Raw genomic sequence first — 57,671 nt, 5'->3', positions numbered from 1 at the left:
GGCAGCTTATTTTTTGATAGCCATGTTCCTTCTATATGCAGTAAAAGGATCGCCACTGGATTTATTGAGCCATATCATGTTCAGTGCCCACATGTTTCAAATGGCACTGCTTTATCTCGTGATTCCGCCTTTATTTATCATAGCGATTCCAGATTGGCTTATGAGAACTTTCATAAACTCAAGGGGAGTGAAGCCGTTATTTCAATTTTTCACGAGACCTCTTGTCGCCCTTTTACTATTTAATGTTCTTTTCTCGTTGTACCATATCCCGTTAGTGTTCGACTTTATCAAAACGGGGATGTGGTTTCATGCCGGATACACGGTCCTTTTATTTACTACCGCTGTTTTGATGTGGTTCCCGCTTGTCAATAAACTTCCGGAACGTGAAAGTCTGTCAGGTGTTAAAAAAGTAGCATATATTTTCGGCAGTGGCATTCTAATGACCCCTGCTTGCGCTTTGATCATTTTTGCTAATGATCCGATGTATGATACATTCACCAATGCGGAATCTTGGGCCAGTGCCATGGAACTTTGCGTTCCGGCTTCAGCGCTGTCCGGGTTAACGCTCAGTGGCCCGGAAATGTTCAATGGACTGCCATTGCTTGAGGATCAACAGCTTGGCGGGGTTCTGATGAAGGTGATCCAAGAAATCGTTTTAGGCTATGTATTAGGTGTCATTTTCTTTGCTTGGTTCAAAAAGGAGAATGGCGGCCAAAATGATATCGATCCGATACCTTCGGATTTTCAGACTGTAGAATAATTGTACGATAAAAGACTTGTCTTGGGACGGACAAGTCTTTTATCTGCCTTGCCGGATTTTTGATTTAAAGCAAATAGCCAGTGATTCGACTTGGCTATTCTATAAAAGTGAGCATTCTGTTAATAATCCTTGATTTTATTGAATTTTATGATTGCCTCTTATAAAATGGTATATGATTAATAAATATAGAGAGGACTACAATACATATGTCTTTACCAATCCTTCCAACGATAAGTACAGCTTTCATTGTATTAAGTGCAATCACTGTTGCAATAGGCTGGTATCAAATTAAACAACGCAAAATCGAGACCCATAAAAAAACCATGATGGCAGCTGCAGTTTTTGCGGTAATCTTTTTCACTATATATCTTTCCCGGACGGTCTTCATTGGCAGTACGTCATTTGGCGGACCCGATGACATTAAAATTTATTATACGATTTTTTTGATCTTCCATATAACGCTTGCGACAACTGGAGCAGTTTTGGGGATCATCATGCTTACCACTGGTTTTAAAGGTAAATTCGCCATTCATAAAAAAATCGGACCTGCTACCAGCATCATTTGGTTTTTCACTGGGATTACAGGAGTTGCTGTTTACATCCTGCTTTATGTCATTTATCATGGCGGCGAAACAACATCTTTAATAAAGGCGATTCTAGGATTTTAAAATAACAAAAAAGCCTGGTGCAAAAAAGCATCAGGCTTTTGTAATGGATACGAAAAAAAGAGAGCATCACACATGATCCTCTCTCTTTGTACCCCACTTTTAACTTACGGCTTTTACAGGCCGTTGAATTGTGTAAGTTCTTCTTTGATTTGAGAGAGGATTTTTTCACTTTGTTTAACTAGTGATGCAGGGAAATCCTCTCCTTCACCATATTCAACTCCGTGTGGATAATAGTGTTTTCCTAATAGAGGGACCATAAGTTTAATGACGGCCCTGTGAGAGCCTACATCGCCCTCTGTAGCATAGCCAAGTATTCTCAGGTAAAACGTGCCTTCTTTTAATTCGAACTTACGATCGTAACTGACTCTTTCGTAATCCCATTGTTCTGCACGTATTAAACCATATTGCGGCATTAGGTCATCTAATCGGTTTAAGTCGGCTGTGATGTTTTCGATTCCAAAGCTTTCAAATTTCACGAGTAGTACCTCCTATGTTTACTATTGGGAATTAAAATGACATACCGGGAAAATATTATGTACATGAATATATTAAAAATCTCCAAGTATGTTTATAATATACCATTTTATCCTATATTTTATAATAGTACGAAATGGTGGAAGTTGCAATGAACTCAACCATGGTATTTCAATCATTCACAAAAGTTCCATTTTTAAAATAAATTTAATGAAGGGGCAGTCTATCGTAAATTAGAAAATTATGATTGAACAGTGATATAATCAGGAAAGAAAGGTTTTTTGCATTGGATACATAAATTAGATAGAGAGAGGGAGTGTTCCTCTGCGCAATTTAGGTAAGGTGTTGGTGTTAATCGTTATTTTTTTCGTAATCGGTATTTATCTTAATATCGGCGATGAAGATGATGGGAACCCTCTTATTGATGGTAACAAAGGTGTTAACCCCAATGAACATATAAATGAAAAAAGCACTTCCTCTGAAAAGGAAGGGGTTACTGAAGTGACAGAAGGTCTGGCAGTAACAATCGGGAAAAATGCAAAAGAGATAGAAAAGGAATACGGTAAGCCAGATCGAATTGATATGTCCGCCTATGGATATGAATGGTGGGTTTATAAAAAGAACTATAATAATTATTTTCAATTAGCCGTTGAAAATGAAAAAGTGGTATCTGCTTATGGAATCGGTGATGAGGTCAATGTCGCTCCTTTTAAAATTGGACAATCGATTGATGCCATCTATTCCAGCATATATGTGGAACCCACTGTTGATATTGAAGTTGGTGACAGTTCCTATCGTTTTGAATTGTCGGAGGAAGATATGAACATGAGACCGTTGATTGATTTAGGGAATATTAATGTTCAGCTTTATTTGGATAAATTCACAGGGACTGTTTCAAGCATCCGATTTTTGAATGATTCGGCCCTATTGAAACAACAGCCGTATGAGTTGACCTATCATGGTGAGCTTGTGACAGTTAAGGATCTTTCTGAGGAAGACATGGCGAAAGTTGAAGATGGCAATGAGCAGCAAATATTCGATATTACGAATATAATGCGCAGCCGGTTTGATTTGGAGCCTTTAGAATGGGATGCTCCAACAGCAAGGGTTGCCTACCTTCATAGCCGGGAAATGACGGACGCACCTGAAGGAACCCATGTTTCTGAAACAAATGGGGAACTGGAAAAGCGTCTCGATGCAGGTCATGTAAAATTCAGGGCAGCAGGTGAAAATATAGCGGCTAATTATGTGGACGCAGCTGCAGTCATGGAAGGTTGGCTAAATAGCAAAGGTCATCGGGATGCGATGCTGAACGAGGAATTTACAGGTCTGGGCGTCGGGGTATATAAAAAGTATTACACTCAGAATTTCATAAAGAGATAAAAAAACGGATCCGATTTGGGTCCGTTTTTTTATTTGCCTACGTATTAATTTGCATGGCACGTATTCGGCCAATGGAGCGTTTTACGGAACGAACTTGGATATCCGCAGTAACGGCAGCATACCCTTTTGGAACTGTTGAGCTTGCAAGGTCGAATCTATCAATGCAGCCATCATGCCTTCATGAGTAATGTTCAATCAAGAGGTGTGTCAGGCATGATCATCGTAAGTGTCGTCCCCTGTTTGCTTACATCCTTATTTAATTGCAGCAGGCTTGAAAAATAAGAGTGGTTCCCTTGCTCTACTTTGGCTTTTAACCCTGAAATAATTCCCGATAAATCAGATAACTCTGTTACATCTGCAGATTCAGCCGGGTTCTGGAAGTCTTTGATTGAATCACATTCATGCGACATGAAAATACATCCTTTTTTTCTTTGGAACATCCAATTGGATTTAAAATGGAATGTGATGCACTTTTTATTTACCTTTAGCATATGGTGCAATAGGCGATGTCTAAGTGTGAGGTGAGAGTAATGGCAAAAAGAAAACGGCCCTCCGTGGATCGATTTCGGGAGTTTGTAAAGGAGCATCCTCATTTAGTGAATGAAGTGAGAAGCAAACAAGCAACATGGCAGGAACTTTTTGAAGAGTGGTATTTACTCGGAGATGATCATCCACGCTGGCAGGCTGACGGCAGTGTGGGTGAGTCCAAAGTGAATACAGAATCCCCATCACCGCCGGTTGAAAAGGGAGACCAAAGCACTGAGTTGATCGGTTCGTTAATGAGTGCAGTTAAAAATATGGATATGGGGCAGATTCAACAATATATTACGAATGCCAATCAGGCCATCGGTGCAATCCAAGGAGTGCTATCTGCTTTCCAAGGGAATAAATCAGGTGATACAAGTCCTCCCCCAAAAGAAAAAGAGCAGAGAGCTAACCCTTTTTTATTCACAAAAGATTAAGGAGGGTTTTTCATGCGTCAGAATATATATGAATTCATCCAAACAAACGAAGATATGCGAAATTACTTGAGGGTTCAGCCTGGATGGTACAGAAGGTTAATGCGTAATCCCCATGAAGTGGATGTGTTTGAAACCGAGGCGAAATATTATTTTGAAAAGTCGATTCCGCATCGGGTCTCTAAATTTTCGGAAAGCGTTCAGGTAGCCTCCATGATGCTTCATATGTTTCAAGCGATGAATGTTTCAGGTGAATGAAGAAAAAAAGAGTAAATTACTCCTTTTGGCGAACAATAAAGGCAAAAGGGGGACGATGGAATGAGAAAGTTGATATTGGCTCTAACAGTGTTGATGGCAGCGTCGGGTTGTGGGAAGAAAATACCGGAACCTGAAAATTCAGGAGTAGCCATGCAGAGTGTTTCTACACTTAAAGCTGCCACCACTGTATCGAGCATCCGAAATTCAGATGAGGACTTTCGGGTAAAAACTTTTGTAAAAGGCAACTCTGTCTATGTAGAGTGCTACTTGAAAAACTATGGTTTTTCTGAATCAAATCCAGAACAGTTGGCAACTGTGTCCGTATTTATTGATAATCAAAAGAAAGTCGATATGAAAACGGCAGCATTTATCTTAAAGGAAGTCCCGAATGGCAAGCATAAAATTAAGCTGGAGATTTTGAATGGTTCAGGTGAAAAAACAGGGCTGCAAAAAGAGATTGAGGTACATATCACTTCCTCGATTTAATCAAACCATTAGCATCTAAAAGGGAGAAATGGTAAAATGGTTGTGGAGGTGAGCTTGTTAATGCTTGCTACTATGGAAATCATCGACATTTTACAACAGGCTGATGGATTAGCTGAAATGATCCTTCATTCTGAAATAGGGGAAGAATACCTCCTTAGTTTATATAAATTACAAAGCGACAAAGAGGCCCAGCGGAAAATTTCCAAGTTTACTTCGCTAAAGGATCTATTTGAAGATGTTCAAAGGTTCGGTAAATATCATCCGGATTATAAACGCATCAATCTAGAAACCAGGCAAGCTAAACGAGACATGGATATGCATCCTGCCGTTGCTGAGTTTAAGCGGGCTGAGACCGAATTGCAATCCGTTCTTGATGAAATAAGCGGAAGGATTGGCCGAGCGGTTTCTGAACAGGTCAAAACTCCAGCGGGGAATCCATTTTTTGTTTCATCCGGTGGATGTTCAACGGGAAGCTGCGGAACCGGCGGAAGCTGCGGATGCTCTGCTTAAGGTAATGGCCAGATTGTGAACATTAGGCCGGTATATTAAATGCAGCCATCGAAATTCGACATTACTACGGAGTTCGGTGGCTGCGTCATGTAAGGAACCTTCGTCGAGACATTGGTCAATGAACCGATGCATATATAAAGATTTTCTTGTATCATTTATATTCCGGATTCGTGACAAAGCGATTAACTGCGATATAAAATACAATCCGGACATAGGTTGCCGCAGCAAAACATCTTTTGCTGCGGCACATAAAAACGATGCCGGAATACATATAAATGTTCTTCCTGCCGTACGAAAATGGTTTCACAATGAAGCTGCTTGCCACGCATTGAAAGGCTTGCGGCTTTTTTTATTAAAAAAGAAAGCTTACTATTATCATTTTGAGCCGGATGATAATGGATATATAAAAATGGTATACCTGTGAACTTTTTTATCGAAGCTTGGGTAATCTCATCATTATCTAATAGATGATCAATAAATTGATGCCAAATTTGGTTTAAATCCATCGTTTGTTAGGCTCCCTTCACAGTGTATATATTCATAATAGTGAGAGAATTTCGTTTATAATCTTTTTTCTTGGTTGAAAGTAAAGATTCTGCTATGCTACACTTAGTTAAAACCTTTATAAAAGGGAGTTATTGATATGCTTGGAGCGAGACAGGGAATCATCGTCTATTTACATACATTAAAACAAGCCAAAATGCTTAGGAAATTTGGAAATATCCATTATGTTTCAAAAAAGTTGAAATATGTGGTGCTTTATACGAATATGGATGAAGTGGAACCACTAGTGGAAAAGCTGAATAATTATTCGTTCGTTAAAAAAGTGGACCTTTCTTACAAGCCTTTTTTGAAGGTGGAGTTCGAAAACTCCAAACCGGATAAAGCGAAGGAATATGATTATAAAATGGGAATTTGAAAAAAGCTGACTCATGCGGAGTCAGCTTTTTTCAATTTCTGGCATCAACATCTCTCAACCTAATGGGGGCAGATACCTATTCATTCGCAAAATGCCGATTAAATGTTGGTAATACAACTCGATTTCTGCAAAGAGCACCGAGGGTTTCACGTCGATTTCAATAATCGGTCTATCCAGTTCCTCCGCCAAGTTCTCAAAAAGCTCATAGCGTTTGTTTTTTGTGGCATGAGGGTTCGGTATACCTTCACGGCAAATGTAAAGCGGCTGGAATTTCCCGGGATCTGTGGGCTGCATGACGATCACCAATGACGTTACCTTTTTATCATTTATAGTAGTATGCATGGCCAAAAGCCTTGCAACTCGATGTTTCTGATTGCGTCCTACTTCCAGCAACTCATATATATCGGAATATCCTTGTCCAATTTCAATAAAACGTTGAATCAATTAAACCTCTCCTAACTAACTTATTATTCATTACTTTATCATTATCCCTCATAAAAGAGAAGGACAACTTCATTGACGAAGCATGACAAAGACACTTAGAAATCAGAGATTTAACAATAAAAAAAGCCCTGCAAAAATATGCAGGGTCCTTCTATGTCTAACTAAGGACCAGAAGGCAAAGGGAGAGGAGAAACCGGAGGAAGAGCTTATGGGGAAACGTAAGCCTTCTCCGCGGTTGGCAACAACACCTAAAAAGGAATGTTGTTATTCACATTATTGCCAAAAACCACTTTATTATTCAAAATGTAAAAGATTTATAAAAAGAATCCATGGTCCGAAATGATGCGTTGATTTTCATCTTGGAAATGAAGCCAAATGGGTTTAAATATTGGCTAGCTTTTTCTAATATGTTAGGATAGGAAAGTAACAGAAATTTGTCATAAAATGTGGTGAGGATTATGAGGGTCGTTTCCGGAATTTGCAAAGGAAGACCACTTAAGGCTGTACCGGGTACAGGAACCCGGCCGACTACTGATAAAGTCAAGGAATCCATTTTCAATATGATTGGTCCTTATTTCGAAGGAGGGCTGGTCCTCGACTTGTTTGCCGGGAGCGGTGGACTGGGAATTGAAGCGTTAAGCAGAGGCATGGATAAAGCCATATTTGTCGACCGGGATTTTAAAGCAAATCAAACGGTTAAGGCCAATTTGGAACTATGCAAGTTTTCAGACCGTGCAGAAGTTTATAAGAATGATTCAGAGCGTGCACTGAAGGCTTTGGTGAAAAGGGAAATGACTTTTGAATTGATTTTTCTTGATCCACCTTATAAGAAACAAAAGCTAGTCGAGATTCTTGAAGAAATACATAAATACCGATTGCTGAACGATATGGGATACATTGTTTGTGAGCATGGCCATGATGTTACATTGCCAGAAAAAGTTGGTGACTTTACCGTTAAGAGAAAAGAAGTTTATGGCGTCATTGCCGTTACGATTTATCAATGGGGAAACGTACACGAACAGGGGGAACTATGAATGTCCAAAATAGCGATTTGTCCGGGGAGTTTTGATCCAATAACATTTGGTCATCTTGATATCATTCAAAGGGGAGCGAATGTTTTTGATGAGGTATATGTGGTCATCGTGAACAATTCAGCGAAAAATTCACTTTTTACAGTGGAGGAGAGACTGGAATTGATTACTGAGGCGACTGCCCATATGCCGAATGTTAAAGTGGATTTCTATCAGGGATTGACGGTCGACTATGCTGAAAGCGTTTCCGCGAATGCCATTATCAGGGGATTGAGGGCGACTTCCGACTTTGAATATGAAATGCAGGGAACTTCGATGAACCGATTCCTAAACAATAAAATAGAGTCATTCTTTATCATGACGAAAAATCAATATTCTTTCTTGAGTTCAAGTATCGTGAAAGAGGTAGCGAAGTATGGCGGGGATATCTCCGAACTAGTGCCAAGCGTCGTCCAGAAAGCCCTGGCTAAAAAGTACAAGGAACTGAAAGGATAGAAAAAAGAGCATTGCCTACGCGCAATGCTCTTTTTTTCGGTTTAAGAAAGGCCTTTGAATAGCCTTTTGGTAAATATGATGATGTATAGGATCAAAAACAAGAGTGTTAGAATGGGGCCGAAATCAAGCATGTTCTGATATAGGGAATTCACGTGTTCACCGGATCCGCTGACTGGGAATGCGTTTAACGGGCTGCCGCTGTACATATTGCCTTTATAGAATGGTTCCCAAAGCAAGAGGGTAATAATGGATGCCAGAAGGCCATGTGCTATCCTGGCCAGAAAAAAGGGAGTGAAACGAATGTCTGTTGCGGCAATGATGCTGGCAACTTGCGCTTGAATGCTAAAACCGTTGAAAGCTAAGATGAAACTTGTCATCACAGTTTGCTGAAAGAGTGTCGCATCTTCGACCGTACTGGTTAATTTTGAACCAAGAGTCATTTCAAACATGCCTGATATGAAGGGGAGGCTTAAGGAATCCGGGAAATTAAAAATATGTAAAATTCCTCCGACCCACGATGCTAGCAATCCGGTAATGTTCATATGAAATAAAAGCTTGTTCACCACTGAAAAGAGAATGATGAATCCCCCGATCATTAATAGGGTTTGGATGGATGAGAGTACCGCATCTCCAAGTAAACTGCCAAATGGTCTTGTTTCTTTTATTCTGGTTCGATGCATTTGGCTAAAAGCTTGTCTTATGGAGGGGAGCTTGGTCATTACTTTAGTATGGGATTTTTCTTCTTTCCAACGGTAAAAACGCATGATGATGCCTACACAAAAATTTCCTAGGTAGTGGGAAAGTGCAAGGATGATCCCTAAATGAGGATTGTGGAAAAACCCGACGGCAACGGCAACGAACAGAAACAATGGATTAGATGAATTAGTAAAACAAACGAGTCTTTCAGCTTCAATGCGGGTCAATTGTTCTTCTTGACGAAGCCTCACAGTGAATTTCGCTCCAGCTGGAAATCCTGATGCAAGTCCCATCGCCCAAACGAAACCGCCCACTCCTGGTACACGGAATAAGGGGCGCATAAATGGTTCGAGCATGACGCCAATGAACCTGACAACCCCAAAACTGATTAATAACTCCGAGAAAATCAAGAAAGGTAGAAGCGAAGGGAACACAATTGTCCACCAAATATTGAGTCCGCCTTTGGAAGCTTCAAAGGATTCTTGGGGGAAGATGATCAAGCCAACTGCCATCATCGTGACGGAGGTAGCTAACAGTACTGTTTTAGATTTTGATATTAGCAAAATTCAGCCTCCTCTTGAAGGTTACTAAATAAGGGCAGTTCGTTTCGTATATAATAAAATATACAACTTCCTTTTCTCGAAAAGTAAGCGCATGATGAAATGTGGATTGTTCCGACATGTATAGATGAGGATGATCCACATGATGGAATTTCAATGAAACCCTGCACTTTATTGGCTGGCATAGTTTATATGTGCCATGCTTGTTTCACTGTCAATATAAATAATATGCTTCTATAAATCCGTTTAAGACCATAACTTTGAATGAGTGTTATTTCAATATTTTGAACTAGTTATAGCGGGAGGGATATCTTTGTCGAAACCAAAAGTCGGGCTTGCACTTGGGTCAGGAGGAGCTAGGGGGTTTGCACATATTGGCGTGATAAAGGTATTACAGCAAGAAGGCATTCCGATAGATATGATTGCAGGAAGCAGCATGGGAGCTATGGTTGCAGCCTTTTATGGAGCGGGTTCGGATATCGAGAGGCTATATAAGTTGTCACGTGCATTTAAGCGAAAGTATTATTTAGACTTCACCATACCTAAAATGGGCTTTATTTCAGGTAAACGGACAAAGGATTTAATCAGGGTATTTACATACGGCAAGAAATTTGAAGAACTTGATATTCCTGTGGCGGTGGTCGCCACTGATATAAAAACGGGGGAAAAAGTCATCTTTCAGGAAGGTCCCATCGCACCGGCTGTAAGGGCAAGCATTTCCATTCCCGGCATTTTCATTCCCGAAAAAATCGGAAACAGACTGCTTGTTGATGGCGGCGTTGTTGACAGGGTTCCTGTTTCAGTCGTGAAGGATATGGGAGCAGACATCATAATTGGTGTGGATGTAGCCCACGTGAAACAGGATATGGAGATAAACTCCATCTATGATGTCATCATGCAAAGCCTCGATATCCTGCAAATGGAACTGGTTAAAAGCAGGGAGTTTGCTTCAGACGTCATGATACGCCCCAGGGTTGAGAAATACAGCTCTAAATCATTTACAAACGTTCAGGAAATAATTAGTATTGGAGAAGAAGCTGCAAGAGGAAAGATAGATCAAATTAAGCAGAGCATTGTTACTTGGAAGGAGTCCTTTGAAGATGAGCCGTAAAATATATGTACGCACTTTCCTGGTGGTGGCTATACTTCTCATAGCATCAGCCCTTTATTCCCTACCTTTTTATGTATCAAAACCAGGAATGGCTAAAGAATTGGAGCCAATCATTGAGGTATCCGGAGGAGATGAAGCAAAAGGAAGCTTTATGTTAACCACTGTAAGGATGGGCCGGGCGAATATATATTCCTACATGCTGGCGAAATGGAGCAAATATCAGGAGCTTTATCCGGAAACCTCCATTCGAAGCGAAGATGAAACAGATGAAGAATATAATATCAGGCAGCTGCACTTAATGGATGGTTCTAAAAATAATGCCATTCAGATCGCATATGAAAAAGCAGGGAAAGAAGTCGATTACGAGTACCTGGGTGTATATGTTTTGGACGTGCTAAAAGGAATGCCGGCAGCTAAAGAGCTGAAAGCGGGCGATCAAATCATTCAGGTCGATGACGTTAAATTCAAGTCTGCACAGGAATTCATGGACTACATTAACGGAAAAAAGGCTGGAGATGAAGTAAAAATAGTGTATAAGCGGGAAGAGACGGAGAAAACGGCCGTTCTTTCATTGCAGCCTTTTAAAAATGACCCAAATAGGGTCGGAATAGGCATTTCGCTGGATGACAATCGAAAAGTGACCACAAAACCGGCGATTGCCATAGATTCAGAACAAATAGGCGGTCCTTCGGCTGGTTTAATGTTTTCGTTGGAGATTTATAATCAATTAACAAAAGGCGATCTTACAAGTGGCTATGACATAGCGGGTACAGGAACGATGTCTGATGATGGGTCAGTCGGTCCAATTGGCGGAATTCAACAGAAAATAGTTGCAGCCGATAAATCTGGGGCGGAAATATTCTTTGCCCCAAATGAAAACGGAGCAGCAGGTTCGAATTATGAAGATGCACTCATTGCAGCAAAGGATATCGACACGGACATGAAGATCGTACCGGTTGACAACTTTGATGATGCAATAGCCTATTTAACGAAGCTGAAAGGAAAGGAAAAATGAAAAAAAGCGCAGGCAGTCATCTACTGTTTGCGCTTTTTTGATGATTGGATTTTTATTCTTAAAGATGGACGGGCCAAGCTTAAACCATTCTTCATTTGAAAATGATGGGAGATTCATATTCCCGTTTCATCAAGGATGCCTGATACGGTTCGGACAAGCCAAGTGCGTACACCTGTGCCGCTCGCAAGTCCGTATCGATGTCCTGCTTCTGATAGGACGAAAGTTTAGAGATGAGCGGGAGGGGTAAGCCTTTTTTTACAGTGCGAAGATATTCTTGTCCCCGGCCATTCATGCCAAGAAGTCTGATGTAGGCTGGTTGATCATTGTGAATCATCTGTTCCTTTAATGTATGGGTCAATATGTGGACGCACATCCGCTGTAGTCGTGTCCATGTGTAGCGTTTTGTCTTCAGATCTGCCATGAATCCAGAAAAGCTCGAAGATTGTTTGGCAATCTCCTTTATTCGGTGTTCTAAGCCTTCCTCGATTTCGTATATCCCTGCCAATTCGATTAAAGAGGAAGAAAGGATTCGGTATTTCAACAGGGGCCAATACATTTCCCAGTCATGCAAGGCATGGTAGTGCGTTAAATATTGCTCAAGACCATTCATTGTCGGTTGAGGAATATAACTGGAAACAGAATTTAATTCCCAGTGTTCATGGATGGCTTTACGTATCCCCGTTGCGCTGGCAATAGGGTCTTTGGACAACTTTGTTTCATGGTAGCCGGCAGCGACCCTTTGAATCGTATAAGGGCGAATGGAGTAGCCATTTGATAGGGCAGCACTTACATATTCCTTTCCAAGAATATTATTTGGCTTCGTCAAATCCAATGCCGCATCATCATTGATGATCGACCGATAAGCCTGGGCAGCACTGGCCGGATAACTATTACCGGCATCCATAGCCGATTTAATGGCAGCATCGAATGCAGCGGAATTATCCGAAAGAATTCTGTGGGCGGTGATGAATGGTTCAATTCGGCCATCTTCGCTTCCGAAGCAAAAGGAGTCACAGCCAAGGGATTCCAAAAGGGAAATAGATCCTTTTGCAAATATCTCCGCCTTCTGTGTCGCGAAAGCATAGGGAAGTTCAATGACAAGATCTATGCCGCCATTCAAGGCCATTTCGGCACGGGTCCACTTGCTGACGATAGCGGGCTCGCCACGCTGTAAAAAGGGCCCGCTCATGACAGCGACCACAACATCTGCCCCTGTTTTTTCTCTACTTTCTCTTGCATGTAAAACATGTCCATTATGAAAAGGGTTATATTCGACTACTAAACCGCAAGCTTTCATTCGTTCACCTCAGAGAAAAACTTTGTATTTTATCAACTTAGTGCTAAAATAGTATTTCAAGTAAAATTACTATAAGTAATCGTCCGGATTTTTTTGTTTGTAATGATTCTTAAACCTAGACAATCAGTTAGGATGACTACATTATAGTGTAAAGAAAAAATATTGACAAACTTATAATTGAAAGCTATAATTATTTTTGTTGCCTTGAGGTGATTTCAATTGAAATGGACGATTAGTCAACTTCAAAAAATTCGGGACAAAGATTTACGGTTTGATGAACTGGTGGATGTCTTGGACATTAGAGAAAGAGACCCGCAAATTCGCGATGTTTCTCCGATCAGAGTAGCAGGAAGAGCTGATATCAGCTCGACCGAGATTACTTTTCACTTGCATCTTTCAGGTGAATTAACATTACCTTGCTCCCGTACACTGGTAGACGTTAAATATCCGATTGATATTGATACAAAGGAAACCTTTCTTTTAAAGGCAGATGGCGCCGATTTCTACGGAGACGATGTCACTGTTGTGGAAGGTGACGTTGTAGACTTAATACCGGTAATTAAAGAAAATTTATTGCTAGAAATTCCGATGCAGGTTTTTTGTGAGGATGTCGATTCGAATGAAGCTGCTCCTCAATCCGGGAAAGACTGGGCTGTTATTTCTGAAGAGGAAAATGAGCATAAGGTTGATCCGAGATTTGCAAAGCTTGCCGACTTTTTTGACAACAATAAAGAATCTTGATTGGAACGAAAAATCGTTAATCCGATTTTTCCAGCTTTTTTATATTTTTTAAGGAGGTGGGAATAATGGCTGTACCTTTTAGAAGAACGTCGAAAACTGTAAAAAGAAAACGTCGTACACACTTCAAGCTTCAAGTACCTGGTATGGTAGAATGCCCGAGCTGTGGTGGAATGACTCTTTCACATCACGTTTGTAAAGAATGTGGAACATATAAAGGAAAAGAAGTTGTCGCAAAATAATTTCTTGACCTACTTGAGAGCTTTGCTTTCTTGATGCAACACGCTAATCAAAGCGCAGGGATTTTTCTCTGTGCTTTTTTTACAAGTATATTTGGCAGAATATTTTGAATCATCTATGTTTGCCGATGGTTTCGGAGAAGGTGTTAACGTGGATCAAGTAATTAATGTTGAAAAGGATGAACGCGGTTTCATGAAGCTCCTGTTTAATAGACCGGAGAAAAGGAATGCCGTGAATTATCAATTGATGGACGAACTCGAGTCGATATTGTCAGAAGCTGCATGCGATGATGAAGTTAAGTTGCTGGTCCTGACAGGGGCGGGCTCTGAGGCATTCTGTTCAGGCGGGGATCTAAGGGAATTTCAGGATTTGCGTACAGAAGAAGAGGCCTTTGCTATGTTATCGAAAATGGGTGAAATTCTATATAAACTAGCAGTTTTCCCAAAACCAACAATAGCGCTCATCAATGGAAGTGCTTTCGGCGGTGGATGCGAAATTGCGACAGCTTGTGATTTCAGACTAGCAAAGAGGGAAGTTAAGCTAGGGTTTGTACAAGGTACTCTGGGAATAACGACAGGCTGGGGCGGAGCTTCACTTTTACTTGAAAAAATATCAGTGCAAAAAGCGCTAAAGCTATTATTGGATGCAAAAATACATAAAGCCGAGGAAGCAAAGGAATTGGGTTTCGTAGATGAGATAGTTGGAGAAGGTGCGGATGGATGGGAAAGGTTCGCAGAAGATTTTCTTCGCCATGAGACAGGGGTATTGATGGCCTATAAGCGATTGCTGGTCCATAAATGGCTGGGTAGCGGGCTTAAAGGAAGAATGGATGCGGAAATCCGGGAATGTTCTAAACTGTGGGCGAGTGATGAGCATCATGCTGCAGTCGATCGTTTTTTAAATAAGAAAAAATAAATATTACACGCTCTATATATCTTCTATCTTTCCTAGCATGTGCATATTATGAATTAAAACTTGCTAAGGAGGTAGAGAGATGACGATTGCGAGACAAGATGCATGGACTCATGATGAGGATCTGTTGTTGGCTGAAGTGGTGCTAAGGCATATACGAGAAGGCAGTACACAATTAAAGGCGTTTGAAGAAGTGGGGAAACAGCTATCGAGGACATCTGCTGCTTGTGGGTTCCGTTGGAATTCATTTGTAAGGAAGCAATATAAATCAGGGATAGAGCTGGCGAAAAAACAAAGGAAAGAACAGGTGGTCAATAATCCTGAGATGGAAAGGGATTCGGTTGCAGCGGTGGAAAATGTCACGATTGAAGAAAAGCTCCCCCGGCATGAAGATAAAGAATCTATTACCCTTCAGGAAGTTATATTATATTTAACCAAAATGGATGAATTCTTTCAGCTTGATAATAAGGAAAAAGAACGGATTTCTGAGCGGTCCCTATTTCTTGAACAGGAAAATGTCCGATTGCTGGAAGAGAATGCTTTGCTTAAAGAAAACCTGAAAGCTGTTGAGGAAGATTATCGTGCGTTAATGCAGATCATGGAGCGTGCAAGAAAGCTTAGTGTGCAAGAGGACGAAAAGACGAATCCGAAGGTAAGTTTCCAAATGGATAAGAATGGTAATTTGGAGAGGGTCAATAAATGAAAAATGCGGGTGGGAAAATCCGCCCGCATTTTTCTTGGTATTCCTTATTCTTGCGTATCTATTTCTTTTTTATCTTGTATGTCAAATGGGCTCCAAATCAGCGGGTTTTCTCCAAGGTCCCTGTCCAAATCATAGGAAACAGCAGAAAAACCCATCTTTTTCCAAAAGTCTTGTGAATGAACTCTTGGATTGGTTTTGATAGGCATGTTCAGGCTTTTGGCGAATTCAACCAAAGCTCTTCCATAACCTTTTTTCTGATAGTTAGGCAGGACTTCAAGTTTCCAGAGAACAAGGAAGTCCCTAGAATTGTCAAAATACCGGTCAAATTTAGCGCTTCTTTTATACAGGCTCATACGGGCTACAAGTTTGTCGCCATAAAAGATTCCGTAAAAAGGTGATTGGCTGTCATTTTCAATGATGTTAGCCTCTAAATCATCGAGCATGGACAGTTCCTGTATCCCGTATTCTTTGAATTTTTTGAATTCCTCAAGCGTTTTAAAATTTACAAGTAATCGTTCAACCTTGTATTCCATAAAAAAGCTCCCCCTTAATTCTGATAAACCTCTTCCGATAGTACCCTTTGAAAGTCATCCCACTGATCTTTATGTGGAATTCAAGCTTAGGCTATATCTAGTATGACATCATCGATTTATCCTAGCTGATTAAATGCTTATAGCCTTTTATCCCCCGCCCTTTTCCCTCCAATATTTCGTGGGTAGAGATTGGAGTTATCTTTTGTTCCTATAAAGTCTTTAAAATGGCTAAGCTTTTCGTATCTAATATACCATTAAATTAACGCTTAAAGAAGAGAATATATCTTCAATGGCGTATTAATAATTCTTTCCATTGATATTCTATGGCGAGCCTTGTTGATGGCGGGTAAACTCCATGCAATCAGGTTGACGGCGTTTCCAAAGTTGTTGATGTGAAATTGATGCAGGATAAAAAAGATAATGTGATAAAATAGTAAATATATTTCAAAAAGTAAGGAAGGGTATTATGAGAATTGGAATAATTGGGGGAGGGGCCATCGGGCTGCTGTTTGCGTCTCATTTAAGTGAAAAACATAGTGTGACTCTTTATACCCATTCTGCGGATCAGGCGTCCTTCATCCAACGTGATGGAATCCGTCTTATTGCAGGTGGTGAAAGCCGGCTGCTGACAGGAATCATTTCTATGGGTCTGGATGAAGGGATATCGGATGTGGATCTTCTTATATTGGCCGTCAAGCAATATCACCTGCCGCAAGTACTGCCTAGAATTAAAGGGATTCAGGTTCCATTGCTATTCTTGCAGAATGGCTATGGGCATATTTCTTATTTAAAGCAGCTTCAATCCCCGAGCATATATGTGGGGGTAGTGGAGCATGGGGCATTGAAACATGACGGGAATACCGTCGAGCATACAGGGCTCGGCATTACAAGGATCGCTTCCTTTAAAGGGGAACTTGAGCAACTATCGTTAGTGGATGAAAGGATCGATCATTTTCCTTTTACGAAGAGTGAGGATTTTCACTCGATGCTGATGGATAAGCTTGTCGTCAATGCAGTGATAAATCCATTAACAGCGATACTTGGCGTGGAAAATGGAGGTTTGATAACTGATCCCTTTTATTACCAATTGTTTCAAGACCTTTTTGAAGAAGTCTCCGGTATTTTGGAAGTTCAGAATAAGGATGAGTCATTCGAAAATGTGAGGTCCGTTTGTATGGCAACAGCGGAAAATCGATCATCGATGCTAAAAGATTTAGAAAATGGCCGTAAAACGGAAATTGATGCTATTTTGGGTCATATCCTCTCGGAGGCAAAGAGCAAAGGGAAAAGTCATTGCCTTACGTCTTCTTTATATAAGATGGTCAAAGGAAAAGAGTCTCAGGGGGGATGAGGATGTGCCGTTCGTAGTTTCAAACCTTGCCGCGATATTTATTACCTTGCCTTTCGCAGGGTATATACTTTTTTTTATTAGTGCCAAACAATTCACTGGGAACCATAGGCGCTCCGTTCAATTTGCAATGGACATGAGTACGCTGCTGTTCGTATTATCCGTCCATTATTTGATCATTGCGATTTGGGATAAGCAAATTCTTTGGGTGATCATGCTCATCATGATCCTTAACGCATTCTTGGTGGTCCTTGTCCATTACAAGGTAAAAGAAGAAATCATTTTCCATAAGGTATTAAAGGGTTTTTGGAGAGTGAACTTCGCCTTCTTTTTTGTGGCTTACCTTCTATTATTTTCCATTGGCATAATTACAAGTATTACGAAGATATTGACTACATAACATAGAACATCGCATCAATTTTCTGCTGCTGGGCAACTTCTTTTATTTTCTTAAACCGGAATGTTATACTCTAAAAAGAATTGTAGTTGCAGAGAAAGGGAGAACAGAAATGGAGATGAAAGATCTCGCGTTACCATCTTTAAACCGTTTTGCATCGGACTATTTACAAAACCGTCTTGAAACGGAGGATTATTTTCACTATGACTTAGCAAAGCCTGACATTTATCTCAATAGATATAGTGAATTGATGAACCGCTCTTTTTCACGTGATGAATTGTCGGATTACATACAACAATACATGTCTCGTCTTTCGTTCAGTAAGGCAGTTAAGGGGAATATTGAAAGGTTGCGCAGGGATGATTCCGTGGTTGTGATTGGAGGACAGCAGGCTGGGTTATTATCAGGGCCGCTGTATACCATTCATAAAGTGATTTCGATCATTAAGCTTGCGGAAGAACAGGAAAAAGAATTGGGGCAGCCAGTCATTCCAGTTTTTTGGATAGCTGGAGAAGATCATGATTTAGCTGAAGTCAATCATGTTTATGTCATGAAAAACGGTAAACCCGATAAAAAAACCTATCCATCCTATCAACCGTATAAAACAATGGTTTCTGACGTGGAGCTGGAAACGGAAAAGGCAGAGAAGTGGCTTGAGGAAATCATTGAAACATATGGAGAAACGGCCTTTACGAATAAACTCCTGATTGATATGAAGGAAACCATTAAGCAATCGAATACCTTCGTCGACTTCTTCGCCAGGCTGATTCATGAATGGTTCAAAGAATATGGCCTTTTACTAGTCGATGCCGGAGATCCGGAATTAAGGCGAATTGAGAAGGCATACTTTGAATCGATGGTCAAGGAAAGTGGACGGATAGCTGAAATGGTCGAGGAACAGCAATCATTCATGCATGCGAAAGGGTATGCAAAAATGATTGAAATGGATAAACAGGCTGCTAATTTATTTTATTATGATCCAGAAAAAAAAGATCGATGTTTACTCGAGCGTGTAGAAGGCGGTTTCAGCGGAAAAAACGGTGAGGTATCATTTACCGAGCTGGAACTCCTGCAGATAGCCAAAAACCATCCAGAACGATTAAGCAATAATGTCATTACACGCCCGCTTATGCAGGAAATGATTTTCCCTGTATTGGCTTTCGTTTCAGGGCCAGGGGAAATAGCTTATTGGGCCGAATTAAAAAAGGTATTTGAGTTGTTTTCCATGAAGATGCCGCCAATCATTCCTAGGTTAAACATCACGCTGGTGGAGCGCAGTATCCATAGCGACCTTGAAGAAATGGAACTCAGTTTGGAAACTGTTCTGACTGAAGGAACCGCTAATTCTGTGAAAAGTTACCTTGATTCCGTGAAGGATGAGACGATTGACAATCTGTTTGGGACGCTGAAATCACAGCTTGAAGAGAACCATGAAAAGCTATTTGTCCACGCTGTCTCTTTAGATAGAGGACTTGAGCCGATGTTGAACAAAAACATCGAATTCATCCAAAAGCAATTGAATTTCATGTATGGCAAAATCGGTGACCGTACAAAGGAACGGCATTCGGTCATATTGAAGAAATATGAACGGATAGCAAATTCACTGTACCCTCTTGAATCACCCCAGGAGCGGATTTGGAACGTGCTTTATTACTTGAATCAATATGGGCCAGAGTTCGTTCGGGATATGATGAAGCTGGAATACCGGTTCAATAATCAGCATAAATTGATTTTCATTTAAAAAATCATCCGTTTTGGGGAAAAGTGGCGGACTAATCATTTTTGAATGGAGTTGCCACTTGCCAATCCTGACGGAGGGATTAAAAAGTAAAAAAAAGACAGGTGCTAAAGCCTGTCTTTTTTTCTGTTTCCTGGGCACTTGTCCGGTAGTGCTTCGACAGTAATAGTGGGTCTGCGTCTTAGTCTGAGTCCATTCGAGGGAAATGCGCGTTTCTTTGAATAATTTGCCTAAATAAACTTAAGAAGAAAAGAAGGGAATTTTTACTTGGAAGGAGAAAGTAAAAACAAGTGGAGAAAGGTGGGGGAATGTGGTACATTGAGATTAGAATGTGGGGGTAGTGGGTATGTTCATGGGAGAGTACCATCATAACATCGATATAAAGGGCCGTTTGATAGTCCCGGTGAAATTCAGGGAAAATCTCGGGGAGCAATTTGTTCTTACCCGCGGACTCGATCAATGTTTATTTGGTTATCCTATGGAAGAGTGGAAGCTGCTTGAAGAAAAGCTGAAAGCCCTGCCCTTAACAAAAAAAGATGCCCGAGCCTTTACCCGTTTTTTCTTTTCTGCAGCTACAGAATGCGAAATTGATAAACAAGGGCGAATTAATATCCCCACGCCGCTTACTTCATATGGCCAATTGGAAAAAGAATGTGTAATTCTTGGTGTTACCAATCGTATTGAGATTTGGAGCAAATCCCTTTGGGAAAACTATTTTTCAGCTTCGGAGGATTCTTTCGCTGAGATAGCAGAAAATATGATTGGCTTTGATATTTAAGGCTGCCCTCAGAAATAGAGTCACTCAATAACCGATTGGAAGGATGTCTAGCATGTTTCAACATACAACAGTGTTATTAAAAGAGACGGTTGATGGATTGAACATCAAACCTGATGGAAATTATGTGGATTGTACTTTAGGAGGAGCCGGTCACAGCGAATACTTGCTTTCACAGCTCTCTGACAAAGGCAGGCTTTATGCTTTTGATCAGGACGAAACGGCAATTCGGAATGCTAAGGAAAAATTGGAAAGCTATGGCGAACGTATTGTTCTTGTTCCTAATAATTTTAAATACTTAAAAGAAGAGTTGAATGCCCGGGGAATCGAGAAAGTGGACGGGATCCTTTATGATTTAGGCGTGTCATCCCCACAATTGGATACACCAGAGCGTGGTTTCAGCTATAACCATGATGCACCTTTGGATATGAGGATGGACCAAAGTGCTGCCATTTCTGCCTATGATGTCGTGAATACTTGGTCATTCCATGATTTGCTGAGAATTTTCTTCCAATATGGAGAAGAAAAGTTTTCGAAACAAATTGCCAGGAAAATTGAAGCGGCACGTGAAATAAAACCGATTGAAACGACGTTCGAGCTTGTGGAGTTAATAAAGGATGGGATACCGGCCCCGGCAAGACGTAAAGGCGGACACCCTGCGAAACGAGTGTTCCAAGCAATAAGAATCGCTGTGAATGACGAACTTGGTGTCTTTGAGGATTCCTTGGAGCAAGCCATATCGCTTTTGGATAAAGAGGGAAGAATATCTGTCATTACATTCCATTCTCTTGAAGATAGAATTTGTAAAACGGTATTTAAAAAGGCCAGTAGCATGCCGGACCTTCCGCCTGGACTTCCAGTTATCCCGGATGAATTCAAGCCAACCATGAAAATAATTACGAGAAAACCGATTTTACCTTCGGAAGAAGAATTGGAAGGGAATAATCGTTCCCGGTCGGCCAAGCTAAGAATCGCCGAAAAGCAATAATTACAGAAAAAAACAGTAAGGGGGAACATGAATGAGTTCCATAGCCAAAAAAATACAAGGACAGCAATATGAAGACCAACAGCAGCAACAGACACAACAAACGGTGGTCATCCGTAAAGCGAAGATATCCATTGGTGAACTTTTCTTACTATGTGCCCTTGCTATCATGGTTACCTTCATGGGAGTGAAAATTGTCTCAAATCAAGCGGCCATCTATGAAACGAATAAAGAGATCCAGCTAGTGGAAACGTCGATTGAAGAACAGGGTAAAGTGAATGATGATTTGAAAGTGCAGGTTGCTGAACTTAGTACATACGAAAGAATTTGGAAAAAAGCTGCAGCGCTAGGGTTCAAGTTAAATGAGAATAATGTGAAGGGTGTGCAGTGATAATGCAGAAACAAAAAAATATGAAGCATGGGGCAGCCGGATTATTCTTCTTATTCGGCCTGCTCTTTTTTGTATTAGTCTGCCGCTTTTTGTATATTCAGGTGACAGGAACAGCGGGCGGGGAGGTACTGGCTTCGAAAATCGACAAGAAATATGAACAAAAACAGGTCATAGAAGCCAAAAGGGGAAGCATACTCGATACAAAGGGGGAAGTCATCGCCGAGGATACTTCCTCCTATATCTTAAGGGCTGTACTCAGTGAAAAGGAGCCCGAGCATGTCAAGGATCCGGAGATGACCGCTAGTAAGCTTGCAAAATATATCGACATGGATGAACAGGACATTTATGAAAGACTTACGAAAAAAGGGGCTTACCAGGTGGAATTTGGCAGTGCCGGCAAGGATTTGACTCAGGTAGTCAAGCAGAAAATAGAAAAATTGGAACTGCCGGGAATTACATTCGGAAGAACCAATAAACGTTTCTATCCTAATGGGATTTTCGCCTCCCATCTGATTGGCTATGTAGAAAAGGATGAAGAAACGGGAGAAATGGCTGGTAAGTTCGGCATTGAAAGGTACCTCAATAAAGAATTGCAGGAAACGGATGGGAAGCTGACATATGATAGTGATAGATGGGGCTTCCTTTTACCAGATAAGGAGGAAAAGGTGGTTGCCCCTGATAATGGCAATGATGTCATGCTGACCATCGATAAGAAAATACAAACGTTCTTGGAAGATTCAATGAGCAAAGTACAGGAAAAATACGATCCCGAACAAATCATAGCGATTGTCTCCAATCCAAAAACGGGGGAGATAGTGGCGATGGGGCAAAGGCCTACCTTCCATCCGACAACGAAAGTCGGGCTAACGGATACATGGCGTAACTTGGCCATTGAAGAAACCTTCGAACCGGGTTCAACCATGAAAACTTTCACCCTTGCCGCTGCTGTTGAGGAAGGGGTCTTTAATCCGAATGAAAGTTTTGTTGCAGGAACCTACAAAGCCGGATCGGGGAAAATTGGAGATCATAGCGGAATCGAAAGAGGGAAGAGCATGACCTTTCTTGAAGGGGTTCAGCGTTCCTCCAACGTCGCTTTCGCAACACTTGCAATGGATAAGATAGGAGCGGATACTTTTCGTGAGTATTTGACTAAGTTCGGATTTGATAAAAAAACGGGAATTGACCTGCCGAACGAGATAACCGGTAAAATTCAATACAAGTATAAGCTTGAAAAAGTGACTACTGCCTTTGGACAGGGTTCGACCGTTACACCGATTCAACAAATCCAAGCTGCATCCGCAATAGCCAATGACGGAAAAATGATGCGGCCATACGTGATAAAAAGCATTTCCGATCAAGATACCGGAAAAGTTTTGAAAACGACAAAGCCGAAAGTGACAGGGCAACCGATTTCGGAAGAAACTGCAAAACAGGTACGTGATTATTTGGAAACGGTAATTACCGCGAAAAAAGGAACTGGGAAAAAATATGCCATTGATGGATATGAAGTAGCGGGAAAAACCGGTACTGCACAAATTCCAGGTCCGACAGGTAGATATTTAGAAGGGAAAAATAACTATGTATTCTCCTTTTTAGGTATGGCTCCAAAAGATGATCCGCAGTTGGTCATGTATGTGGCGGTCAAGCAGCCGAAGTTAGGTGCATCTTATGTTGGGGCTGATCCATTGTCAGAGATATTTAATCCTGTCATGCAAAATAGCCTGCAATATCTAAACATCAAACCTTCTGATGTTAAAAAACAAAAAGCAAATAAAATCGTTGACTATACGAATCAAACAGAGAGTTCAGCTGTCAAAGAACTGAAGGAACTTGGCTATGATGTAAGTGCGATCGGAAGTGGGCGTAAAGTGCTCGATCAATCCCCAAAAGCCGGGAGTATACTCTTACAGGGTGAAAAGATAATACTGCGGACTGAAGGAGAAATGAAAGTTCCTGACATGAAGGGATGGTCCCTGCGCGATGTTATGAAATTGGCTAAGGTTGCAAAACTGGATCTGAAAACTGTAGGTACTGGATATGTGAGTAAACAAAGTCTTGAGGCCGGGAAAAAAGTAAAGGAAGGAGAAACCATCAATATTGAATTATCCCAGCCTGAAGGGGCTGGTGTAGATATACCGACTAAAGAGAAAACAGAGTGAAGATAAAGAGGGGATCCCAAATGGATTCCCTCTTTATTTCTTTCAAGGTTTCTAGTCTAGCATCGAGTAGACAAGCATATATTGAAGCATGTATGAAATGGAGGTGCCTGTTTTTGCGTGTTTCGAATGTTACTGTCCGAAAACGGCTGGCAATCGCATTGGCGATCGGTATCGTTGTTTTTTTTATCATTGATATCCGATTGGGAATTGTACAGTTTTATCTTGGGGATAAGTTGACGGGGCTGGCTAAAGATTCCTGGAGCAGGAATATTCCTTTTGAAGCCAAACGAGGAGAAATTCTCGATCGGAATGGTGTCGAGCTGGCAACGAATATATCTGCACCAACGGTCTATGTCATCCCAAGGCAGATTGAGAATCCAGGGGAGACGGCGGAACAGCTTGCTTCAATATTGGATATGACAAAGGAAAAGGCTTATCAATGGTTAACGAAACAGGCGATGAGCGTCAGGATTCCGGAAGGCAGAAAGATATCTCATGAAAAGGCGAAGGAAATTAAAGCATTAGGGATAAAGGGTGTTTATATCGCTGAAGATTCAAAGCGGCATTATCCATTTGGTGAATACCTTTCGCATGTTCTTGGCTTTACGGGCTCCGATAATCAAGGGTTGATGGGTATTGAATTGTCTTATGATAAGGAACTAAGCGGGGAAAAAGGATTCGTTAAATTTTACTCGGATGCGAAAGGGAAAAGGCTCGAGAATATGGCCGATGACTATAAGCCTCCTGTTGATGGTGATAACCTGAAGCTAACCATCGATAGCAAAATCCAGACGATCGTGGAGAGGGAGCTCGATAATGCGGAGGCGACATATGATCCCGATGGTATAATTGCCATTGCAATGAACCCGAATACCGGGGAAATATTGGCAATGTCCAGCAGGCCAACCTTCGACCCAGCCAATTTCCAAAATGTACCTTCAGAAGTGTATAATCGTAATTTACCAGTTTGGAGTATATATGAACCAGGTTCGACTTTTAAGATCATCACGCTTGCTGCGGCGCTTGAGGAAGGGAAGGTCGACTTAGAAAAGGAACATTTTTATGATTCCGGTCATGTGGAGGTGTCAGGGTCTACACTGCACTGCTGGAAAAGGGGAGGACATGGTGACCAAACTTTTCTTGAAGTCGTCGAGAATTCATGTAACCCAGGGTTTGTAGAATTAGGGAACCGGCTTGGTAAAGACAAGCTGTTTAAATATATAAATGATTTCGGGTTTGGGCAAAAAACGGGGATTGATTTAACCGGAGAAGGAAAAGGAATCATGTTCAACATGGATCAAGTGGGTCCGGTTGAGCAGGCAACGACTGCGTTTGGACAAGGTGTAGCCGTAACGCCCATTCAGCAGGTGACAGCGGTATCGGCTGCTGTGAATGGCGGAACTTTGTATACACCTTATATCGCGAAGGAACTGGTGAACCCAAAAAATGGGGAAGTGCTGATGCGAAAGACCCCACAGGCGAAGAAAAAGGTGATTTCAGAAGCAAGCTCGAAGAAAGTCCGTGAAGCACTTGAATCCGTTGTCGCCCAAGGTAGCGGTAAAGGAGCTTTCGTGGAGTCGTACCGGGTCGGCGGGAAAACGGGTACTGCCCAAAAAGCTGAAAATGGCCGATACCTTGAAAATAATTATATTCTGTCGTTCATAGGTGTCGCTCCAGCGGATGATCCGCAAATCGTCGTGTATATAGCTGTGGATAATCCGAAAGGGACGGTACAATTCGGCGGGGTAGTAGCTGCACCGATCGTTGGGAACATCATGGAGGATTCACTTAGGGCCATGGACGTCAAGCCAAGGAAAAACCAGATTGAGAAGGAAACGGTCTGGACGGATCCCGTAATGGTCGAGGTACCTGACGTTGTGGGTCTCAGCAGAAAAGAGTTGCAAACCCAGCTCATCGACCTTAAGCTGGATATTGCCGGAAATGGGGATAAAGTCATAAATCAAGCCCCGGATCCAGGCGTTAAAGTAAAACAAGGCTCTACAATAAGAATTTATCTTGGCGAAAATACAGAATAAGTATAATATAATATATGAATAGTTAAAGCGGCTGAAGAATCATCAGCCGCTTTGTTTACGGAGTCGGGATAACCCCGTATAATTGAAATTGGTTTTCTCGACAAGCCGAGGCTAATCACATATAATGAATCCTCAAATTAAGTTGAGAGGGATGGAAAAATGAAGCTTCACAAATTACTATCTTATTTACACTCCTTATTTCCGTATGAAGGAGAGAATCCTGAAATCACCTCCATTGAAAATGATAACCGTAAAGTCATAGACGGAAGTTTATTTGTTTGTATAGAAGGTTATACAGTCGATGGTCATGATTTTGCCCAACTTGCTGTAGAACATGGAGCTGCAGCAGTCATTGCCGAAAGGCCGCTTGACCTCGATGTTCCAGTGATCGTAGTCAGGGATTCGAGCAGGGCGATGGCGGTGCTTGCCGATGCATTTTATGGCCATCCGACTCAAAAGATGCGCTTGATCGGAATTACAGGTACGAATGGAAAGACGACGACCAGTCACTTATTGGAAAAGATTTTCGAGGATCGACAAGAAAAAACAGGCTTGATTGGCACGATGTATACAAAAATTGCCGATACGGTATATGAAACCAAGAATACGACGCCAGATAGCGTTACGCTGCAGAAGGCTTTTCATGAAATGGCCGAAGCATCTGTTACCACGGCCATTATGGAAGTTTCATCTCATGCACTTGAGCTTGGACGCGTCCATGGCTGTGATTATGATATTGCCGTCTTTACGAATCTTACACAGGATCATTTGGACTTTCATAAAACCATGGACAGATACAGGCAAGCAAAATCCTTGTTTTTCTCACAGCTCGGCAACGCTTACATAGAAAATCGTCCTAAATATGCTGTGCTTAATGCTGATGATGAGGCAACAGCCGATTTCATTAAAGCGACTGCTGCGACAGTGGTTACATACGGCATAGACAAAGAAGCGGATATCAGGGCCACGGATATAAAAATTGATGCAAATGGCACATCTTTCACCTTGACAGCAGGTAAAGAAGAGCGTTACATTCAGCTGAAGCTGATTGGTAAATTCAGTGTTTATAATGTACTCTCTGCCATCTCTGCCGCTCTGTGCGCCGGTAACGATCTGGATGAGACAATTAAATCCATCGAGGAAATAAAAGGTGTTGCAGGCCGTTTTGAGCTCATTACAGCGAATCAGGACTTCCCGGTCATTGTTGATTATGCCCATACTCCGGACAGCTTAGAAAATGTTCTCAAGACTGTTGGTGAGTTTGCTAGAAAGAAAATCTTTGTGATAGTGGGCTGCGGCGGGGACCGAGACAAGACAAAGCGTCCCATCATGGCTGAAATTGCTTGCAGCTTGGCGACTGATCCGATCTTCACTTCGGATAATCCGCGCAGTGAAGATGCTGCCCAGATCCTCCGGGATATGGAAGCTGGTGTAGCAGGCCAAGAATATACGGTTATCGAAGACCGCAGGCAGGCGATAGCTTACGCTGTTTCCAAGGCGGAAGAGGGCGACGTTATTTTAATAGCTGGAAAAGGTCATGAAACCTATCAATTGGTCGGTGACGAAGTGCTTCACTTCGATGACCGTGAAGAAGCGGAAAAGGCGATTCAAAGTCGTTTGGGTTCAGTTTGAACCGACGCTAAATTGCCCTGGAGCAAATAAGAAAAGACATCAAGCAGAATTTTATATTTGAATTGTGTTAGGAATGAGGGAGTAAGGAATGTTGGAACAAGTGATTTTTTATACGATTTTGGTGGCGTTTTTAGTAACCGTTCTTCTTTCGCCGATTTTCATCCCGTTTTTAAGAAGATTGAAATTCGGGCAAAGTATCAGGGAAGAAGGCCCACAATCGCATCTGAAGAAAACGGGAACACCCACCATGGGCGGTTTGGTCATATTATTATCTGTTACCATCGCTACACTGATCATGACTTTGAAATTCTCGGCACCTTCAACCGAAACGTATTTATTACTATTCGTTACTTTAGGTTTTGGTTTATTAGGTTTCCTGGATGATTTCATTAAAGTGGTCATGAAGCGAAACCTGGGACTGACTTCCAAGCAAAAATTGCTTGGACAAATTGTGATTTCGGTCATCTTTTACTTCGTCTTTAAGCAGACAGACCGTTTTAATCCTGAATTGACGATTCCAGGCACTGACTTTGCTTTTGATTTTGGCTGGTTTTATCTGTTTATCGTTATTTTCTGGCTTGTAGGTTTTTCGAATGCCGTCAATTTGACGGATGGGCTTGATGGACTTGTCTCAGGAACATCAGCCATTGCCTTTGGTGCTTTTGCCATTTTGGCCTGGAGCCAGTCGCAATATGATGTCGCCATTTTTTCGGTGGCGGTTGTCGGTGCAGTACTTGGATTTTTGGTATTCAATGCACATCCAGCAAAGGTTTTCATGGGGGATACGGGTTCCTTGGCCCTTGGAGGAGCGATCGCAACCATCGCTTTGTTAACGAAGCTAGAAATCCTCCTGGTAATCATCGGCGGAGTCTTTGTCATAGAGACGCTCTCGGTCATCCTGCAGGTAGGATCTTTTAAAACGACTGGTAAACGTATTTTTAAAATGAGTCCGCTTCACCACCATTATGAGCTTTCCGGCTGGTCGGAATGGCGCGTCGTCGTGACTTTCTGGACAGTGGGGCTGCTGTGTGCGGTACTCGGAATCTATTTAGAGGTGTGGATATAATTGAGAGAGACTGCAAAGTATTCAGAGAAAAAGATATTAGTATTGGGTTTGGCAAAAAGCGGAGTGATGGCAGCTTCGCTTCTACATAAATTAGGTGCATTCGTGACAGTTAATGACATGAAGCCATTATCGGAAAATCCTGAGGCTCAAGGACTTCTTGAACAGGGAATCAAAGTCATCTGCGGCAGTCATCCGATCGAGCTCCTTGATGAAGGTTTCGAGCTGATCGTGAAAAACCCGGGAATCCCCTATAGGAACCCTATTATAAAAGGGGCATTGGAAAAAGGGATTCCAGTTATAACGGAAGTTGAACTGGCCTATCAGATAAGTGAGGCACCTTTCATAGGAATCACTGGTACAAATGGGAAAACGACCACGACAACATTGATATACGAAATGTTGAAGACCGGTGAAAAATCCCCGCTGATTGCCGGTAATATCGGGACAGTGGCTTCTGGTGTTGCCCAAAAAGCAAAATCCGATGACTCGATCGTCATTGAATTGTCGTCGTTTCAGTTAATGGGAATAGACGAATTTCGTCCTGAAATCTCAATCGTGACAAATTTGTATGATGCACATTTGGATTATCACAGTTCCAAACAGGAATATGTCGAAGCAAAAGCTGCCATTACGAAAAATCAAATAGCCTCAGATTTCATGATTTATAATGCAGATCAAGATCTTGTTTTATCCATGGCGAAAAAGACCAAGGCTGAACTTGTTCCTTTTTCAGCTGAAGTGAAACATGAAAATGGAGCCTATGTGGAAAATGGTGCCGCCTGTTTCCGTGGGGAAAAAATCATTGAAGTTTCAGAGATAGCCCTTCCTGGTAAGCATAATCTGGAAAATGTGCTAGCGGCCATCTCCGCGGCAAAACTGAAGGGTGTAGCTAACGAAGCCATTCAGACTGTACTGAAAACATTTTATGGTGTGGAGCACCGTCTGCAGTTTGTCGCAACGATCGATAACCGTAAATTTTATAATGATTCGAAAGCGACGAACATTCTTGCAGCATCCAAAGCATTAACATCCTTTACGGAACCTGTCATCTTATTGGCAGGCGGTTTGGATCGCGGAAATGAATTCGATGAGTTGAAACCGGCGATGAAAAATGTCAAAGCCGTGATAACTTTTGGTGAAACGGCAGAAAAAATTGAACGGGTAGCCAAAGAAATAGGAATAGCGAATATAAAACGTGTCGATAATGTAGAAAAGGCCGTGCCGGCTGCATTTGAATTATCAAATGAAGGCGACTGCATTCTTCTCTCCCCGGCTTGTGCAAGCTGGGATCAATATAAAACTTTTGAGCAAAGAGGAGACATGTTTATGGAGGCCGTGCATAAACTTAAGTAAGAGCTTTCGCAGAGAGAAGTGAACCTGCTTCTACGTAGACACCTTGGAAAAAAGCGATAATGAGCCGTTATCGCTTTTTTTTTGACTAAAGTGCTGACAAGCAATCAGCATCGATGTTTATATTCGCAGGCTCGAAAAACTTCCTAGAGGTGGATGTCCGTGCCATTAAAAAAATCGAATCCTGATCTCATTCTCATTATCGTCACCTTAAGTCTTTTGACTGTTGGTTTAATCATGGTTTACAGCGCGAGTGCCATATGGGCAACATATAAATTTGATGATTCGTTTTATTTTGCTAAAAGACAGTTGCTGTTTGCCTGCGTTGGTGTCATAGCCATGTTTTTCATCATGAATGTGGATTACTGGACGTGGCGGACATGGGCCAAGATCCTTATCATCATTTGTTTCATTATGTTACTGGCTGTGCTTGTACCGGGTATAGGTATGGCGAGAAATGGTTCGAGGAGCTGGATTGGTGTAGGTGCCTTTTCGGTCCAACCCTCTGAGTTCATGAAGCTGGCAATGATCGCTTTTTTAGCTAAGTTCTTATCAGAACGGCAAAAGCTGATCACCTCCTTTAAAAAAGGGATGCTTCCATCCTTGGGCTTAGTGTTTTTGGCATTTGGATTGATCATGTTACAGCCGGACCTTGGAACGGGAACGGTAATGGTTGGAACGTGCATCGTCATGATTTTTATTTCCGGGGCAAAGATCAGTCATTTTGTCGGCTTGGGGCTAATCGGGGTGGCAGGTTTTATCGGTCTGATTTTGTCAGCGCCCTACCGGATAAAAAGGATCACGTCTTTTCTGGATCCTTGGGAAGACCCTTTAGGCAGCGGATTTCAAATGATTCAATCGTTTTATGCAATCGGGCCCGGTGGATTGTTCGGCCTGGGACTCGGGCAAAGCCGCCAAAAGTTTTTCTATTTACCAGAACCGCAGACTGATTTCATTTTTGCCATCCTTTCAGAGGAACTTGGCTTCATCGGGGGCTCTCTCGTCATTTTATTATTTGCGCTCATGCTTTGGCGGGGAATTCGGATCGCACTTGGTGCCCCTGATTTATATGGGAGCCTTGTAGCGGTGGGAATCATTGCGATGGTCGCCATTCAAGTGATGATCAATATAGGGGTGGTAACCGGACTGATGCCAGTTACGGGGATCACCTTGCCCCTCTTAAGTTATGGCGGTTCATCACTGACACTCATGTTGATGGCGATTGGGGTGCTCCTGAATATTAGCCGTTATTCAAGGTTCTGAAATAAGTAAAATATATGGTTTGGCAAAAGGGAAGTCCTGTTGACGCAGGGCTTCCCTTTTTTTACGTTGAAAATCCTTGCCGGAAAACGATTTTGGAGGGAGCTGTGCCGAAATTTAGAAATAAATGAAATGCCGCTTAAATATTACCATGTATGAATGTTGGGGAATCCACAATAAATATTGGCAATACGTCTTTGTTTAGACTATAGTATAAGAGGGTTAGGCCGTACTGGGGCTTGCTTCTGTTCATTTTTCTGCTAAAAGGCGTTATTAATCTTGTAATATAAGGGACCTCATGGAAGAGGAAATGAAAATTTATAACCTGGAATTTTTGGAACAACAAGGAGGTTTATCATGGATAATGTGATAAAGCAATTAACTGAAATGAAAATCGGTAAAGTTCTTGAACAGGAACCGCTTGCAAATCATACAACTATGAAAATTGGGGGGCCGGCTGATTTATTCATCGTGCCGTCATCCATTGAAAATATAGAAAAAACGATGCAGGTCATTAAAGAACATGGGATGCCATGGAGGGTGATCGGCAGGGGCTCGAACCTACTTGTCAGTGATGGCGGAATTGAAGGTGCCGTTCTTAAATTGGGTAAAGGACTTGATCATCTCGAGATAAATGGGACGGAGATAAAAGCAGGAGCTGGGGTATCACTTGTCAGCCTGTCCGTGCAAATCAGTAAAAAAGGGTATGCAGGATTGGAATTTGCCAGTGGGATTCCTGGTTCCGTCGGCGGAGCTGTCTATATGAACGCTGGTGCACACGGCTCCGATATGAGTGAAATTCTCAAGGAGGCACATGTTCTTTTCGAAGATGGAACTTTAGCTTGGCTTTCGAAGGAAGAAATGGAGTTTTCTTATCGAACTTCTCTGCTACAGAAGAAAAGACCGGGTATCGTACTGGAAGCAATTTTTCAATTGACAGAGGGCGATAAAACCGAAATCGTAGAAAGAATGCAGAATAACAAGAATTACCGTAAAGATACCCAGCCGTATAATCTTCCATGTGCCGGGAGCATATTTAGGAATCCACTTCCACATCATGCTGGTAAATTGGTCGAGAATGCAGGCCTGAAGGGACATTCTATTGGCGGAGCCCAGATTTCACCGATGCACGGGAACTTTATCGTTAACACAGGTAATGGAAGTGCAGCGGATGTTCAAGCCTTGATACAGCATGTGAAGGATACTGTGTATGATAAATTTGAAATTGAAATGGAAACAGAAGTGGAGATTATCGGCAGAAAATAATGGATTCATTATATCCAAATATTGTGATATAATGTGTTACCTTTTAAAGTTTGTAAATAACCAAATATTGAGTTTGTCTTGATTTCACACTTTCAAGAACCATCCATTTTTTCAGGAAGAGGTGAAGGGGATGGAAAAGGGGAAAATCGTTTCCATTGAGGACCGCATCCCGAAATTAAAACAATTAAGAAAAAGCAAAGCAAACAGGCGGCTTGTTCTTTTGCTTTCCCTTTTCTTCATTCTGGTTGCTTGTGTGCTATATTTCTTATCCCCGCTGAGCTATGTGAAATCCGTGCAGGTAGAGGGGAATCGTTATATTACTTCCAAACAGATCATTAAATTGAGTAAGGTGAAGAAGGATCGAAGCATCTGGAAGGTTGATACAGGGGCAGCAGCAGCCAATATCAAAAAAAATCAAGAAATAAAAAGCGTTAAGGTGACTCCGGTATTTCCCAATTCCATTAAAATTACGGTTTCTGAACATAACAGGATGGCATATCTGTCCAATAATGGGAAGTTTGCCCCCATTTTGGAAAACGGGTCCGTTTTAGAGGAGCTAGCAACAGGCGAAATTCCAGTATTTGCCCCTGTTTTAATTGGTTTCAAAGAGGGTAAAGCATTAAAGTTGCTTTTAGAAGAGCTGGACAAGCTTCCTGTCGAGATTCAGAATGCCATTTCAGAAATTCATTACGCTCCAACCAAAACCGATGACTACCATATCGTCATGTTTATGAATGATGGGTTTGAAGTAAGTGCGACAAGCCGTACTTTATACGAGAAAATGATTCACTACCCATCGATAGTCAGCCAGTTGGATCCAGAGGTAAAGGGAGTCATCGATCTGGAAGTGGGTTCTTATTTTAAAGCATATGAAGACGCTGAACAAAAGGAAGACACCAATGAGGAAAATTAATGGCAAACGGGTTGTTTTATCCCTGGTTTGCGTGGTTCTCGGATTCATGATTGCCTTCTCTTACAATCTGACCAAAGATGGCGAAGGTGCAGGGAAGGACAAAGCCTGGGACCAGGAATATGAGCTCAGGCAGCAGCTGATCGAACAAGAGAAACAGAACCGGGAACTTCAGAAGGAACTCCTTCAGAAGCAGGAAAATGTGTCCCAAATAGAAAAGGACCTAGCGCAGGAAAAACAGCTTTTTTTCAATTTGGCAAAGGATACGGAAAAATACCGGATGTTTCTCGGAAAAGTGAAGGTGAAAGGCTCAGGCCTTCAGGTGACGCTTGAAGATGGTACAGATATGGAGTCGGAAGCCAATGTTAATAACTACCTCGTTCATGAACAGCATGTCTTCAAGGTCGTCAATGAACTATACATATCAGGTGCAGAGGCTGTTGCGATTAACGGTCAAAGGTTAAATCATGATTCATACATAATCTGTAATGGGCCTGTGATTACAATCGATGGCCATCAGCATCCTGCTCCCTTCATCATTTCTGCGATTGGGGACCCGGATGTCCTGGCTGCTTCACTAGACCTGCCCGGTGGCATTAAGGAACAGCTGGTTAATGAGAATATTATCTTTACAGTGGAAAAGCAAAAGAATATCATTTTTGATCCAATTATTGGAGGGTGATCAGACCGCCGGATTCGATGAAAGATTGGTGAGAAACTGGAATGAATAAAAAGCTTTCTTTTAGTTTGGTTACGTTGATTGCTGGCTTCATGCTCGCTATTCAATTCAATTTGGTGAATCAGCCTGTCATATCCGATACAAGGGATATGTGGGAGCTGAAAAATGATTTATTGAAAGAACAGCAGACCCAGGCGGAGTTAATAGAGGGTATCAGTAAGCTTGAGGGAAAAATAGCATCCTATGAAACAAAGAAAAATGAGAGTAAGGAAGAAGTATTGCGTGACACCCTGACCGAATTAAAGACTGACGCAGGTTTGACCGAAATAAAAGGTAATGGGGTCATCGTTTCCATACAGCCTATCAAAGCGGATATCCTTCTTGGTGAGAAGGTCGAGTATATTTCACCTGTATTGATCATTCGGCTCATTAATGAAATGTATAGGTATGGCGCTGACGAAATTTCCATTTCAGGACAAAGGTATATATCAACATCGGTTATTCGTGATATTAATGGGCAGCCGAAAATGGACGGATATCCTCTTGTTCATTACCCGGTCGAACTGCAGGCAATAACCGTTAATCCAAAGAAACTGAAGCAGCGCATAGAAGGTTCCGAACTTATGGATGATTTCTTTATAGATAATTTTGAAGTGCAGATTAAGGTGCCTTCCGGTGAGTTGACATTGCCGGCCTACCAAAATGCTATTGATGTAAAACACATGGAACCCATTATGGATGGGGGGGAATCGTAATGTGGCTTCCGGTTTTCGGACTATTGATTGGAATCACTCTTGGTTTTTTGGTGGATTTTGATATTCCCCACGAATATTCAAATTATCTCTCCATTGCCGTGCTTGCTGCTTTTGATACCTTATTTGGGGGCATACGGGCTCATCTGCAAAATCTTTATGATGAAGTAGTATTTGTAACAGGATTCTTCTTTAATATTGTTTTAGCCGCAGGTTTGGCTTTTCTAGGTGTACATCTTGGTGTAGACTTATATTTAGCCGCAATCTTTGTGTTCGGCGTAAGGCTGTTTCAAAATATTGCCCTGATTAGAAGGATCCTAATTGAAAAATGGTCCATTTCCCGGAAAAAGCAGAAAAAAAATCGATAATTTTAAAGGGAATTAAGTCATAAATGACGAATAGTTTATGGCAGTATCTAGTTTATTAAGATTATCTGTCTCGTTAAAGAAGCGAACAATAAGCATCATAAAGAGAGAAATCTACGAGTTTTGTTCGGGAAATAGAAATTGAACCGCTTAATATGATAAAATTCGCGAGTTGTTGTAATCAGTTCTGTTATTCTATAATGTATAAGTCTTCGATATAAAAATGTTATTCTACTAATACATGTATAAAACTGAAGGAGGTGCCATGGAATGAACAGCAACGAAATATACGTAAGTCTTGACATCGGTACATCCAGTGTAAAAGTTATCATTGGGGAAATGGTCAATGACACATTAAATATAATCGGCGTAGGAAATGTTAAATCAGAGGGGCTCAAAAAGGGTTCGATCGTCGGTATAGATGAAACCGTCCAATCCATTCAAAAGGCTATAGAGCAAGCAGAACGGATGATAGGGATGGAGATAAAAAAGGTAATCGTCGGCATAAGCGGAAATCATGTGACGCTTCAGCCTTGTCATGGGGTAGTAGCGGTATCCAGTGACAATAAAGAGATTACCGAGCATGACGTTTTCCGTGTCAGGGAAGCCGCGGAGTTAATAACGATACCATCCGACAGGGAAATCATCGACGTGGTGCCGATCCATTACAAAGTTGATGAACTTGATGAAATCAGTGATCCAAGGGGCATGATAGGTGTCCGGTTGGAAATGAGAGGGATATTAATCACAGGTCTTCGGACAATTTTACATAATACGCTGCGCTGTGTGGAAAGGGCAGGGTTAGAAATAACCGATATCGCCCTTCAGCCCTTAGCTGCAGGTTCCCTTGTATTATCCAAGGATGAAAAAGAACTTGGTGTGGCACTTGTCGATATTGGCGGAGGTTCCACGACTCTGGCAATTTTCGAACAAGGCTATTTACAATATACGTCTGTGATACCTATAGGCGGGGAAACACTTACGAAGGATCTTTCCATCGTTCTAAGGACAACGATGGAAGAAGCTGAGAAAATAAAAGTGAAGCATGGACATGCCTTTTATGATGATGCGTCTGAAGATGAGGTATTCCAAATACCGATCATCGGCAGCGATCAGCAGCAAACCTGCAACCAGTTAATGCTTTCGGATATCATTGAAGCGCGGGTGACCGAAATATTCGAGTTGATTCAAGATGATTTGAGGAGACTTGGCTTCCAGGATATACCGGGTGGTTTCGTGTTGACCGGGGGCGTCGTCAAGATGCCGGGAGTCCTGGAGCTTGCTCAATATGTGTTCCAAAACCGCGTAAGGACAGCTGAACCGAATTACATCGGTGTCAGGGAACCTCAATACACGACAGCTGTTGGTTTGATTAAACACGCATGCAAGAAAGAGAGAATGCAAAAAAACACCGCTAATAAAACTCCTGTAGCAGCTGGACAAGCACAAGAAGATAACGACCAGCGCAGCCAGAAGGTTTCTCAGAAAAACAAAGAGAACACGGCTAAAAAACAAGGTGAAAAAGGTGAATCTAAATTCAAAAAAATCCTAGGTTACTTTTTTGAATAACAATCATTAAGAATCGGGAATTTCGTCAAAATAGGAGGATTGTCATGTTGGAGTTTGATTCTAATCTAGAACAATTAGCAACGATAAAAGTAATAGGTGTTGGCGGCGGCGGAAACAATGCGGTAAACAGAATGATCGAGCATGGTGTACAGGGTGTTGAGTTTATTTCTGTCAATACTGATGCACAGGCTCTTAATCTATCAAAAGCAGAAATCAAAATGCAAATCGGTGGAAAGCTTACACGCGGCTTGGGTGCAGGTGCCAATCCCGAGGTAGGAAAAAAGGCTGCAGAAGAAAGCAAAGAGCAGATTGAAGAAGCGCTTAAAGGTGCCGATATGGTATTCGTGACGGCTGGAATGGGCGGCGGTACGGGAACGGGGGCTGCTCCTGTCATAGCTGGCATTGCTAAAGATCTAGGAGCACTTACAGTGGGTGTAGTTACTCGTCCATTTACCTTCGAAGGCCGAAAACGTGCAACACAGGCACAAGGCGGCATTTCATCCATGAAGGAATCGGTTGACACACTGATCGTCATTCCGAACGACCGCCTCCTTGAAATCGTCGATAAAAGCACGCCAATGCTTGAAGCATTCCGTGAGGCCGATAATGTACTTCGTCAAGGTGTACAAGGGATTTCAGATCTAATTGCTGTACCAGGTCTAATTAACTTGGACTTTGCCGATGTGAAGACCATCATGTCGAACAAAGGTTCCGCACTTATGGGAATCGGGATTTCCTCAGGGGAAAACCGTGCGGCGGAAGCGGCGAAAAAAGCCATTTCCAGTCCGTTGCTTGAAACATCGATTGATGGTGCCCAAGGTGTACTGATGAATATTACCGGTGGTACGAACCTAAGTCTATTTGAAGTCCAGGAAGCGGCCGATATCGTGGCTACTGCATCCGATCAAGACGTAAACATGATCTTTGGTTCAGTTATCAATGAAAACTTAAAAGATGAAATCGTCGTTACGGTAATTGCAACAGGCTTTAACGAGGTTGAAGCTTCAATACGGCCTACTGGGCGTCCAACACTCGGACAACAGCAGCAATCAAGACCTCAGACACAACAAACGCCTCAGCCAAACGTGAAGCGGGAAGTGAAGAGGGAAGAAGTCAATGAACAGCCTGCACGTAATGCCAATCAAGGTGATGAGGCCTTGGATATTCCAACATTCCTCCGTAACCGTAATAGACGCCGTTAATATCGACGTCATATGCCGTCCCCATTTGGGGACGGTTTTTTGTCGTTAATAAATGAGTTCCTTAAAAGCAGTAGTGTCCAATCATAATGGGGCATTCTTCAGCTTTATCACTCTGACCGAAGTAAAGAACGCAATCTGCATAATAGTATCCTTGATCTTGCCTGCATGTCCCTCAGCGGTATCTGACGGATCGCCTTGGCAGAAGGGATCCAAAAAGATGAGCGAGCAATAAATTATTAAACTTTTATAACATAAATCGACAGAAGTAAAAGGGAGCAGGATAGTCTCTATGACAGTAATGAAAATATCAATAGCTGTTTTTCTACAAAAAGGGTAAAAATGACTGAAAAACTCTTAAGTTTTCAGTACAAAAAGTGACACACTTTCTAAGGGCAGGTACGCTATACTTTTTGCTAGTGGAAGGTTAGTTCATAAAAGGAGGGGAGGGTGTTTGACTTTATATTTAGATGTGATCTGGTTGTTGAATTGGTTATTTGACTGCCTCCTTTTATATTGGACCGCAATCATTCTCAAACGAAGGGTAGCTCTTTGGCGGGTATGCATCGGCGGGCTGATTGGTTCCTTCATTATCGTATTGGCTTTCACTCCTTTTTATGCAATTGCCGACCGAGTGTACATGAAGATTTTAGTATCCCTGGTCATGGTGCTGGCAACCTTTGGGTTTAATAGGTTAAAACTTTTCATGAAATCGGTGGCCACTTTATATTTCGTGACGTTTTTATCGGGAGGAATCCTTCTGGGACTACATTACCTATTTGAATTCCAAATCGTGTCCAAGGACCCTGGTCAATATGCAGGAATCAACCGTTTTGGGGACCCTGTCAGCTGGATATTCGTAATGATCGGGTTCCCGCTCGCATGGCAATTTTCCAAGCGAACACTTGAAGGAATGGAGATGACAAAACTTACACATGAACAAATGGTTTCGGTTTCGGTTAAAATTTCTGACTTCGAAGGAAAATTTCATGGATTGGTGGATAGCGGCAATCAACTATATGACCCGATTACACGTTCCCCAGTAATGATCATCTCTCTTTCTGGCGGGGAAGCAGGAATTCCGGACGATATGTTGGAGCTTTTTAAAAACCCTGATAACCTGATTAGTCAGGAAGAGCAGCCCGAATATTCATGGACAGGAAGAATGCGTGTCATCCCTTATAAAGTCGTGGGTCATGAACATCAGCTGTTAACCGCAATCAAACCGGATTACATCAAAATCTTTCAAGGAGAAAAAGAATTTCACGTCAAGCAGGGTCTCGTCTCGTTTACCTTTCAGCAACTCTCTCCCGACAATAGCTATCAATCTATCGTTCACCCGAAAATGTTAACCGGGATACCGGTGCAAAATGCCTCCTGAACCATCGATACACTCTTAAATTTGACCCATAATCCGTTTATTAGAAGGGAGAATTATTTTGAAGAAATTCATTCTTCGGCTCACTTATTTTTGGTACAAACTATTGTTCAAGCTCGGATTGAAAACGGACGAAATATTTTATATAGGAGGGAGTGAGGCACTGCCGCCTCCCCTTTCAAAGGAAGAAGAAGCTATACTGATCAATAAATTACCCAATGGCGATGAAGCTGCACGCTCGATCTTGATTGAACGTAATTTAAGGCTGGTGGTTTATATTGCCAGGAAATTCGAAAATACCGGCATCAATATTGAAGATTTAATCAGCATTGGTACCATAGGTTTAATCAAAGCTGTGAATACATTCAATCCTGAGAAGAAAATAAAACTGGCTACATATGCTTCGAGATGCATCGAGAATGAAATATTAATGTATTTACGCAGAAATAACAAAATCCGTTCTGAAGTTTCTTTTGATGAACCTCTGAATATTGATTGGGATGGAAATGAACTTCTGTTATCCGATGTACTTGGAACGGACGATGACATTATCACGAAAGATCTTGAGGCAAACGTTGACCGTAAGCTGCTGACAAAAGCACTTACACAGTTATCCGAACGTGAAAAACAGATAATGGAACTCCGTTTTGGACTTGCAGGCGGAGAAGAAAAAACCCAAAAGGACGTTGCCGACATGCTGGGGATTTCCCAATCTTATATTTCGCGTTTGGAAAAAAGGATTATTAAGAGGCTTCGAAAAGAATTTAATAAAATGGTGTAAAAAAATAATGTGCTTAAATGTCAATCAAATCAATACTTTGGTAGCTATATTGAAAAATAATGGGGGATTTCTGTTCTAGTCATGTGCATATTTTTTCCTCCCGCGGAGATACTGTTTTTTGTACAGCGCTCCTGTGAGGAGGGAATAATTTTGTCTCGTAATAAGGTTGAAATCTGCGGTGTGGATACATCAAAATTACCGGTTTTAAAGAATGAAGAAATGAGAAAACTCTTTAAAGAATTGCAAGATGGCGATATTTCAGCAAGAGAGAAACTGGTAAACGGGAATCTTCGACTCGTTCTAAGCGTCATTCAACGCTTCAACAATCGGGGAGAGTATGTAGATGATCTATTTCAGGTAGGCTGTATAGGGTTGATGAAGTCGATAGATAACTTTGACCTAGGTCAAAATGTTAAGTTTTCAACGTATGCTGTACCGATGATTATTGGAGAAATCAGAAGATATCTTCGTGACAATAATCCAATTCGGGTATCCCGTTCTTTAAGAGACATCGCTTACAAAGCTTTGCAGGTAAAAGAGAAGCTCATAAGCCAGACCCTTCGTGAGCCGACAGCTGAAGAAATCGCCAAGGTGTTGGAAGTACCTCATGAAGAAATTGTTTTTGCACTAGATGCTATACAAGATCCAGTTTCACTTTTTGAACCGATTTATAATGATGGCGGGGATCCGATTTATGTACTCGACCAACTGAGTGATGAAAAAAATAAAGATAGTACCTGGATTGATGAAATAGCTATAAATGAAGGCATGAGACGGTTGAATGACCGGGAAAAAATGATCCTTCGCAAACGGTTTTTCCAAGGGAAGACGCAAATGGAGGTAGCCGAGGAAATCGGCATTTCACAAGCACAGGTCTCCCGATTGGAAAAAGCGGCAATCAAGCAAATGAATAAAAATATCCAACAGTAGAAGCTGAGCATGAGAAGTAGTTAGCTGAAGCGGGTAGGGCAAAAATGTCGATACCCGCTTAACAGCTACTTATCCATAGCGGCTTTTTTATTTTGTAGAAAAGCCCTTCCGTGAATCGAATGGACGTTTATTTATCGTATTCTTCATCCTTGAGCGCATCATGTCATATACATAGGAATAGGACCTTCATCTATGATGAAATTTTGAGGAGCTGAGTGATGTGACCAGGATTTCCGAATTTCAAATTAAGGATATCGTCAATATAGCGGATGGTAAGAAATTAGGTAATATGTCAGATCTTGAAATCAATACGGCCACGGGGAAAATAGAGGCCATCGTCGTTTCGAATGGAACCAGATTAATGGGTTTTTTTGGAAAAGAACAGGATATTGTGATTCCGTGGCGCAAAATAAAAAAAATCGGTGCAGATGTCATACTTGTTGAACATCAGACGGTATTTCAAGCAGAACTGAAAGATGAACGGTTTTAAGGTGCATGGCGCAAATATATGATACACTAGACTAAAAATAAAGAGGTTTATAGCATGAAAGAGCCATTTGTTTTAATAAAAGACCAATATATGCTCATTGACAGCTGGAGACAAAAAAATCTCCAGCTCGTAGCGGGCTTCACCACAAAAAATGGGGGAGTCAGTACAGGTGATTTTCAAACATTGAATACCGGTTTTCATGTCGGTGATAAACTTGAAGATGTCCAGGGAAACCGCAGGGTTATAGCCGATAAGCTGATGTTTCCGCTTAATGAATGGATAGGCGCCGAGCAGACACATGAAACGAAAATCCGTCAAGTTACCAGCCGTGATGTCGGGAGAGGTGCTACGGATTATGATTCGGCCTTTAAAGCGACTGACGGATTCTATACGAAGGACAAAAACGCTCTATTGACCCTTTGCTATGCAGACTGCGTGCCCTTATACTTTCTTGCTCCGGCACATGGTATGATTGGGGTGGCACATGCTGGCTGGAAGGGTACCGTTAATGGAATTGCACGAAAAATGGTTGAGGCTTGGCTGAGTGAGGGTATAAAAGCAAGTGAGATATTTGCTGTTATTGGACCGTCGATTTGTTCGAAGTGCTATGTAGTTGATGATTATGTCATGGATTTAGTGCAGAATTTGCTGGTAGATATTGACGAAAAGCCCTATAATTTAATCAGTGAAGGACAATATCAGTTGGACCTTAAGCGACTTAATGCATTGATTCTTCAAAAAACAGGAATTCCACAAAGTCAGATCGACGTTACATCATACTGTACAAGCTGTGATCATGAATTGTTTTTTTCACATCGCCGTGATAACGGGAAGACAGGCAGATTGATGAGCTTTATCGGTTGGAAGGAGGATATAGAGTAACAGTGAAAGTAATGGACAATTTAAAAAACATCGAAGAAAAAATAAATAGAGCATGTGAAAATAGTGGAAGGGACCGTGAAGCGATAAAGTTGATCGCAGTAACGAAATATGTTTCGGTCGAGAGAGCAAATGAAGCATTGGAAGCGGGAATACTCGATTTGGGTGAAAACCGTGACGAAGGGCTTTTGACTAAATATGAAGTGCTCAAGGACAAGCCCACCTGGCATTATATTGGTTCCATGCAAACACGCAAAGTAAAGAATGTCATCGATAAAATTTCGTATATCCATTCATTGGATCGCATTACTTTGGCAGAAGAAATACAAAAACGCGCAAAAGAGCCGATAAACTGTTTAGTGCAGGTGAATGTTTCTGGTGAGGAATCAAAACATGGTCTGGATCCTGACGCGACAATGGATTTCATAAAAGGGTTATCCGACTTTGATAAGGTGAATGTTGCAGGATTGATGACGATGGCTCCATTGACCGATGATGAACAGATTTTGCGGGAATGCTTCCGGAAACTGAAGGGCATCCAGGTTGAAATACAAAATTTAGAGTTGAAGCATGCCCCCTGCACTGAATTGTCCATGGGAATGTCCAATGATTTCATGATTGCCATTGAAGAAGGCGCTACCATGATCAGGATTGGTACAGCACTTGTAGGCGAATAATTTTAAGGAGGTACGCTATAGATGTCGTTCGTATCAAAATTTAAATCTTATTTCGCGCTGGATGATGAGTATGAGTACAGGGATGAAGTGGTGGAAGAAGAGGAGGCTGAACCAAAAGTCGTGAAGTCAGCTAAACAGCAGCAGTCAGCTTCTGCAGGGAATAATACAAATCAGAATATCGTAAGTTTGCAAAGCGTACAGAAATCTTCTAAAGTAGTATTATTGGAGCCTCGTGCTTATGCAGAAGCCCAGGAGGTAGCTGACCATTTAAAAAACAGGCGCGCTGTAGTCGTGAACCTTCAACGAATCCAGCATGACCAAGGAAAGCGAATCATCGATTTTCTAAGTGGGACTGTCTATGCAATCAGCGGGGATATCCAAAAAATCGGAACAGATATATTCTTATGTACCCCGGACAACGTCGATGTTTCCGGTAATATTACCGGCTTCGCCGCCGAAGAGGAGTACGAAGAAGCGAGGTGGTAATGGTTAATGGGTTTAGTGCTTCAGGGTTTATATTATTTAATTGAAATTTATTCAATGGCATTAATCGTTTACATATTGATGTCATGGTTCCCCAATGCAAGGGAGACATCGATTGGTCAATTTCTGGAAAAGATTTGCGAACCGTATTTAGAACCGTTCAGAAAGTTCATTCCGACGCTTGGCATGATCGATCTTTCACCTCTTGTGGCCTTGCTGGTTCTTAATTTTGCCAGCGGTTATGGAATCTATTACTTACAGACTTTGATAGGATGATCAACAAATAACCTGACATGCATCTTACTACACAGTCGGAAGATTCTCCGCTGTGTAGTAGCAACGCAGAATGAGTTTAATTCATTCCTTATGATCGACCATTAATTTGATAACTAAGGAGCATTTATTCAATCATGAGTATTTATCAGCATTTCAGGCCGGAGGAAAAAGATTTTATTGACCAGGCTATGAATTGGATTGATCAGGTTAAAAATTCCTACGCTCCGAAACTATCTGATTTTCTTGATCCGCGTCAGCAGGAAATCCTTACTTCCTTAATAGGGAATGATTCGGATGTGAAACTGCAATTCAATGGCGGAAGCGATTTCGTAGAGCGAAAACGTGTGCTCATCTACCCTGATTATTACTCTCCTGAACCATCGGATTTCAATATCTCCTTATACGATATCTCCTATCCAAAAAAATTTGTAACGCTTGAACATAGGCAAATACTTGGAACCTTGATGTCACTGGGGGTAAAACGTGAAAAATTTGGTGATATAATAGTGACGGAGGAGCATATTCAATTTATAGCTGCCGAAGAGATGGATTCATATCTCACTGGAAATATGGAGAAAATAGGTAATGCCTCCGTTTCCATCAAACGGCTTCCAATCGAGAATATCGTCCAAGTTAAGGAAAAATGGGAAGAGCAAGTAACCACCGTCAGTTCCCTTAGGCTTGACAGTGTGCTATCGTCCGTCCTGAATATGTCCCGTCAAAAGACGCAGGCCTTGATAACGTCAGGAAAAGTAAAGGTGAATTTCAAGCAAACGGAAAACGTCTCGGAAGAATGCCGTGAAGGTGATACACTATCCATCAGAGGTTTTGGCAGATGTAAAATAGCTTCAATCGATGGGAAAACCAAGAAGGATAAGTGGAGAATCTCGTTAGGCAGACAAAAATAATTCAATAAAAAGCAGGATATATAAATTTATTGTCGAATATAGAGTTTTAACATACTAGAGTAGAAACCGTTCTGGAGGTGCCGTAATGCCCTTAACCCCGATAGATATACATAACAAGGAATTTAACAAAGTATTTCGAGGGTATGATGAAGATGAAGTGAATGAATTTCTCGACCAGGTCATTAAAGATTATGAACTGATTTTGAGGGAGAAGAAAGAACTTGAAGATAAACTGAACGAGACTTTTGATCGTTTGGGACATTTTACGACAATTGAGGGTACACTTAACAAGTCGATTATTGTCGCTCAGGAAGCAGCCGAAGAATTAAGGCGCAATGCACAAAAAGAAGCGAAACTGATCATAAAGGAAGCAGAGAAAAATGCTGACAGGATCGTCAATGAGTCACTTGTGAAAGCAAGGAAAATAGCGATGGATATTGAGGATTTGAAAAAGCAATCCAAAGTATTCCGGACGCGTTTCAAAATGCTTGTCGGTGCACAGCTGGATTTGCTGGACAATGACGATTGGGATCATCTTCTGGATTATGAAGTGGATGCGACTGAAATAGAATTAAATGAGAGAGTGGAAGAGGAAATTTAAACGATTCCTTGACTTTGAACACTTTTTTCGCATATAATTTTTTAACAATACTATTCATTATGAAATTAGACGATGACAGGGAAAGTAAATTCTTCACACACTTATTTTTAGCGAACCGGGGATGGTGAAAGCCCGGAATAAGCGAAGATATTGAAGATCACCCTTGAGTTCTGAGTTGAACCTGCCTAGGCAGTAAGTAAATGAAGCGTTTCATTCACGTTACGAATGCTCGAGAGGTTGGATTCACTATGTGGATCTTTCTAGCCAGGGTGGTACCGCGGGAAGCAAAGCTTTCTCGTCCCTTTTTTAGGGATGAGAGGGCTTTTTATTTTGGCCGGATATCAAGTCATCGGTTCGAATGAATTTTTTTAAAAGACGGATGGAGGATTTTATGATGGAATACAAAGATACCTTATTGATGCCTAAAACTGAATTTCCAATGCGGGGGAATTTACCGAAACGTGAACCGGAAATCCAAGAAAAATGGAAAGAAATGAACATCTATAAAAAAGTGCAAGAACAAACGGAAGGACGTCCATTATTCATTTTGCATGATGGACCTCCATATGCCAACGGCGATATCCATATGGGCCATGCAATGAATAAGGTTTTAAAGGATTTCATTGTCCGATTTAAATCGATGAGCGGTTTTCAAGCACCGTATGTACCTGGCTGGGATACGCATGGGCTTCCAATCGAAACGGCATTGACGAAAAAAGGCGTGAAACGGAAAGAAATGAGCGTTGCCGAATTCAGAAAGCTTTGTGAAGAGTATGCTTATGGTCAGATTGACAATCAACGTGAGCAGTTTAAGAGAATAGGGGTCCGTGGTGATTGGGAAAATCCTTATATCACATTAAAGCCTGAATATGAAGCACAGCAAATCAAGGTATTCGGTGAAATGGCGAAAAAAGGCTACATTTATAAAGGGAAAAAACCTGTTTACTGGTCTCCATCAAGTGAATCAGCGCTAGCCGAAGCTGAAATTGAATATCAAGACAAACGCTCTGCGTCGATCTATGTTGCTTTTGAAGTCACAGATGGAAAAGGCGTAATCGATGAAGGCGTCAAAATCATTATCTGGACGACAACTCCATGGACGATTCCTGCCAATCTTGGTATCTCATTGCATCCGCAATTAAATTACGTAGTAGTGGCTGTCGAAAATGAAAAATTCTTACTTGCTGAGGCACTGCTTGAATCGGTAACGGAAACATTAGGCTGGGAAAACCCGTCTATCGAAAAAACGGTAAAAGGTAGCGAGTTGGACCGTGCTGTTGCCAAACATCCTCTTTATGACCGCGAATCTTTAGTGATGTTAGGTGAGCACGTAACGACTGAAGCTGGAACGGGATGTGTTCATACGGCGCCTGGCCATGGTGAAGATGACTTTATCATTGGGCAAAAATATGGCTTGGACGTACTTTGTCCTGTAGATGAAAAAGGAGTCATGACGGAAGAGGCAGGGGAGTTTGCCGGATTATTTTATGATCAAGCAAATAAACCAATTACCGAAAAATTAACTGAAGCAGGCGCGTTATTGAACTTGACGTTCATTACGCACTCTTACCCACATGACTGGCGGACGAAGAAGCCGACGATCTTCCGTGCAACAGCACAATGGTTCGCGTCAATCAAAGACTTCCGCAGTGAGCTTCTGGAAGCGATTGAAGAAACCAAATGGGTACCGGCTTGGGGCGAAACGCGCCTATTCAATATGGTCCGTGACCGCGGGGATTGGTGTATTTCCCGCCAACGCGCTTGGGGCGTGCCAATTCCAGTGTTTTATGCAGAAAATGGCGAGCCGATCATTACGGATGAAACCATCGACCATATTTCAAACCTTTTCCGCGAACACGGTTCAAACATCTGGTTTGAGCGTGAAGCAAAAGATCTTCTGCCTGAAGGCTATACACATGAAGGCAGCCCGAATGGTATCTTCACGAAAGAAACGGATATCATGGACGTATGGTTCGATTCCGGTTCTTCCCATCAAGCGGTACTTGAAGAAAGAGATGACTTGCAGCGCCCTGCTGATCTTTATTTAGAAGGTTCCGATCAATATCGCGGCTGGTTTAACTCATCACTTTCAACAAGTGTTGCCGTTACAGGCAAAGCGCCATATAAAGGTGTACTTAGCCACGGGTTCGCATTGGATGGCGAAGGCCGTAAAATGAGTAAGTCGATTGGGAACGTTGTACTGCCATCCAAGGTCATGAACCAACTTGGAGCAGATATCTTACGCCTTTGGGTAGCTTCGGTGGATTACCAATCGGATGTCAGGGTTTCCGATCCTATTTTAAAACAAGTTTCGGAAGTTTACCGTAAAATCCGTAATACATTCCGCTTCCTGTTAGGGAACTTGGATGGATTCAATCCAAAAACCGATAAAGTGGCAGTTCAAGAATTGCCTGAAGTCGATCGATACATGCTGGTTAAATTGAATAAACTGATCAAACAGTCGAAGCTAAGTTATGAAAATTATGAGTTTGCAACAATTTATAATATGGTCAATAATTTCTGTACACAGGATTTAAGTTCGTTCTACCTCGATTATGCAAAAGACATTCTTTATTGTGAAGCACCAAATGGTAAAGAGCGTTTGGCCATTCAAACGGTCCTTTACGAATCATTGGTCAGCTTAACGAAATTGGTGTCACCGATCCTTTCTCATACAGCTGATGAAGTATGGGCGTTCATTCCGGGGGTAACGGAAGAAAGTGTACAGTTGACATTGATGCCTGAAGAAATTTCAATTGAAGATGCTGAAGTCATTGAAGAAAAATGGACGGCGTTCATGGATGTCCGTGATAATGTTCTGAAAGCATTAGAAGAAGCCCGTAACCAGAAGGTCATCGGAAAATCATTGAATGCTAAAGTGATGGTCTATGTTAATGAAGAAACGAAGAATCTGCTTGATGGCATCAAGGAAAGCTTTGAACAGCTATTCATCGTATCCGAATTCGAAATCGCTGGCGATGTGGCAAGTGCCCCAGCAGAAGCGGTTAAACTTGAGGATATAGCGATCCTTGTTACAAAAGCAGAAGGTGAAACGTGTGAACGTTGCTGGAATGTTTCGAAGGAAGTAGGTCAAGTGGAAGAGCATCCAACACTTTGCCCGCGTTGTGCTACAGTCGTGAAAGAGCATTACGTGAATCAATAATTCAAAAAAGGAAAGCCGGTCCCTTTATGAAGGGCCGGCTTTTTTGTGTAAAACCTCCATAGGGAATTGCCTTTATCCAATCTCCCCTATATTCTTCAGGTACCGACAGCAGATTCTGTTTTTCGGATTAGTCATTATTTCTAGTTTATGCTACAATTCAAAAGTGAAGATTTGATTAGTTTGGGGGAAAAAATGTGTTTTATTATTTGATTGCCCTTTTGGTCATAGCTCTCGATCAGCTGACAAAATGGATGATTGTGAAAAAAATGGAGTACGGAGAAAGCATTGAAATTATTGAAAACCTTCTATATATCACCTCGCATCGTAATCGTGGGGCAGCATGGGGAATTCTACAAGGTCAAATGTGGTTTTTCTACATCATCACCATCGCTGTCATTATTGGACTTGTCTATTATATTCAGAAAATGGCGAAGGAAAGCGTTTTGCTTGGAGCTGCACTTGCTCTCATGCTAGGCGGTGCGATTGGTAATTTCATCGATCGTGTTGTTCGTCAGGAAGTGGTGGATTTCGTTCATACCTATATTTTCAGCTACAGTTTCCCGGTATTTAATGTTGCTGATGCTGCGCTTTCAATTGGTGTCGGACTGCTCGTGATTCATATGTTTTTAGAAGAAAAAAACGCTAAGGAGAAAGATAATGGATAAAAGGTTATACAGCATCGATGAAACACTAAAAGGAGTCAGGATTGATAAGGCTCTTTCCACTTTGAATGAGGAATGGTCACGTACTCAGGTCCAGCAATGGATTAAGGATGATCATGTTTTGGTAAATGGCACGGCGATAAAGACGAATTACAAAGCTGTTCCTGGCGATACAATCGAAGTGACGATTCCGGATCTTGAGGAATTGGATGCGGTAGCAGAGGAAATGGATTTGGATATCTATTATGAAGATGCAGATGTACTTGTGGTTAATAAACCGAGCGGTATGGTTGTCCATCCGGCACCTGGACATGTATCCGGCACGCTTGTAAATGGATTGATGGCACACTGCAAGGACCTTTCTGGAATCAATGGTGTCATGCGGCCTGGAATCGTCCATCGAATCGATAAAGATACATCAGGTCTATTGATGGTTGCCAAAAATGATATGGCACATGAAAAACTGGTACAGCAGCTTGTTGACAAAACGGTTACCCGTAAGTATCAAGCTGTAGTTCATGGTGTGATCCCTCATGACTTCGGAACGATCGATGCACCGATCGGCCGCGATAAAAAAGATCGCCAAAGCATGACTGTCACAGATTCGAATTCCAAAAATGCTGTCACGCATTTCCGGGTCATCGAACGCTTCAAGGATTTCACTTTAGTGGAATGCCAGCTTGAAACAGGAAGGACACATCAAATTCGTGTTCACATGAAATACATTGGCTTCCCGCTAGCGGGTGATCCGAAATATGGTCCGAAAAAGACCCTGAAATTAGATGGACAAGCATTGCACGCCGGTCTTTTGGGTTTCATTCATCCTCGTACAAATGAGTATATGGAATTCGAAGCTCCGATTCCGGAAGAGTTTGAAAATCTAATTAATCAATTGCGTAGAAGTAAGGATTGACAAATTCGTTTTTCTGATATATTATAATAACAACTTAATAAGAACCTTTAACACAGTTCAGAGAGACTGAGAAGGAAACGGATACGCAAAATGGGATAATTATGCCCATGGCGATAAAATCCTCATGCCTTCTTGGCATGAGGATTTTTTGTTGAAATTGACCTATCAGAAAAATGGAATCGGGGTGGCCGACGTGTTGAATGAGAAAGCCATAGTACTTGATGAGAAGGCCATTAGCAGAGCCTTGACGAGAATTGCCCATGAAATAATTGAGAAAAATAAGGGTATTGAGGATTGCGTCTTAATCGGGATACGTACACGCGGGATTTTCCTCGCTGACCGACTTGCAAAGCGCATCAATCAAATAGAAGGCAAGGAAATAGAACTGGGTGAACTGGATATTACACTTTATCGCGATGACCTTTCGAAAAAGACCAATGATGGGGAACCCATCGTAAAAGGTTCAGACATTCCGGTCAATATCACTGACAAGAAAGTGATTTTAGTGGATGATGTCCTTTTCACAGGCAGAACCGTTAGAGCGGCAATGGATGCTCTGGTGGATTTGGGAAGACCTTCGCAGATCCAGCTTGCCGTATTAGTGGATAGGGGACATAGGGAATTGCCGATTCGCGCGGATTTCGTCGGCAAAAACGTTCCGACTTCCCAATCTGAAAAAATTACAGTAACGTTAACAGAAGTAGATGAAATAGATCAAGTTACTATATTAGAAAACTAAACAACATGAAAATTTCATATTACCCTTTTAAAGACAGTCCAGAGAGGCTGGCAAAGGGGAGTCAATCGGGAGAGCTATGCCTTTGCATAGGCATTCGCCTTCTGAGAAACCCTCTTTGTATAATGCAAAGAGGGTTTTTGCAGTTTTGATGGAATTTTCATGAGGGGGATACGGAAATGGAAGAAACAAAGAGGGACATCGTACTGGATGTCGAGGACGTTCCAAAGGCTGGCCAGTGGATAACGTTAAGCATCCAGCATTTGTTCGCCATGTTCGGTGCAACGGTGCTGGTGCCATTCTTGGTAGGGTTAAGCCCGGCGGTAGCACTGGTTTCAAGCGGATTGGGCACACTTTCATACTTATTGATAACCAAAGGTCAGATACCAGCTTATCTCGGGTCATCTTTCGCTTTCATTACGCCAATCATCGCGGCAAAGGCATTAGGTGGTCCGGAGGCGGCCATGATCGGCTGTTTTGCAGCAGGGTTCATATATGGGATAGTAGCATTGATTATCCAAAAAGTCGGACTGCGTTGGTTAATGAATATACTTCCTCCGGTTGTGGTGGGCCCGGTCATTATCGTAATCGGATTAAGCCTTGCCGGAACGGCCGTGGACATGGCAATGTATGATCCGCAAGATAAATACAGCGTCACATATATAGTTATAGCGCTGATCACTTTAGCGGTAACCATCATCTGTAACGTGTTCTTTAAAGGATTCATTAACTTGATCCCGATTTTAATGGGAATCATTGTGGGCTACGCCTGTTCGGCTGTTGCAGGAATAATAGATTATGAACCGATCAAGTCAGCACAATGGTGGGAAATGCCTGACTTCATGTTGCCATATGTAACCTATACACCGACCTTCTCATGGGAGGTCATTGCCATCATGGTACCCGTCGCCATCGTAACTTTATCAGAACATATTGGCCACCAAATGGTACTGAGCAAAGTAGTCGGCAGAAACTTTTTGGAAAAGCCAGGTTTGCATCGCTCGATTTTAGGAGATGGAGCAGGAATCATGATTGGTTCCTTCATCGGTGGGCCGCCGCTTACATCATATGGAGAAAATATTGGGGTCCTGACGATGACAAAGGCGTACAGTGTGTATATCATCGGCGGTGCAGCATTGACTGCAATCATCTTTGGCTTTAACGGTAAGATTTCAGCAGTCATCAGCTCGATACCGAGCGCGGTGATGGGCGGCATTTCCATCTTGCTCTTCGGTATCATCGCATCAAGCGGATTAAGGATGCTGATTGATAACAAGGTCGATTTTGACAAGAAAAGAAACCTGATGATAGCTTCAGTCATCCTAGTGTTAGGAATCGGAGGAGCGTTCGTACAACTATCGGAAACGGTATCGCTTTCCGGAATGGCACTTTCAGCCATCGTCGGAATCCTTCTTAACTTGATTCTTCCGGACCGTGAAAAAATATCCGGAGATATATTTGAAAAATAAGATACTGCATCAAAACAATAAATCACCTTTTAAAAGAAGTCCGGAGAGGCTTAAAAGGGTGTTGCTGTAAAGATGAATGAGAACGGGATAAAGTGTAAACCATCCGTGTCCTCACAATCTTTATGACCTACACCCTGTCCTTAATGGCGGGGTGTTTTTTATGCCCCGCATCACAAATGTGAAAGGAGCAGGATCGATGAAAAAATTATTGACCATGAATGAATTGACTTTGACTGATATTGAAAGAATTTTACATGAGGCAGAGGGTTTTGCCAACGGATCTAGCTGGAATCCAAAGCAGCAGACCACAGTTGCCAACCTCTTCTTTGAACCAAGCACACGTACAAAATCAAGCTTTGAAATGGCTGAAAGAAAACTGGGACTTGAGGTCATTCCTTTTGATGCGGGTACATCATCCGTGTTAAAAGGCGAAACCTTATATGACACTGTTAAAACGTTAGAAGCAATAGGTGTAAATGCCTTGATCATCCGTCATGAACAGGATAATTATTTTGACGAATTGAATGAGAAGATCGGGATTCCAATAATCAATGCAGGGGATGGCTGCGGAAATCACCCAACCCAATCATTACTGGACTTATTGACGATAAAACAAGAGTTTAAAAGTTTCAAAGGTCTGAAGATTGCGATAATCGGTGATGTGATGCATAGTCGGGTTGCAAAATCGAATGCAGAAGCATTGACCCGTTTAGGAGCGAATGTCGTATTTTCGGGTCCGCCTGAATGGTTTGACAGAACAAACAGTTTAGGAAGGTATGAAGACATCGATCATGCGGTAGCTACAGCGGATGTGGTCATGCTGCTCAGAATACAGCATGAAAGGCATGTTGAAAAATACGATCACGCAAATGGAGATTACCTGGAAAGTTTCGGCCTGACCAAACAACGTGAAAAAAATATGAAACCGGATGCGATCATCATGCATCCTGCACCAATAAATCGCGGTGTTGAAATAGACAGTGATTTAGTCGAATGCAGCCGCTCAAGAATTTTCAAACAAATGGAGAATGGCGTATTCATTAGAATGGCCGTATTAAAAAATGTGCTTGAACAATCCGAAGGGGGAAACATTCATGAAAACAGTAATCAAAAATGGAGTATTGCTAGATAATCAAAACTCATTCAAAAAAGCGGACATTGAAATGGAAGGCAAGGTCATCACAAAAATCGGCGAGAACTTGGCAACGGAAAATTGTAAGGTAGTTGACGCTGAAGGGTTACTTATTACTTCAGGATTTGTTGACCTGCATGTCCATCTACGTGAACCGGGCGGTGAACATAAAGAAACAATCGCAAGCGGGACGCTTGCAGCGGCAAGAGGCGGTTTCACTACGGTAGCGGCGATGCCGAATACAAGGCCAGTTCCTGATACAGTGGAGAACCTTGAGGCGCTTAACAGGAAGATTGAAGAAACGGCTCATGTCAGGGTACTTCCATATGCATCCATTACGATTAGGGAAGCAGGCAAGGAGCTGACCGACTTTTCTTCATTAAAACAAACGGGTGCTTTCGCCTTTACGGACGATGGCGTAGGAATTCAAGAAGCCGGGATGATGCTGGAAGCGATGAAACGGGCAGCAGCTCAAGATATGGCCATAGTTGCTCATTGTGAAGACAATAGCTTAATCAATAAAGGCTCCGTCCATGAAGGAAGATTCTCAAATGAACAGGGGATCAATGGAATTCCGTCCGTATGTGAAGCTGTACATATTGCCCGGGATATCCTTCTTGCCGAAGCGGCTAACTGCCATTATCACGTGTGCCATATATCCACGAAGGAATCGGTAAGGACGGTAAGGGATGCAAAACGTGCAGGTATCCGAGTTACAGCCGAAGTTACACCGCATCACTTATTATTGTGTGAAGATGATATACCGGGACTTGATACGAATTATAAAATGAACCCGCCATTAAGGGGCCGTGAAGATCGGGACGCGTTGATTGAAGGACTGCTTGACGGAACCATCGATTTTATAGCAACAGACCATGCCCCGCATGCGGCAGAGGAAAAGGCGCAGGGGATGCAGCTGGCTCCTTTCGGAATAGTAGGATTGGAAACGGCCTTCCCGCTGCTTTACACCGAATTGGTTAAAAAGGGCGTCATAACATTAAAGCAATTGATCGATTTCATGACAATCAAACCATCTGAAAGTTTCTCCCTTCCTTATGGAGAGCTAAAGGAAGGTGCTACTGCGGATATCGTGCTCATCGATTTGGAAACGGAAAAAGAAATCAATGCTGAAGAGTTTGCTTCAAAAGGGAAAAATACACCTTTTAATGAAAAGAAATGTTATGGCTGGCCAGTCATGACGATTGCAGAAGGAAAAATAGCTTGGGAAAAAGGACGTGTTCAAGGATGAAAAGACAGCTAATTTTAGAAGACGGGACAGTATTCCTTGGGGAAGCATTCGGAGGGGACGTAGAAAAAATAGGTGAAGTCGTTTTTAACACAGGAATGACGGGGTACCAGGAGATTCTATCCGATCCATCGTATTGCGGTCAAATCGTTACACTTACGTATCCATTAATCGGGAACTACGGGATAAACCGGGATGACTTTGAATCCATCAATCCAGCCATAGCAGGATTCGTCGTTAAGGAAACAGCAGAACTTCCTTCCAACTGGCGAAACCAATTATCACTAGATGAATATCTGAAAATGAAGAACATACCTGGAATAAGCGGAATCGATACGAGAAAGCTGACAAGAATCATCAGGAAATCAGGTGCACTTAAAGGGGCGCTTTGCAATATCAATAAAGATGCAAATGAAGTGGTTTCCCAATTGAAAGCAACGGTGATTCCTTCAAATCAGGTAAAACAGGTTTCAACAAAAGCACCTTATTCCAGCCCGGGCAGAGGCCCGCGGGTAGTTCTTGTAGACTACGGCATGAAGCATGGGATTTTACGTGAGTTGACGAAGCGCGGCTGTGATGTCGTGGTTGTGCCTTATAACGTCACGGCCGAAGAAGTGATGCAATATCATCCGGATGGCGTGATGCTTTCAAATGGTCCTGGAGATCCGAAAAGTGTTCATGAGACGCTCGAAATGATCCGTACAATCCAAACGCAAGTGCCGTTATTCGGAATCTGTTTAGGACATCAATTATTCGCACTTGCAAACGGGGCGGATACGGCAAAATTAAAATTCGGCCATCGAGGTTCGAATCATCCGGTTAGGGACCTTCGTACCGGGAAAGTATCCATCACATCTCAAAATCATGGATATACAGTTGAAGAGCTTTCCATAGAAAGTACAGATCTTATTGTGACACATACAGCATTGAATGACGATACGATTGAAGGTCTGCGCCATAAAAAGTATCCGGCTTTCACCGTACAATATCACCCGGAAGCATCACCAGGTCCGGAAGATGCCAACTATTTATTCAATGAATTCTTACAAATGATTGAAGCTGCAACCAACAAGGGGGAAAAAACATGCCAAAACGCACTGATATAAAAAGCATCCTAGTAATTGGTTCCGGTCCGATCGTCATCGGACAGGCCGCCGAGTTCGATTATGCAGGAACCCAAGCGTGTATAGCCTTAAAAGAAGAAGGTTATCGAGTGATCCTGATTAACTCTAACCCTGCTACAATCATGACAGACACTGAAATGGCTGACGCGGTTTATATCGAACCGATCACATTGGAATTCGTCAGCAAAATCATTCGTAAAGAGCGCCCGGATGCACTGTTACCTACCTTGGGCGGACAGACTGGCTTGAACATGGCTGTTGAGCTTGCCGAATCAGGAATCCTGGAAGAATGCAATGTCCAGATTCTTGGTACCAAACTTTCGGCTATCCAACAAGCGGAAGACCGTGACCTTTTCCGTACGCTAATGAACGATCTTGGGGAACCAGTGCCTGACAGCGACATTATTCATAACTTGGAAGAAGCTTATACATTCGTTGAACGAGTCGGCTATCCAGTCATTGTTCGTCCAGCCTTCACGCTTGGCGGAACAGGCGGTGGGATTTGTGATAACGAAGAGCAGCTTATCGAGATCGTTGAGGGTGGCCTGAAAAGCAGCCCGGTTCACCAATGTCTGCTTGAGAAGAGCATCGCCGGTTTCAAAGAAGTGGAATATGAAGTGATGCGTGATTCCAATGATAATGCAATAGTCGTTTGTAATATGGAAAACTTCGATCCTGTCGGTGTCCATACAGGCGATTCAATAGTTGCGGCACCAAGCCAAACATTAAGTGACAGAGAGTATCAAATGCTTCGAAATACGTCTTTGAAGATTATCCGCGCCTTGAAAATTGAAGGTGGATGTAATGTTCAGCTTGCGCTAGATCCAAACAGCTATCAATATTATGTCATTGAAGTGAACCCAAGGGTCAGCCGTTCTTCGGCACTTGCTTCAAAAGCGACTGGGTATCCAATTGCAAAGCTAGCAGCAAAGATAGCCGTTGGTTTGACGCTTGATGAAATGATGAACCCTGTCACAGGCAAAACCTATGCAAGCTTTGAACCGGCACTGGACTATGTCGTTACGAAAATTCCGCGCTGGCCTTTCGATAAGTTCGAAAGCGCCAACCGTAGACTCGGGACCCAAATGAAAGCGACCGGAGAAGTCATGGCAATCGGCCGTACATTCGAAGAATCCATCTTAAAAGCTGTCCGTTCCCTTGAAGCGGGTATATACCATCTTAACTTGAATGACGAGTTTGAGGATGGAAAAATAGAGAAACGGATCCGAAAAGCCGGAGATGAACGGTTATTCTATATCGGTGAAGCTTTAAGAAGGGGCAAAACGATCGAAACCATCCACGAATGGAGCCAGATCGATTTATTCTTCTTGCATAAGTTGAAAAAGATAATCGACTTTGAAAAGCAGCTTAAAGAACATTCATTTGATTGTGAAGTATTGCAAAAGGCTAAAGAACTAGGGTTTTCTGACAAAACGATCGCGGAAATATGGGAAGTTCCTGAAATTGACGTCTATGAGTACCGGAAACAGCAAGGAATCATCCCTGTTTACAAAATGGTTGATACATGTGCTGCCGAATTCGAATCGGAAACACCGTATTTTTATGGGACATATGAAGATGAGAATGAATCCATCGTGACCGACAAGAAAAGTGTCATTGTTCTGGGATCAGGTCCAATTCGGATCGGGCAAGGAGTAGAGTTTGATTATGCGACCGTACATTCGGTATGGGCCATTAAAGAAGCGGGATATGAAGCGATCATCATCAACAACAATCCCGAAACAGTTTCGACG

The 57,671-nt window shown here is 42.0% G+C and carries 61 protein-coding genes (2 of these 61 running past the window's edge); 54 read left to right on the top strand and 7 right to left on the bottom strand.

Going from position 1 to position 57,671, the window contains the following annotated elements:
* Nucleotides 1-760: the 3' portion of a cytochrome c oxidase assembly factor CtaG gene (gene ctaG / locus ACIQZD_RS07980; RefSeq protein WP_402900501.1), read on the top strand. It extends 143 nt beyond the left edge of the window; 760 of the gene's 903 nt are visible here — the last part of the coding sequence; the start codon falls outside the window, past its left edge; the stop codon is at nucleotides 758-760.
* A gap of 206 nt (nucleotides 761-966) precedes the next feature.
* On the top strand, nucleotides 967-1,428 hold the full coding sequence (locus ACIQZD_RS07975) for a DUF420 domain-containing protein (protein ID WP_057278459.1): 462 nt from the start codon (nucleotides 967-969) through the stop codon (nucleotides 1,426-1,428).
* Between the two features lie 113 nt (nucleotides 1,429-1,541).
* On the opposite strand, the gene ACIQZD_RS07970 is transcribed toward ACIQZD_RS07975, so the two are convergent.
* Entirely contained in the window at nucleotides 1,542-1,904 is a 363-nt protein-coding gene (locus ACIQZD_RS07970) for a YugN family protein (protein WP_101224559.1), read from the bottom strand.
* Nucleotides 1,905-2,250: 346 nt separating this feature from the next.
* Between ACIQZD_RS07970 and ACIQZD_RS07965 the strand changes: the two genes are divergently transcribed.
* Entirely contained in the window at nucleotides 2,251-3,285 is a 1,035-nt protein-coding gene (locus ACIQZD_RS07965; protein ID WP_402900496.1) for a CAP domain-containing protein, read from the top strand.
* A 191-nt stretch (nucleotides 3,286-3,476) separates the two neighbouring features.
* Here ACIQZD_RS07965 and ACIQZD_RS07960 read toward each other — a convergent pair whose 3' ends face one another.
* Nucleotides 3,477-3,695 (bottom strand): hypothetical protein, encoded by a 219-nt coding sequence (locus ACIQZD_RS07960; RefSeq protein ID WP_402900493.1) that lies wholly within the window; start codon nucleotides 3,693-3,695, stop codon nucleotides 3,477-3,479.
* Between the two features lie 120 nt (nucleotides 3,696-3,815).
* Here ACIQZD_RS07960 and ACIQZD_RS07955 point away from each other — a divergent pair, with 120 nt between their 5' ends.
* Genes ACIQZD_RS07955 through ACIQZD_RS07940 form a run of 4 tightly spaced genes read left to right on the top strand, consistent with a single transcriptional unit; the run spans nucleotide 3,816 to nucleotide 5,498 of the window.
* Nucleotides 3,816-4,247 carry a YlbD family protein gene (locus ACIQZD_RS07955; RefSeq protein WP_241594380.1) on the top strand — a complete coding sequence of 144 codons (432 nt, stop codon included), beginning with the start codon at nucleotides 3,816-3,818 and terminating at the stop codon, nucleotides 4,245-4,247.
* Between the two features lie 12 nt (nucleotides 4,248-4,259).
* Nucleotides 4,260-4,502, top strand: a complete 243-nt coding sequence (locus ACIQZD_RS07950) for a YlbE-like family protein (protein WP_101224562.1) — start codon at nucleotides 4,260-4,262, stop codon at nucleotides 4,500-4,502.
* 60 nt (nucleotides 4,503-4,562) lie between these two features.
* The gene (locus tag ACIQZD_RS07945; RefSeq protein ID WP_402900488.1) at nucleotides 4,563-4,988 is read left to right on the top strand and encodes a hypothetical protein; all 426 of its coding nucleotides are present in this window, start codon (nucleotides 4,563-4,565) and stop codon (nucleotides 4,986-4,988) included.
* 60 nt (nucleotides 4,989-5,048) lie between these two features.
* On the top strand, nucleotides 5,049-5,498 hold the full coding sequence (locus ACIQZD_RS07940) for a YlbF/YmcA family competence regulator (RefSeq protein WP_063232132.1): 450 nt from the start codon (nucleotides 5,049-5,051) through the stop codon (nucleotides 5,496-5,498).
* Between the two features lie 182 nt (nucleotides 5,499-5,680).
* On the opposite strand, the gene ACIQZD_RS07935 is transcribed toward ACIQZD_RS07940, so the two are convergent.
* Nucleotides 5,681-6,004 (bottom strand): hypothetical protein, encoded by a 324-nt coding sequence (locus tag ACIQZD_RS07935; RefSeq protein ID WP_137018812.1) that lies wholly within the window; start codon nucleotides 6,002-6,004, stop codon nucleotides 5,681-5,683.
* 137 nt (nucleotides 6,005-6,141) lie between these two features.
* On the opposite strand from ACIQZD_RS07935, the gene ACIQZD_RS07930 reads away from it, so the two are divergent.
* Complete coding sequence (locus ACIQZD_RS07930) at nucleotides 6,142-6,417, top strand: YlbG family protein (RefSeq protein ID WP_048684554.1); 276 nt, start codon at nucleotides 6,142-6,144, stop codon at nucleotides 6,415-6,417.
* Between the two features lie 54 nt (nucleotides 6,418-6,471).
* Here ACIQZD_RS07930 and ACIQZD_RS07925 read toward each other — a convergent pair whose 3' ends face one another.
* The gene (locus ACIQZD_RS07925; RefSeq protein WP_063231953.1) at nucleotides 6,472-6,861 is read right to left on the bottom strand and encodes a DUF7147 family protein; all 390 of its coding nucleotides are present in this window, start codon (nucleotides 6,859-6,861) and stop codon (nucleotides 6,472-6,474) included.
* A 458-nt stretch (nucleotides 6,862-7,319) separates the two neighbouring features.
* On the opposite strand from ACIQZD_RS07925, the gene rsmD reads away from it, so the two are divergent.
* On the top strand, nucleotides 7,320-7,895 hold the full coding sequence (gene rsmD / locus ACIQZD_RS07920) for a 16S rRNA (guanine(966)-N(2))-methyltransferase RsmD (protein WP_034313946.1): 576 nt from the start codon (nucleotides 7,320-7,322) through the stop codon (nucleotides 7,893-7,895).
* A complete protein-coding gene (gene coaD, locus ACIQZD_RS07915; protein ID WP_350301939.1) occupies nucleotides 7,896-8,387 on the top strand; it encodes a pantetheine-phosphate adenylyltransferase in 492 nt (163 codons plus the stop codon).
* A 41-nt stretch (nucleotides 8,388-8,428) separates the two neighbouring features.
* On the opposite strand, the gene ylbJ is transcribed toward coaD, so the two are convergent.
* Nucleotides 8,429-9,646, bottom strand: a complete 1,218-nt coding sequence (gene ylbJ, locus ACIQZD_RS07910) for a sporulation integral membrane protein YlbJ (protein ID WP_402900482.1) — start codon at nucleotides 9,644-9,646, stop codon at nucleotides 8,429-8,431.
* 310 nt (nucleotides 9,647-9,956) lie between these two features.
* Here ylbJ and ACIQZD_RS07905 point away from each other — a divergent pair, with 310 nt between their 5' ends.
* Both ACIQZD_RS07905 and ACIQZD_RS07900 read left to right on the top strand, forming a co-directional pair.
* Nucleotides 9,957-10,754 (top strand): patatin-like phospholipase family protein, encoded by a 798-nt coding sequence (locus ACIQZD_RS07905; protein WP_137018809.1) that lies wholly within the window; start codon nucleotides 9,957-9,959, stop codon nucleotides 10,752-10,754.
* Nucleotides 10,744-11,769, top strand: a complete 1,026-nt coding sequence (locus tag ACIQZD_RS07900; protein ID WP_402900479.1) for a SepM family pheromone-processing serine protease — start codon at nucleotides 10,744-10,746, stop codon at nucleotides 11,767-11,769. Before ACIQZD_RS07905 ends, ACIQZD_RS07900 begins: the two co-directional genes overlap by 11 nt.
* Before the next feature lie 91 nt (nucleotides 11,770-11,860).
* Here ACIQZD_RS07900 and ACIQZD_RS07895 read toward each other — a convergent pair whose 3' ends face one another.
* Nucleotides 11,861-13,066, bottom strand: coding sequence for a nucleotidyltransferase (locus ACIQZD_RS07895; RefSeq protein WP_402900476.1), 1,206 nt, complete (start codon nucleotides 13,064-13,066; stop codon nucleotides 11,861-11,863).
* 219 nt (nucleotides 13,067-13,285) lie between these two features.
* Here ACIQZD_RS07895 and ACIQZD_RS07890 point away from each other — a divergent pair, with 219 nt between their 5' ends.
* The 4 genes from ACIQZD_RS07890 to ACIQZD_RS07875 all read left to right on the top strand — a co-directional run bounded on the left by ACIQZD_RS07890 (nucleotide 13,286) and on the right by ACIQZD_RS07875 (nucleotide 15,659).
* Nucleotides 13,286-13,807 carry a YceD family protein gene (locus ACIQZD_RS07890; protein WP_098371093.1) on the top strand — a complete coding sequence of 174 codons (522 nt, stop codon included), beginning with the start codon at nucleotides 13,286-13,288 and terminating at the stop codon, nucleotides 13,805-13,807.
* A gap of 65 nt (nucleotides 13,808-13,872) precedes the next feature.
* On the top strand, nucleotides 13,873-14,046 hold the full coding sequence (rpmF, locus tag ACIQZD_RS07885) for a 50S ribosomal protein L32 (protein WP_034313929.1): 174 nt from the start codon (nucleotides 13,873-13,875) through the stop codon (nucleotides 14,044-14,046).
* 148 nt (nucleotides 14,047-14,194) lie between these two features.
* Complete coding sequence (locus ACIQZD_RS07880; protein WP_402900472.1) at nucleotides 14,195-14,959, top strand: enoyl-CoA hydratase/isomerase family protein; 765 nt, start codon at nucleotides 14,195-14,197, stop codon at nucleotides 14,957-14,959.
* 79 nt (nucleotides 14,960-15,038) lie between these two features.
* Complete coding sequence (locus tag ACIQZD_RS07875; RefSeq protein ID WP_402900469.1) at nucleotides 15,039-15,659, top strand: RsfA family transcriptional regulator; 621 nt, start codon at nucleotides 15,039-15,041, stop codon at nucleotides 15,657-15,659.
* A gap of 44 nt (nucleotides 15,660-15,703) precedes the next feature.
* Here the strand turns inward: ACIQZD_RS07875 and ACIQZD_RS07870 are convergent, their stop codons facing one another.
* A complete protein-coding gene (locus ACIQZD_RS07870) occupies nucleotides 15,704-16,192 on the bottom strand; it encodes an N-acetyltransferase (RefSeq protein WP_101224571.1) in 489 nt (162 codons plus the stop codon).
* 466 nt (nucleotides 16,193-16,658) lie between these two features.
* Between ACIQZD_RS07870 and ACIQZD_RS07865 the strand changes: the two genes are divergently transcribed.
* From ACIQZD_RS07865 to carB, 38 genes are all read left to right on the top strand, one after another.
* On the top strand, nucleotides 16,659-17,543 hold the full coding sequence (locus ACIQZD_RS07865) for a 2-dehydropantoate 2-reductase (protein ID WP_402900464.1): 885 nt from the start codon (nucleotides 16,659-16,661) through the stop codon (nucleotides 17,541-17,543).
* Between the two features lie 4 nt (nucleotides 17,544-17,547).
* The gene (locus tag ACIQZD_RS07860; RefSeq protein ID WP_402900461.1) at nucleotides 17,548-17,940 is read left to right on the top strand and encodes a DUF3397 domain-containing protein; all 393 of its coding nucleotides are present in this window, start codon (nucleotides 17,548-17,550) and stop codon (nucleotides 17,938-17,940) included.
* Nucleotides 17,941-18,049: 109 nt separating this feature from the next.
* A complete protein-coding gene (gene bshC, locus ACIQZD_RS07855) occupies nucleotides 18,050-19,678 on the top strand; it encodes a bacillithiol biosynthesis cysteine-adding enzyme BshC (protein ID WP_402900458.1) in 1,629 nt (542 codons plus the stop codon).
* A gap of 343 nt (nucleotides 19,679-20,021) precedes the next feature.
* Entirely contained in the window at nucleotides 20,022-20,453 is a 432-nt protein-coding gene (gene mraZ, locus ACIQZD_RS07850; protein WP_034313914.1) for a division/cell wall cluster transcriptional repressor MraZ, read from the top strand.
* A gap of 52 nt (nucleotides 20,454-20,505) precedes the next feature.
* A complete protein-coding gene (rsmH, locus tag ACIQZD_RS07845; protein WP_402900455.1) occupies nucleotides 20,506-21,438 on the top strand; it encodes a 16S rRNA (cytosine(1402)-N(4))-methyltransferase RsmH in 933 nt (310 codons plus the stop codon).
* Nucleotides 21,439-21,469: 31 nt separating this feature from the next.
* On the top strand, nucleotides 21,470-21,826 hold the full coding sequence (gene ftsL, locus ACIQZD_RS07840; RefSeq protein ID WP_402900452.1) for a cell division protein FtsL: 357 nt from the start codon (nucleotides 21,470-21,472) through the stop codon (nucleotides 21,824-21,826).
* A gap of 2 nt (nucleotides 21,827-21,828) precedes the next feature.
* Nucleotides 21,829-23,985: a penicillin-binding protein gene (locus ACIQZD_RS07835; RefSeq protein ID WP_402900449.1), complete on the top strand. Its 2,157-nt coding sequence runs from the start codon at nucleotides 21,829-21,831 to the stop codon at nucleotides 23,983-23,985.
* A 113-nt stretch (nucleotides 23,986-24,098) separates the two neighbouring features.
* The gene (locus tag ACIQZD_RS07830) at nucleotides 24,099-26,021 is read left to right on the top strand and encodes a stage V sporulation protein D (protein WP_402900446.1); all 1,923 of its coding nucleotides are present in this window, start codon (nucleotides 24,099-24,101) and stop codon (nucleotides 26,019-26,021) included.
* Nucleotides 26,022-26,180: 159 nt separating this feature from the next.
* On the top strand, nucleotides 26,181-27,653 hold the full coding sequence (locus ACIQZD_RS07825; protein WP_402900443.1) for a UDP-N-acetylmuramoyl-L-alanyl-D-glutamate--2,6-diaminopimelate ligase: 1,473 nt from the start codon (nucleotides 26,181-26,183) through the stop codon (nucleotides 27,651-27,653).
* An 88-nt stretch (nucleotides 27,654-27,741) separates the two neighbouring features.
* Nucleotides 27,742-28,719 (top strand): phospho-N-acetylmuramoyl-pentapeptide-transferase, encoded by a 978-nt coding sequence (gene mraY / locus ACIQZD_RS07820; protein WP_101224579.1) that lies wholly within the window; start codon nucleotides 27,742-27,744, stop codon nucleotides 28,717-28,719.
* The gene (murD, locus tag ACIQZD_RS07815; protein ID WP_402900439.1) at nucleotides 28,720-30,072 is read left to right on the top strand and encodes a UDP-N-acetylmuramoyl-L-alanine--D-glutamate ligase; all 1,353 of its coding nucleotides are present in this window, start codon (nucleotides 28,720-28,722) and stop codon (nucleotides 30,070-30,072) included.
* 159 nt (nucleotides 30,073-30,231) lie between these two features.
* A complete protein-coding gene (gene spoVE, locus ACIQZD_RS07810; RefSeq protein WP_098371083.1) occupies nucleotides 30,232-31,332 on the top strand; it encodes a stage V sporulation protein E in 1,101 nt (366 codons plus the stop codon).
* Nucleotides 31,333-31,686: 354 nt separating this feature from the next.
* A complete protein-coding gene (gene murB, locus ACIQZD_RS07805; protein WP_101224581.1) occupies nucleotides 31,687-32,595 on the top strand; it encodes a UDP-N-acetylmuramate dehydrogenase in 909 nt (302 codons plus the stop codon).
* A gap of 130 nt (nucleotides 32,596-32,725) precedes the next feature.
* A complete protein-coding gene (locus tag ACIQZD_RS07800) occupies nucleotides 32,726-33,508 on the top strand; it encodes a cell division protein FtsQ/DivIB (RefSeq protein ID WP_402900435.1) in 783 nt (260 codons plus the stop codon).
* On the top strand, nucleotides 33,495-34,187 hold the full coding sequence (locus ACIQZD_RS07795) for a DUF881 domain-containing protein (RefSeq protein WP_402900432.1): 693 nt from the start codon (nucleotides 33,495-33,497) through the stop codon (nucleotides 34,185-34,187). Before ACIQZD_RS07800 ends, ACIQZD_RS07795 begins: the two co-directional genes overlap by 14 nt.
* Before the next feature lie 41 nt (nucleotides 34,188-34,228).
* Nucleotides 34,229-34,939, top strand: coding sequence for a DUF881 domain-containing protein (locus ACIQZD_RS07790; protein WP_402900429.1), 711 nt, complete (start codon nucleotides 34,229-34,231; stop codon nucleotides 34,937-34,939).
* Nucleotides 34,939-35,304, top strand: a complete 366-nt coding sequence (locus tag ACIQZD_RS07785) for a small basic family protein (protein WP_137018793.1) — start codon at nucleotides 34,939-34,941, stop codon at nucleotides 35,302-35,304. Before ACIQZD_RS07790 ends, ACIQZD_RS07785 begins: the two co-directional genes overlap by 1 nt.
* 267 nt (nucleotides 35,305-35,571) lie before the next feature.
* Nucleotides 35,572-36,870, top strand: coding sequence for a cell division protein FtsA (gene ftsA, locus ACIQZD_RS07780; protein WP_137018792.1), 1,299 nt, complete (start codon nucleotides 35,572-35,574; stop codon nucleotides 36,868-36,870).
* A 44-nt stretch (nucleotides 36,871-36,914) separates the two neighbouring features.
* Complete coding sequence (gene ftsZ / locus ACIQZD_RS07775) at nucleotides 36,915-38,072, top strand: cell division protein FtsZ (RefSeq protein ID WP_098371076.1); 1,158 nt, start codon at nucleotides 36,915-36,917, stop codon at nucleotides 38,070-38,072.
* 451 nt (nucleotides 38,073-38,523) lie between these two features.
* The gene (gene spoIIGA / locus ACIQZD_RS07770; protein WP_402900424.1) at nucleotides 38,524-39,450 is read left to right on the top strand and encodes a sigma-E processing peptidase SpoIIGA; all 927 of its coding nucleotides are present in this window, start codon (nucleotides 38,524-38,526) and stop codon (nucleotides 39,448-39,450) included.
* Nucleotides 39,451-39,508: 58 nt separating this feature from the next.
* Nucleotides 39,509-40,228 carry an RNA polymerase sporulation sigma factor SigE gene (gene sigE / locus ACIQZD_RS07765; protein WP_034313874.1) on the top strand — a complete coding sequence of 240 codons (720 nt, stop codon included), beginning with the start codon at nucleotides 39,509-39,511 and terminating at the stop codon, nucleotides 40,226-40,228.
* Nucleotides 40,229-40,378: 150 nt separating this feature from the next.
* Nucleotides 40,379-41,158, top strand: a complete 780-nt coding sequence (gene sigG, locus ACIQZD_RS07760) for an RNA polymerase sporulation sigma factor SigG (protein ID WP_034313871.1) — start codon at nucleotides 40,379-40,381, stop codon at nucleotides 41,156-41,158.
* A gap of 220 nt (nucleotides 41,159-41,378) precedes the next feature.
* Entirely contained in the window at nucleotides 41,379-41,648 is a 270-nt protein-coding gene (locus tag ACIQZD_RS07755; protein WP_137018790.1) for a YlmC/YmxH family sporulation protein, read from the top strand.
* Between the two features lie 54 nt (nucleotides 41,649-41,702).
* Nucleotides 41,703-42,530 (top strand): peptidoglycan editing factor PgeF, encoded by an 828-nt coding sequence (pgeF, locus tag ACIQZD_RS07750; RefSeq protein WP_402900421.1) that lies wholly within the window; start codon nucleotides 41,703-41,705, stop codon nucleotides 42,528-42,530.
* A 2-nt stretch (nucleotides 42,531-42,532) separates the two neighbouring features.
* Complete coding sequence (locus ACIQZD_RS07745; RefSeq protein ID WP_402900418.1) at nucleotides 42,533-43,204, top strand: YggS family pyridoxal phosphate-dependent enzyme; 672 nt, start codon at nucleotides 42,533-42,535, stop codon at nucleotides 43,202-43,204.
* 21 nt (nucleotides 43,205-43,225) lie between these two features.
* Nucleotides 43,226-43,690: a cell division protein SepF gene (locus tag ACIQZD_RS07740; protein ID WP_034313864.1), complete on the top strand. Its 465-nt coding sequence runs from the start codon at nucleotides 43,226-43,228 to the stop codon at nucleotides 43,688-43,690.
* Between the two features lie 6 nt (nucleotides 43,691-43,696).
* Nucleotides 43,697-43,963 carry a YggT family protein gene (locus tag ACIQZD_RS07735; RefSeq protein ID WP_101224591.1) on the top strand — a complete coding sequence of 89 codons (267 nt, stop codon included), beginning with the start codon at nucleotides 43,697-43,699 and terminating at the stop codon, nucleotides 43,961-43,963.
* Nucleotides 43,964-44,097: 134 nt separating this feature from the next.
* On the top strand, nucleotides 44,098-44,871 hold the full coding sequence (locus ACIQZD_RS07730) for a YlmH family RNA-binding protein (RefSeq protein ID WP_402900413.1): 774 nt from the start codon (nucleotides 44,098-44,100) through the stop codon (nucleotides 44,869-44,871).
* Nucleotides 44,872-44,956: 85 nt separating this feature from the next.
* On the top strand, nucleotides 44,957-45,472 hold the full coding sequence (locus ACIQZD_RS07725; protein WP_034313857.1) for a DivIVA domain-containing protein: 516 nt from the start codon (nucleotides 44,957-44,959) through the stop codon (nucleotides 45,470-45,472).
* Between the two features lie 394 nt (nucleotides 45,473-45,866).
* The gene (gene ileS, locus ACIQZD_RS07720) at nucleotides 45,867-48,635 is read left to right on the top strand and encodes an isoleucine--tRNA ligase (RefSeq protein WP_402902012.1); all 2,769 of its coding nucleotides are present in this window, start codon (nucleotides 45,867-45,869) and stop codon (nucleotides 48,633-48,635) included.
* A 194-nt stretch (nucleotides 48,636-48,829) separates the two neighbouring features.
* Nucleotides 48,830-49,300 (top strand): signal peptidase II, encoded by a 471-nt coding sequence (lspA, locus tag ACIQZD_RS07715; protein WP_101224594.1) that lies wholly within the window; start codon nucleotides 48,830-48,832, stop codon nucleotides 49,298-49,300.
* Entirely contained in the window at nucleotides 49,293-50,210 is a 918-nt protein-coding gene (locus ACIQZD_RS07710) for an RluA family pseudouridine synthase (protein ID WP_402900408.1), read from the top strand. The genes lspA and ACIQZD_RS07710 overlap by 8 nt, the downstream gene beginning before the upstream one ends.
* 196 nt (nucleotides 50,211-50,406) lie before the next feature.
* A complete protein-coding gene (gene pyrR, locus ACIQZD_RS07705) occupies nucleotides 50,407-50,949 on the top strand; it encodes a bifunctional pyr operon transcriptional regulator/uracil phosphoribosyltransferase PyrR (RefSeq protein WP_230177693.1) in 543 nt (180 codons plus the stop codon).
* A 176-nt stretch (nucleotides 50,950-51,125) separates the two neighbouring features.
* Complete coding sequence (locus tag ACIQZD_RS07700; RefSeq protein ID WP_101224597.1) at nucleotides 51,126-52,415, top strand: solute carrier family 23 protein; 1,290 nt, start codon at nucleotides 51,126-51,128, stop codon at nucleotides 52,413-52,415.
* 196 nt (nucleotides 52,416-52,611) lie between these two features.
* Nucleotides 52,612-53,547, top strand: coding sequence for an aspartate carbamoyltransferase catalytic subunit (locus tag ACIQZD_RS07695; RefSeq protein ID WP_402900403.1), 936 nt, complete (start codon nucleotides 52,612-52,614; stop codon nucleotides 53,545-53,547).
* The gene (locus tag ACIQZD_RS07690) at nucleotides 53,510-54,796 is read left to right on the top strand and encodes a dihydroorotase (RefSeq protein WP_402900398.1); all 1,287 of its coding nucleotides are present in this window, start codon (nucleotides 53,510-53,512) and stop codon (nucleotides 54,794-54,796) included. Before ACIQZD_RS07695 ends, ACIQZD_RS07690 begins: the two co-directional genes overlap by 38 nt.
* Nucleotides 54,793-55,899 (top strand): carbamoyl phosphate synthase small subunit, encoded by a 1,107-nt coding sequence (locus ACIQZD_RS07685; RefSeq protein ID WP_289352246.1) that lies wholly within the window; start codon nucleotides 54,793-54,795, stop codon nucleotides 55,897-55,899. The genes ACIQZD_RS07690 and ACIQZD_RS07685 overlap by 4 nt, the downstream gene beginning before the upstream one ends.
* Nucleotides 55,878-57,671, top strand: the 5' portion of a protein-coding gene (gene carB / locus ACIQZD_RS07680) for a carbamoyl-phosphate synthase large subunit (protein WP_402900393.1). 1,413 nt of this gene lie beyond the right edge of the window; 1,794 of the gene's 3,207 nt are visible here — the first part of the coding sequence; its start codon is at nucleotides 55,878-55,880; its stop codon lies beyond the right edge, outside the window. Before ACIQZD_RS07685 ends, carB begins: the two co-directional genes overlap by 22 nt.

Source organism: Peribacillus sp. NPDC096447 (genome assembly GCF_044762725.1).
Lineage (GTDB): Bacteria > Bacillota > Bacilli > Bacillales > DSM-1321 > Peribacillus.
The sequence above is the reverse complement of the archived record's forward strand: the minus strand, read 5'-3'. Positions and strand labels throughout refer to the sequence as shown.

What these genes read in the sequence shown, in the direction of transcription:
- ACIQZD_RS07975 (WP_057278459.1), top strand. Translation starts at nt 967, where the DNA reads ATGTCTTTACCAATCCTTCCAACGATAAGTACAGCTTTCATTGTATTA.
- ACIQZD_RS07960 (WP_402900493.1), bottom strand. Translation starts at nt 3,695, where the DNA reads ATGTCGCATGAATGTGATTCAATCAAAGACTTCCAGAACCCGGCTGAA.
- ACIQZD_RS07955 (WP_241594380.1), top strand. Translation starts at nt 3,816, where the DNA reads ATGGCAAAAAGAAAACGGCCCTCCGTGGATCGATTTCGGGAGTTTGTA.
- ACIQZD_RS07950 (WP_101224562.1), top strand. Translation starts at nt 4,260, where the DNA reads ATGCGTCAGAATATATATGAATTCATCCAAACAAACGAAGATATGCGA.
- ACIQZD_RS07945 (WP_402900488.1), top strand. Translation starts at nt 4,563, where the DNA reads ATGAGAAAGTTGATATTGGCTCTAACAGTGTTGATGGCAGCGTCGGGT.
- ACIQZD_RS07940 (WP_063232132.1), top strand. Translation starts at nt 5,049, where the DNA reads ATGCTTGCTACTATGGAAATCATCGACATTTTACAACAGGCTGATGGA.
- ACIQZD_RS07935 (WP_137018812.1), bottom strand. Translation starts at nt 6,004, where the DNA reads ATGGATTTAAACCAAATTTGGCATCAATTTATTGATCATCTATTAGAT.
- ACIQZD_RS07930 (WP_048684554.1), top strand. Translation starts at nt 6,142, where the DNA reads ATGCTTGGAGCGAGACAGGGAATCATCGTCTATTTACATACATTAAAA.
- rsmD (WP_034313946.1), top strand. Translation starts at nt 7,320, where the DNA reads ATGAGGGTCGTTTCCGGAATTTGCAAAGGAAGACCACTTAAGGCTGTA.
- coaD (WP_350301939.1), top strand. Translation starts at nt 7,896, where the DNA reads ATGTCCAAAATAGCGATTTGTCCGGGGAGTTTTGATCCAATAACATTT.
- ACIQZD_RS07900 (WP_402900479.1), top strand. Translation starts at nt 10,744, where the DNA reads ATGAGCCGTAAAATATATGTACGCACTTTCCTGGTGGTGGCTATACTT.
- ACIQZD_RS07895 (WP_402900476.1), bottom strand. Translation starts at nt 13,066, where the DNA reads ATGAAAGCTTGCGGTTTAGTAGTCGAATATAACCCTTTTCATAATGGA.
- rpmF (WP_034313929.1), top strand. Translation starts at nt 13,873, where the DNA reads ATGGCTGTACCTTTTAGAAGAACGTCGAAAACTGTAAAAAGAAAACGT.
- ACIQZD_RS07875 (WP_402900469.1), top strand. Translation starts at nt 15,039, where the DNA reads ATGACGATTGCGAGACAAGATGCATGGACTCATGATGAGGATCTGTTG.
- ACIQZD_RS07870 (WP_101224571.1), bottom strand. Translation starts at nt 16,192, where the DNA reads ATGGAATACAAGGTTGAACGATTACTTGTAAATTTTAAAACGCTTGAG.
- ACIQZD_RS07865 (WP_402900464.1), top strand. Translation starts at nt 16,659, where the DNA reads ATGAGAATTGGAATAATTGGGGGAGGGGCCATCGGGCTGCTGTTTGCG.
- bshC (WP_402900458.1), top strand. Translation starts at nt 18,050, where the DNA reads ATGGAGATGAAAGATCTCGCGTTACCATCTTTAAACCGTTTTGCATCG.
- mraZ (WP_034313914.1), top strand. Translation starts at nt 20,022, where the DNA reads ATGTTCATGGGAGAGTACCATCATAACATCGATATAAAGGGCCGTTTG.
- rsmH (WP_402900455.1), top strand. Translation starts at nt 20,506, where the DNA reads ATGTTTCAACATACAACAGTGTTATTAAAAGAGACGGTTGATGGATTG.
- ftsL (WP_402900452.1), top strand. Translation starts at nt 21,470, where the DNA reads ATGAGTTCCATAGCCAAAAAAATACAAGGACAGCAATATGAAGACCAA.
- ACIQZD_RS07835 (WP_402900449.1), top strand. Translation starts at nt 21,829, where the DNA reads ATGCAGAAACAAAAAAATATGAAGCATGGGGCAGCCGGATTATTCTTC.
- ACIQZD_RS07825 (WP_402900443.1), top strand. Translation starts at nt 26,181, where the DNA reads ATGAAGCTTCACAAATTACTATCTTATTTACACTCCTTATTTCCGTAT.
- mraY (WP_101224579.1), top strand. Translation starts at nt 27,742, where the DNA reads ATGTTGGAACAAGTGATTTTTTATACGATTTTGGTGGCGTTTTTAGTA.
- murB (WP_101224581.1), top strand. Translation starts at nt 31,687, where the DNA reads ATGGATAATGTGATAAAGCAATTAACTGAAATGAAAATCGGTAAAGTT.
- ACIQZD_RS07800 (WP_402900435.1), top strand. Translation starts at nt 32,726, where the DNA reads ATGGAAAAGGGGAAAATCGTTTCCATTGAGGACCGCATCCCGAAATTA.
- ACIQZD_RS07795 (WP_402900432.1), top strand. Translation starts at nt 33,495, where the DNA reads ATGAGGAAAATTAATGGCAAACGGGTTGTTTTATCCCTGGTTTGCGTG.
- ACIQZD_RS07790 (WP_402900429.1), top strand. Translation starts at nt 34,229, where the DNA reads ATGAATAAAAAGCTTTCTTTTAGTTTGGTTACGTTGATTGCTGGCTTC.
- ACIQZD_RS07785 (WP_137018793.1), top strand. Translation starts at nt 34,939, where the DNA reads ATGTGGCTTCCGGTTTTCGGACTATTGATTGGAATCACTCTTGGTTTT.
- ftsA (WP_137018792.1), top strand. Translation starts at nt 35,572, where the DNA reads ATGAACAGCAACGAAATATACGTAAGTCTTGACATCGGTACATCCAGT.
- ftsZ (WP_098371076.1), top strand. Translation starts at nt 36,915, where the DNA reads ATGTTGGAGTTTGATTCTAATCTAGAACAATTAGCAACGATAAAAGTA.
- pgeF (WP_402900421.1), top strand. Translation starts at nt 41,703, where the DNA reads ATGAAAGAGCCATTTGTTTTAATAAAAGACCAATATATGCTCATTGAC.
- ACIQZD_RS07740 (WP_034313864.1), top strand. Translation starts at nt 43,226, where the DNA reads ATGTCGTTCGTATCAAAATTTAAATCTTATTTCGCGCTGGATGATGAG.
- ACIQZD_RS07735 (WP_101224591.1), top strand. Translation starts at nt 43,697, where the DNA reads ATGGGTTTAGTGCTTCAGGGTTTATATTATTTAATTGAAATTTATTCA.
- ACIQZD_RS07730 (WP_402900413.1), top strand. Translation starts at nt 44,098, where the DNA reads ATGAGTATTTATCAGCATTTCAGGCCGGAGGAAAAAGATTTTATTGAC.
- ACIQZD_RS07725 (WP_034313857.1), top strand. Translation starts at nt 44,957, where the DNA reads ATGCCCTTAACCCCGATAGATATACATAACAAGGAATTTAACAAAGTA.
- ileS (WP_402902012.1), top strand. Translation starts at nt 45,867, where the DNA reads ATGGAATACAAAGATACCTTATTGATGCCTAAAACTGAATTTCCAATG.
- ACIQZD_RS07710 (WP_402900408.1), top strand. Translation starts at nt 49,293, where the DNA reads ATGGATAAAAGGTTATACAGCATCGATGAAACACTAAAAGGAGTCAGG.
- ACIQZD_RS07700 (WP_101224597.1), top strand. Translation starts at nt 51,126, where the DNA reads ATGGAAGAAACAAAGAGGGACATCGTACTGGATGTCGAGGACGTTCCA.
- ACIQZD_RS07695 (WP_402900403.1), top strand. Translation starts at nt 52,612, where the DNA reads ATGAAAAAATTATTGACCATGAATGAATTGACTTTGACTGATATTGAA.
- ACIQZD_RS07690 (WP_402900398.1), top strand. Translation starts at nt 53,510, where the DNA reads ATGAAAACAGTAATCAAAAATGGAGTATTGCTAGATAATCAAAACTCA.
- ACIQZD_RS07685 (WP_289352246.1), top strand. Translation starts at nt 54,793, where the DNA reads ATGAAAAGACAGCTAATTTTAGAAGACGGGACAGTATTCCTTGGGGAA.